Source organism: Paenibacillus sp. 1182, assembly GCF_017833915.1.
Lineage (GTDB): Bacteria > Bacillota > Bacilli > Paenibacillales > Paenibacillaceae > Paenibacillus > Paenibacillus polymyxa_D.
Genome location: NZ_JAFICR010000007.1, coordinates 56,887 through 114,557 on the forward strand (window position 1 = coordinate 56,887; position 57,671 = coordinate 114,557).

Sequence of the window (57,671 nt, forward strand, 5' to 3'; positions counted from 1 at the left end):
TTCGACACACGATGCTATCCAAACGACAACAAGTATGAGTACTATAGATGAAGCAGCTTGTGGGTCTATAACTGACAGACCGGCAAAACGTACCTCCTCACTTGACTGGAATAAACTTGTTAGTTGGGGATGGAATACGGATACTGCGATGGCTGCCGCAACAAATACATTGCTGCGCAGCCTTCTTGCCGCACTTGCCGCAACAAAAATAGGTAGAAAGTAATACATCCCATCGCTGATAGCCATTAAAATAGTATATACCTGCGGATCAGACAACAATAAACCGAAGGACATTAAAACTAATATAATTACCTTGATGATTCCTGCCCCAATCATTGCCGGCAAGATCGGAGTGAATACGCCTGATACATAATCTAATAGACGACTTATCGGATTTCCCCCTGTAGCAGCTCTGTTACTGCCGGAAGTCGGCTCTAGTTCATCTTCTCCTCTGACCTGCGAAATCATTTCTTTGGAAAGTAAATCCCCATTCATAACTACCTTTTCCCCTTTTATATGTATATTGAAGAACACTTTCGAACTTACCAAACCAAGCTTAGAAGAATATTGTCGTAAAAGCGGTATTCCTTATGCTACTTATATTACTTCTTTTTTACAATAGTTTTATAGAAGGAGTAATCTATTCGTTTTTATGCACCTGATAATTTACATCAAACTTACATCTAAACACCTAAGACCATAGTTATATATTTTTTGTTTGTTTTTGGGCAAATATGACTATTCAACCGCCTGTTAATTATGTAAAATAGGTCTAACCTACTTTTTAGTAAATCATGGATTACTTCCCTTTCACATTCTTGTTCCTTGAATACAGCTGAAATATACATAGAATCCGAACATTTTCAGTCTTTTCTTCAAGCAAGGAGAGGAAAACAAGTAGATCATGGCGTGTCTAGCATCTTATTGGACAAGCGGCCTACATCAAGCAGGGGAATTCGTCTGACTTTATTACCATCATGTGAGAGGAGAATTTTCATGAAGAGTTTTAATCGTTCCATTGGCGCGAAATTACGAATTATGTTTTTGCTGATTCAGCTCTTTGCATCCCTTTTGTTCAGCATCAGTTTCTATGCAATATCCATGAGTATCATTAATAACAGTGTCATGCCTCAGGTAGACCAATTGCTAGAAATTGGGGCTAAAAATGTATATCAGGATCTCAATATTTCCTTAGCTGTTCAGGCCGGGCAAGGAAGCGGTTCTGATTCCGGCTCCGCTATACAGATGGAATCCTATCTGCAGGACAAAGTCGATACCCTCAAATTAGAATCGGCATATATCGCGGTAGTGAAGGATGGTAAAGCCGAAGTCGTCGCACGGAATGTAAAATCAGTATACAAGGTCAAGGATGCACTCATTCCTGTAGAGGATGTAAAAAAAGCAAAACAAGGCGAGATGAATATCAGTGAAATTTATAGCGATTCGTACGGAGTACACAAAACCGCCTTCTTTGCTATATCGGGTAGTAATTTAGTTCTGGGCGTGAACGAAGATGTTGGATTCGTACAAGAAAAATCCCAACAAATTCTATGGATTTGCATAGGTATTACAGTGGCAACACTCCTGCTGGGCGGAATTATTTCTACCCTCGTGATACGTAAAGTTGTAAAACCCATTGCTGAATTGGTTCGTCATAGCGAAAAAATTGCTCAAGGTGATCTTTCACAAGAAGCGAAGGTTCATGGCGTCAATGAAATTGCGCAACTTGCCCGCAGCTTCCAATCGATGTCTCATAACTTAAAAGAAATGATCGGCCATATGCTTTCTACATCCGGTGCGGTTGTTGGAGGATCGGACGAGCTGCTTCGTCGGACTGAGGCTATGAGTGTAAAAGTCCAGGATTCTACAGTTGCCGCAGAGGAAATAGCAAAGGGCAGTACCAGCATAGCTACAGCTGCTGCTGAAAATGCGCAGGCTATGGAGGAAATCGCTCAAGGTGTTCAGCACATCGCCTCCTCTGCCAATGATGTATCCGATCAAATCAGTGAAGCGACAAAAGAAACGGTTAACGGTACTACGCTCGCTCAAAAAGCTGTAGCTCAAATGTCACAGGTAGGACATGCTGCCGATGAATCGCTTCGATACATCCATAGTATGAATGAGCGCTCAGAAGCCATTGGTAGTATCGTTTCGGCTATTTTCGATATCACGAAGCAAATTCAAATGTTGTCCCTGAATGCCTCCATTGAAGCTGCCCGTGCGGGCGAACATGGACGGGGCTTCGCCGTAGTAGCCGGAGAAGTGCGCAAGCTTGCGGAGCAATCTAAAGAAGCCACACAAGAAATTTCCGACTATTTGGTTACCATTCAAGAAGTATCGCAACAATCTGTGGACTCTGTGACCCAGGTGAGCCGTGAAATTCATTCGGGAACGGAAATGGTTCAACAAGCGAGCTCAGCCTTTAACCAGCTAAGTGAGCTTATGCAAAAGATCAATGCTACGATTCAAACGGTATCTGCAGCAACGGAACAAGTATCCGCCAGCTCGGAAGAAGTATCTGCTTCCGTGGAAGAGACAGCTCTCATCGCTGCCAATGCACAGCATATGATTCAGGAAATCGGTTTAAATGCCGATGAGCAACTGAATGAAATGGAAAGCCACAGCGAGGTTGTTCGCCAATTAAGCAAACAAGCAACCGAGCTGCAAAAGGCTGTCCAAAAATTTAAAATTACGTAAGCCGATACCATAGAGGATTTTGCAAAATCCTGAATAAAGAGAGGTATCTCTCAGTCATGAAAATGGCTGTAGAGATACCTCTTTATTTTTAAGAGCGATTTAAATAATCATTTTATGAAGTTTATGAATTCATTCCCATCATACGATAAATTTGCTCCATATCTAAATGAGCCCGAACCACCTCTGCGACACGGTCAAACTCTCGTTCCTTGGCTTCACGTACAGTAAAAGTGCTTTCTAAAGGTGCCAAGCCCTTGGCTTGTCGCAATCCATCCAGCCAGCATCGGCGAAAACGGTCATTATCAAACACACCGTGCAAATAGGTTCCCCATATTTTACCGTCTGTCGTACCCCAGCCTTCCTCAAAAACTGTTCCTTCGCCACGCCGGATATGGAATAACCTTTTCATTTCGCTTAGTTTTAAAGTTCCATCTGTAGGTGCGTATGGTTCCGTAACATACTCCGTAACGCCCATATGTATTTCATAACCTTCAATGCTTGGCTTAGAGGCATAACCCGAATCAGGCGTAGCGCTAAGCAAAAGCGGACAATGATTAGACAGGGTTCCTTGTACGCGTACGGTTTGCTTTTCCTTCAAAAAGGTCGTGGACAGAGCCAGCCAACCTAACCCCTCTGCCTGCTGCGGCAACCCAGATTCGACGGCTTCGGGATCAAATAGCGCTGTACCCAGCATCTGATAACCTCCACAAATGCCAACTAGCTGTGTGCAGCCGGTATTCATAGCCTGCCGAATGTCTTTCTCCAGACCTCTCTCACGCAATTCCAACAGGTCTCCAATGGTGTCTTTGGTCCCCGGTAAGATAATGGCGTCCGGTACGCCCAACTGTCCGGCTTCTGTGACATAACGAACACTCACATCCGGCTCTGCGGCCAGAGCATCCGTGTCCGTAAAATTGGAAATCCGCGGATATCGTATCACTGCAATATCCAGTTCTTTATCCTTTGCAGATAGCTTGGGCTTCTTATCCAGTACTACCGAATCCTCTGCTTCAATGCGAATGTCTGGTAGATAGGGCAATACACCGAGTACAGGAATGCCTGTCCGTTCCTCCAGCCAGTCTAATCCCGGCTGCAGCAGAGACAGATCGCCTCTGAATTTGTTAATGATAAATCCGCGGATACGCTGTACTTCATGGGGTTCCAGCAACTCGATGGTTCCTACGAGAGAGGCAAAAACACCGCCCCGGTCGATATCTGAAATAAGCAACACTGGAGCATCCGCCCAACCTGCCAGATTCATATTTACGATATCGCGGTCCTTCAAATTAATCTCTGCCGGGCTGCCTGCCCCTTCCATAAGGACAATATCATAGGTATCGCGCAACCGATTCAGAGCATCCATAACGGTCTGCTTGGCTTTTGGCAAAAAATCCCTCCGGTAATCGGAGGCGCTCATATAGGCATAAGGTACACCGTGTACAACAATTTGTGAGTGCATATCTTTGACCGGCTTAATCAGAATCGGATTCATGTCGGTCGTGGCCTCAATACCGCAGGCCTCAGCCTGCACCCCCTGAGCGCGTCCAATTTCCTTGCCGTCTTCGGTAACATAAGAGTTTAACGCCATATTTTGCGACTTAAACGGTGCTGGACGATATCCGTCCTGCGTAAAAATACGGCAAAGCGCAGTCGTCACCACGCTTTTGCCCACATCCGACGCTGTTCCTTGAAGCATCAATACGGCTGCCGGGCTCGTGCAGGACGGTTCGAAAGTTGACAATTGCCTCTTCCCCTTTAACGAATTCATTTCAAATCTGGTCACAACCCGTACAAAATGACAATAAACAACAATAAAACAGTCTCCAGCAATTCGTTTAAAGTTCCGTATATATCTCCCGTAAGTCCACCCAAGCGGCGGTTAATACGGTTTGCCGTGAAGGTTCCAACACCGTAAGCCAAGAGCGGAATCAACACAAAACCTATCGAGATTGGAAGGCTTTCAGAATATGAAGGCAAGGTTTGTAAGCATGATCCTGCCAACGACAGATTCCCAGTATCCCTTGTTGCTGTAGCCAAACCTGCCAGAAGATATTGTCCTACGGCAGCACTCAGGGTCACTAATACAGCCCAGAATACGGCCAACCCTACGCGGCCACCACTCATATCAGCAAAACGCGCAGCCAGTCCATCATCATTACGGGCTTTAGGCCAGCGCTTCATCGCATGTACCATAAACCAGCGGCTCCAAACCATCGGAAGCAGCAGCAAGCCAGACACATTCCGTTCAACCAGCACCGTATATAGCAAAGAAGCCTTGAGCATGAGCAGCAACACGCAAGCAATAACGCCCATTGCCCCTACACGGCTATCCTTCATAATCTCCAGCATCCGTTCACGGGATCGGTAGCTGAACAAGGCATCAGCTGCATCCATCCACCCGTCCAAATGCAATCCACCCGTCAACCAAACCCAGACAACAAGAGTAAGAATCGTACACGGCAACGGCGGCAGCACCATAGAAGCAAGCGCCGCAAAGCCCCAGACGATGATGCCAATGACCACTCCCACCAGCGGATAATAACTTGCACTGCGTTTAAGCAAATCCGGGGAAAAATCCAATTCCGCCTTCACCGGAAGACGCGTTAAAAATTGAAAAGCAGCAGCAACAGCCTGACGTTCGCGGCTCATAGCTTATATTCCAGCCGTTTGAGTTCTACGGGAATACCCGCCGTCACCAAAAATACTTCATCACAAAGACGGGCAATCCGCTGATTCATAACCCCACTCAAATCCCGATACAGCCGACCAAGCGGATATTCGGGCACAATGCCGTCACCAACCTCGTTGGTCACGATGACAAGCTGCCCCGGGTACTGCTCCACAGCTGCCGTCAGTTCATTAATGGCAACTTTGGACGCAGCTTCGCCGTCCTCGCCTGCGGCCAGCAGCACGTTCGACAGCCACAGGGTCAGGCAGTCGACTAACACCATAGGCGCGGGTGATGGCTGCGACGCTTGATCGCCGCCAAGCCGTCGCAGCAGCTCCGGCAGCGCCTGCGCTTCCTCCAGCGTCTGCCAGTCGTACCCGGCAGACTCGCGCTGGACCCGATGAAGGGCGATGCGCTCCTTCATCTCCATGTCGTAGGCCTGCGCCGTTGCAATGTAGCATGCGCCAGGCGCGCGCGACATGCATAATCGCTCGGCAAAGCCGCTTTTCCCGCTGCGTGCCCCGCCGGTCACGAGCGCTTTCATCGCTGCGCGGCTCCCTGACCGTCCGATACGCCTGCATCGGCAAAGGTCGCCATTTCGCGCATAATGCGGCACGCCGCATCAATCAGGTGCAAGCTAAGCGCACCACCTGTGCCCTCCCCGAGCCGCATGTCCAAATGAAGCATGGGCTCCAGCTTGAGCTCGCGGAGCACCGCCGCGTGCCCGCGCTCGTCCGAGGCGTGCGAAGCGAGCATGTACGCAGCGCTTGCAGGCGCAAGTGCACGCGCTGCGAGGGCAGCTGCGCCGGAAATAAAGCCGTCCAACACGACTGGACAGCGATGTGCGGCTGCGCCGAGGATAACTCCTGCCAAGGCGGCAATCTCCAGACCGCCGACCTTAGTGAGCACGTCGAGCGCATCATTTGCATCTGGCTGGTTCACGTCCAATGCGCGGCAGACAACCGCTATTTTGCGGGTAAGCCCAGCCATATTTACACCCGTTCCCCGGCCTACGATAACTTCCGGCTCTAGCCCGGTAAGAGCACATACGACCGCAGCGCTGGCTGTGGTATTCCCGATGCCCAGCTCTCCAGTAACGAATAGCCGTGTGCCACCTTTGACCGCTTCTATTACAGCTCCAGCTCCGGCCAAAATCGCCTGTTCCGCTTCCGTACGCAGCATCGCTGGCCCTTTAGCTATATTCGAAGTACCCATGCGTACCTTTCGGTCCACCAGATTCGCGTGAGCGACATCCGCATTCACGCCAACATCTACCACCTTGACATCTGCGCCCGCATGGCGTGCCAGCACATTAATTGCTGCGCCACCTGACAGCATGTTATACAGCATTTGCTGTGTAACCTCAGCCGGAAAGGCACTGACTCCCTCTTCACACACCCCGTGATCCGCAGCCATGACCATAACCGTTTTACGATCGAATTCAGGCTTATCCACTCCTGTAATTCCTGCTAGCTGAATGACCACACTTTCCAACTTTCCAAGACTTCCCGGTGGCTTTGTTAATTGGTCCAAATGGGCTGAAGCTGCCGAGGCCGCCACCCCATCCGGCTGGGCAATGCTATCGATCAGCTGACGCAGCTTGTCGTTCATACCTTCCACTCCCTGCTCTTTTTAAGTGTGTTTCATCGTTTATTTAATCTGCTGTATCCGAAGCGCTCCTGCGCAGCAAGAGCTGCGGCACACCGCTATCAGGATGCGGAAGCATCACAGGCTCAACACCGTATACTCGTCGAATCCGATCCTCAGTTAATAACTTCGATGAAGCTCCCAATCCTTCAACCATTCCATCCTTGAGTACAAGCAAATCTTCGCAAAATTGGGCTGTCAAGTTAAGATCATGCAAGACCGCAATGATCGTCACACCCGTTTCTTGGCGCCAATCTGCCAGCAGTTCCATAAATTCAAGCTGATAGCGCAAGTCCAGATAGGTCGTAGGCTCGTCCAGCAGCAATATTCGTGGCTCCTGCACCATTACTTTTGCCAAAGCTACACGCTGTCGCTGTCCCCCACTCAAACGGTCTAATGCTCTGTCCGCCAGCGTGGTAAGACCCAATCGCTCCAGCACGCGATCCGCGATCGCCTCCACATCAACACCCTTTTCCCTGCCTAGCCAGTCCTGATGGGGAAAACGTCCCATTTCTACGACTTCCCTGACGGTGTATCCCACGGGAGGAAGCCCTTCCTGTTGGAGTACGGCTATGAGTCGGGAAAGCTCTTTCCTGCTGTAGCTACCGACCTTTTTGCCATAGATATGAACGTTTCCCGAAGTTGGCTGATCTACACCGGAAAGCAAATGCAACAAGGTCGATTTTCCACTGCCGTTCGGACCAATAATCCCCCACCAAGTTCCTTCGTCGACGCTCCAGCTTATATTTTTTAAAGCATGGAACTCTCCATAGGCACGTGTCAGACCCACTACCTCTAATGCCCGATCACGCACCTTCTGTGATTCACTTTGTTCTGTCACAGCAGTCCCCCCCTGCGCAGCTTCTTGTTTCGGTACAGGAGATATGCGAAGAACGGTGCCCCAACAAAGGCCGTCATCACGCCCAGAGGAATTTCTGTGGGGGCTAACAATGTGCGAGCCGCCGTATCTGCCCAAGCCATAAAAACAGCTCCGCCGAGCGCAGATAATGGAACAATCATACGGTAATCAGGACCTGTCACCAGACGAATGATATGCGGTACAACGAGTCCAACAAAGCCAATCACGCCACACACCGAGACAGCGGCTGCTGTCAGCAGCGTGGAAATAATCAGAACAGATAGCTTCGTCGCATCTACATGAACTCCCATGTGCGCCGCCTGACGTTCACCCAAAGCCAAAATATTCAGCACACGTGCCCGGTTCCATAGAAATACCAGCCCTATGACCACATAAGGTAAAAGGATTCCTGTATATGACCAACCGCGCAGACTAAGACTTCCCATCGTCCAGTACAATATTTCATTGACCGTCTCCTTCGACATGGCTGTCAGAAAGGAAACAACCGCTCCCAGAAAGGATTGCATCACCACACCCGACAAAATGAGACTTTGTGTCGGAATTTTCCCACCTTCCCGTGCCAACGTCAGCACCATCCACAGCGTAAGCATTCCGGTCGTAAATGCCACTAGCGGCAGCGTCCATATGCCAACAAATGAAAATTGAAGGCCCCAATAAATCAGTACTGCCGCTCCTACCGAAGCCCCCGAGGATACCCCCAGTGTATACGGATCAGCCAAAGGATTACGCAGCACACCCTGAAATCCGGCTCCCGCCAGCGCCAGCGCTGCTCCTACCAACATTCCCAGTAACACTCGTGGCAATCTGACCTTCAAAATAATCTGCTCTGAGGATGTATTCCAATCCGGTGTAAACGTATCGCCTAACCACGGTAGGTGGTTAACCAGAATGCCCGTGATTTGGCTGACCGGAAGCTTGGCCGAGCCGATGCCAAGACAGAGCAGCAGCGTCAGCAACAGCAGGACAAGACCTGTCCCTCCAAAGCCGATCAGTTTACGGTTCATTTGAAAATTTCAGGATACACGCCCTTGGCCACTTCCTTGAGACCTTCCGTTACGCGTGGACCCGGACGACTGATCAAATTATCATCCACGGCAAACACCCGGTTGTGGCGAACAGCCGATATTTGATCCCATCCACTGCGAGCTTTAATGATATCACCGAGCGTCTGGCCCGTTTTGTCGTCCTTGACACTTTTGCTGTACAAAATCACGTCAGGGTTCGCAGCAATAATATTTTCCTCACTGATTTGGTACCACCCCTTCTGCGTGGCACCTACATTTTCGCCGCCCGCCAACGTAATCAGCTCGTCCATAAACTCGCCTTTACCCACTGTCCAGCCTGGTGAAAACTCGACGTATACCCGCAGCTTCTGCCCTTTACCGATATTTTTAATTCCTTCTTTTACTTCTGCTACATCTGCTCTCATCTTGTCAGTCACCGCTCTTGCTTCTCTCTGATGATCGGTGATTTTCCCATACAATTCGATGTTAGCCATGACATCTTCCACTGTCTTCGGTTCCGTTTTAAAAATCATAATTCCCATGTCGCGCAGCTTGGTCGTAGCCTGTTCACTAAGTGATATCCCTGCAAAAACGACTTCCGGGTTCGCAGCAATGATCGCCTCTTCGTTCGGTTTCATAATACCGCCCACTTTAGGCTTTTTCGTAGCTGCTTCCGGGTAATCAGAGTAGTCGGAGACGCCGACAATTTCCTTATCCAGCCCAATGGCGAACAACGCCTCGGTTTCTGCCGGGGAGACGGAAACGATTTTATCCGGCGCTTTTTTGAATGTAAATTCCTGTCCTGTTGCATCTTTAACTGTGAGCGGGTAAACCGTTTTGCCCGGAGGCTCTTGTGCGTTTACTGCCTGTCCCGGCTGCTGTGAAGAAGCCTGACCCTCTTTATTTTCTGCATTTTTTCCATTAGCGCCACATGCACTCAGCACAACTGCCAAAATCAGAGCCAATAGACCTGTTGTCCACACCTTTATTTTTTTTCCTGCCATGATTTGCACCCCTTCATAAATAAATCGTTAAGAGCGTTACTTGAACATCATCAGATATCTTCTAAATCTAGCCTTCTTTTCCTATCAAAAACCCCCGCATCCTCATATCAGGACACAGGGGTCACGTTAGCGCAGATCGTGCGCAGGCGGCAGCTTCTTTCCGCATGGACAGTCACTGCGAACACGTCATCCTTTCCTCGAAGGATTATGGTGACAGGCGGACGGGCAGGTATCCTGACTTATGGTAAAATACATGTCCTGAAATTCTTTCATATGCTTAGTAACATATAAAGAGGACTAACGGGCATGTTTCCATTTACAGTGGCGGGACCGCGCCGGATTCACACCGACTTCCCTTTTAACAGCGCAGGGAGGGAAACCATAGTTTCATCACGCTGCGCCGACCTCGTCTGCTGGATATTTGATGTAGTGGTAGTCAAGCCGTTCTTTTACTTGATGATTATAGGTTAAAATGAGGCGGCTTACAACCCAAACAGCCTCTTTATCCGCTGGTGTCTAACCTAATGAGGAAGCATTTCCGCTATGTAATTGTGCGGTCCTGCCAGCCTCAATTGAATCCTTAATGCTTCTCCCGGCTTCGGATTCAGACTCCAAAAATCATGGCCCGGTATCAGCATGCAAGCTAGCTGACGAATTACGCCACCATGCGTAACGACCAAAACAGAGGGCGACGTAGCAGTCAAATCCATGGGTTGAACTTCCATAGCAACACGCCATTCATACAGAGAGTCAAGAAATTTGCGCAGACGATTTACAAAATCTGTCCAAGACTCTCCACCAGGTGGGGTGATCCGTTGCGGCTCATCAATCCAAGCCCGATACAACGACACATCCTTGAGCATGTCATACGTTTTTCCATCCCACTCGCCAAAATGAAGCTCTCGCAGACATGGTTCCATCATAGGAGGCATAGTAGATAGGGAACGCCCAGACGTCAACTCTGATTCCGGCACAATGATCTGCAAGGTCTGGCGACATCGCATTAAGTCGCTGCAATAGATTCGAGCAAAGGACTGACCTTGCAATTTTTCCTGCAAAGGCTTTAATTCCTGCTCTGCCCCCGGTAGCAAACCTAAGTCGGAGTGTCCCAGATATCGACGTTCCTTGTTCCATAAGGTTGTGCCGTGACGAACTAACACGAGCTCCATATCCCAATGCAGATCTTCTTTAGCATCATACGGCACCTTATCCTCCTGTGAGTTCGGTCTTTGTGCGTATTCTACTGTCCTTTTTGCTGCTATATCTTGTTTCAAGAAATGTCACTTCCTGCTCGATCATTATTCAGTGTGTCACTCCTCACCCTCACCGCACCCATCCCAAGGCAAAACAACCTGCGGCTCCTAACAAACACAATCCTACAAACATACTGGACACGGCGAACATCAGCTGGATCGTATGCCGTATATCTTTCGACTCTAGCGGTCGTATCCAATCCCCCATGTATGCACGAAAGGAGCGCACGCCATGATACACATTATATCCTCCAAGACGAATCCCCAATGCACCAGCAACAGCCGATTCCGGGAAGCCACTGTTCGGACTTGGGTGCAGACGAGCGTCTCGCTTGACTGTGCGCCAGCTTCTTGCAGCATCTCGTTTGTACATCCACGCCGCTATCACAAGCATTGCCGCTGTCAGGCGTGCTGGAATGTAGTTAGCCACATCATCTAGACGTGCTGAAGCCCAGCCTAAATGCAGATACTTTTCATTTTTGTAGCCAACCATGGAATCGAGCGTATTCACAGCACGATAAGCCAGCGCCAAGGGTGCTCCCCCGATCAAGGCATAAAAAAGCGGGGAAATAATCGCGTCCACGATATTTTCAGCGACCGTTTCAACCGTACCGCGTACAATCTCAGGCTCATCAAGTTGCTGCGTATCCCGCCCGACTATCATGCCCAGCTCCCGCCGTGCCGCAGCCAGGTCATCCGCCTGCAACGCTCGGTAGACTGCCATTCCTGCATCCTTTAGTCCTTTGGAAGCAATCGTGGTCGCAATCAGCACTATTTCTGCGCCGACAGATAACCACGGATGAATCCAGGCAAGCAATTGCAACAGCGCCCAGGCGAGCGCAAAGGAGCCTCCCGCCACAATGAGTGGAAGCAGTATACCCGCACGTTTCAGCCCCCGGTCACTTCGGACCTGGCGGCGAATCAATTTTTCCAATGCCGAAATGGCATGTCCCATACCGATGACTGGATGCGGCAACCACCTCGGATCACCGATCATCCTGTCCAAAAGGTAGGCTGCCAGGATAATCAAGCTAACTGTCACGCCGCTGTTCCTCCTCCAGCACTTCACCCAATACAGATAGCAGCCTGTCGTTGGCTTCTGCATCCTTGACCGCAATCCGAAAATGGCTCGTCGTCAGTCCCGGATACATAGCACAGCTACGTATAAGAACTCCGCGTTGTCCAAGCGCCTGCTGAATAGCCGATGCACTCCACGTACCCGGCGCCCTTGCCAGCACGTAATTGGCTTCACCGGGAACGACACCGCAGCCCCATTCCGCCAAGGCGGTTAACAGACGGTTGCGCTCCGCAGCAATCAGCTCCTGTGTTTGGTGCTCATATGCTTGCCCACTTCTCAAACACGCCTCGCCAGCCAGCAACGCCAATCCATTCACACTCCAGGTCACCTGTTTGGCCGTCATTCGCCGGATATAGTCCGGATGAGCAATCGCATAACCCAATCGTAGGCCAGGAATGGCATAAAATTTGGTCATTGACCGGATCAAAATCACATGAGGATAGCGATCCAGCACAGGCAGCAGTGAGATTCGCCGTTCCAGCGGAATAAAATCAATGAATGCTTCATCCACCACCAGCACGGTCCCCGTTGTGCCAGCCGCCTCTGCCAGCTCGCACAGCTCTTGCTCACCATACTGCACACCGTTTGGATTATTCGGCTGCCCGAGGAACAAAACATCTACCTGCTCCATGAGCTGAAGGATGTCCTCCACGTCCGCCTTCCATTGAAGCGAGGCCTTCCCATACACCCGGTTGACCTCGGCTCCGAATTTGCCAGCCAGCTCGGCATATTCCGAAAAACACGGCTCCACTGTACCCACACGCTTAGGAGCTAGTCCCAATAACAAGAGCGCCATGCTCTCAGCCGCTCCGTTTCCGATACTTAACGACTCCGGTGGAACATGCAGTCGCCGTGCGAGCATATTTTTAAAATTCCGATGCCCAGGGTCTGGATAGCGAATCACAGTGTCAAATGAGTGTTGCAGCGCCTCAAGCACCTCAGGCGGTGGACCAAGCGGATTAATATTTGCACTAAAATCTACAAAATCAGCAGCAGTCCCGCCAAATGTCGCCGCAGCTGTTTCCCTGTCCCCGCCATGACCGTAAACCTCTATCATTGCCTCTCATCCTTTCCGCCCGTTTCCAATCATTTAGCTCCATTATGAGGCTGCTTTTTGCGTCCCGTCAATGCAAATGAGCTTTTGTACATGGCTCACTTGGGTTACAATAGAAGGAGGCACACATAAAATTACACAGTTTATATACGGAGGAATGGACATGCTGTTCATCGACAACCAGGGGATACACGATCCAGCCATTAATCTTGCTATTGAGGAATACGCGCTCAAGCATCTACCGCTGGACGACAGCTATTTGCTGTTTTACATTAATCAGCCTTCTATTATTATAGGCAAGCATCAAAATACCATTGAAGAAATCAACGCCGAGTTTGTCAGAGATAACAATATTCAAGTCGTTCGTCGCCTGTCCGGCGGCGGTGCTGTATATCATGACCTCGGTAATTTAAATTTCAGTTTTATTACCAAGGATAACGGGGAGTCCTTTCATAATTTCCTTAAATTTACGCAACCTGTGATTGATGCTCTGCGCCAAATGGGAGTAGAAGCTGAAATGACAGGCCGCAACGATCTGCAGGTCGGAGAACGTAAAATTTCAGGAAACGCCCAATTTGCCACACGCGGACGTATGTTCAGCCACGGTACATTGATGTTTAACCTGAATCTGGACAATGTGGCTGCATCACTGCATGCCAATCCCGAAAAATTCAAATCCAAAAGCACTAAATCTGTCCGCAGTCGCGTAGCTAACATCAGCGAACTGATGGACCGTGAGATGACCATAGAGCAATTTCGCGAGGAACTGTTGCGTTTCATATTCGAATCAGAATTGGATCAAGTACCTCAATATAAGCTCACCGATACCGATTGGGCCAAAATCCATGAAATATCCAAAGAACGCTACCAATCGTGGGATTGGAACTACGGTCTATCCCCCGAGAGCAATATCAAGCACACACGTAAATTTCCAGTCGGTATTATTGATATCCGCATGGATCTTAAGGAAGGCTACCTCCGTGATATTAAAATCTATGGGGATTTCTTCGGTGTGGGTGACGTTGCTGATATTGAAAACATCCTGCGCGGCAAGCGTTATGATGAAGGTGAGGTACGTCAAGCCTTATCCTCTCTCGATTTGAAGCACTATTTTGGTAATATTGAGTTGGACGATTTTGTTGGACTTGTATTTTTGGAAGACTAACCGTTACTTTTTCCCATCGTTTCAAACCAATACTTCAGTGGTTATAAGGGGACAGGCTCTTATAGGAGCCGTCCCCTTTTCCTTGCGATATTGTCATTTTGAATATTATAAGATACAATTTTAGCATTGCCCCATGATAGAGATAAAGGAGAGAATACCGATATGTATAAATTAATTGCCATTGATATTGATGATACACTCATTAACGACCAAAAAGAAGTTACACCAGCGACACAACAGGCATTAGAAGCTGCTGTAGCGAAAGGTGTGGTGGTTACCCTCGCTACTGGACGAGCTTATGCCTCTGCACACAAAATTGCTCGCCAGACTGGTTTGAACGTGCCGATCATTACGTATCAAGGAGCTTTGGTTAAAAACCTGCTGGACGAAAACGTGCTGTATGAGCGTTATGTTCCACTCGTGGCTGCACGTCGTCTGTATGAATTCTGCGTGGAACGCAATCTGCATCTACAAACGTATATTGATGACAAATTGTACACACGTGAAGATAATCAGAAAATCAAAGATTACACGGAGCTGAACAACACGGAATATTTTGTAGAGCCTGTATTCAGTAAAGTTATAGAGCAGCCGGCTCCTAAATTGCTGATTATCGACGAGCCGGAAGTGTTGGATGAATTAATTCCTGAACTTCGCGTACTGCTTGGCAATGAAGTTCACATTACAAAATCCAAGCCTCACTTTCTGGAAATTATGCACCATGAAGGCACCAAGGGTCACGCGCTTACCTTCCTTGCAAACCATTTTGGCTGTGAACTGTCGGAAACGATTGCCATCGGCGACTCTTGGAACGACCATGAAATGCTTGAATGCGCTGGTCTCGGCATAGCGATGGAGAATGCCATTCCTGATTTGAAGAAGCTGGCTGATTACATCACTCGCAGCAATAACGAAGATGGTGTTAAGCACGCCATCGACAAATTCGTACTCAATGTTGAATAAGCAAAAAGTGCCTGCTCCCATAATTCTTAAATAAAGTAATACAACAACAAAGCCTCCAAACTGTCGCATGATCAGTAACATACGACAGTTTGGAGGCCTTTTCTGTCAGATCATATAATAACCTGACCGCTATAAAATATCAGGCAGCAGAACGTAACTTACGCCTGTTCACCAAACGGATAATTCCATTGTTCATAAGGATTAGTCCGGTCACAATGAGCAGCACCCCAACCAGCATCCACCAGCTTACATGCTCTCCATACAACAACGCTCCCAAGCCCACCGCAATCGGCGGTGATATATACAGCCACGTCGTCGGAAACAGGGGATTTGTACGCTCCATGAGCCAGTAGAACAGTGTATGTGCAATCATCGAACCAAACAGGATCAGATAGAGTAAAGACCCCATGGCAGGAAGGTACTGCCACCCCTCAGAACTCCACGGTTCCGTGATCGCAGACAGTAACAGCAGCATCCATCCCCCATGGATCATTTGCGCCGCATTCAGGGCAATCGGGTTCGTTTCACGAAATACATCCATCACTCGCTTGGAATAAAGAGCTCCCCCTGAATAACACAGCTCCCCCAGCAAAATAACAAGGCATCCCGCCAGCCACAGACCACTGATCTGAACCGCCAATCCGGGCAGCACAACCAGCACCACACCAAGAAAGCTGATCATGCAGCCAACGACCGTAATCCGTGACGTTTTTTGCCGTAGCAGTACAGATTGCAAAATGACGATCATCATCGGCCCAGTAGCTGACAGAATAGCTCCGATCCCGGAGCTGACATATTGCTCTGCCCAATACAAGGCCGAAAAGGTACCGAAGGTCGTTCCTGCTCCAATCAGCAACATTTCCTTACGCCATAATAACGACCATTTCACCTTTCCGGTCAGCTTCATAGCAATAAATAATATCGCACCTGCGGCGAAAAAACGTACCCCTGCCGATAAAAACGGCGGAAGCCCGGCTTCCACTCCCACTTTTATGGCCAAAAACGTTGTGCCAAAAATAAGACACATTACTGTAAACGCGATCCCAATCATGATACGTCCCTCTCCCTTCAGTTGCTTTTAAGCATACAGGGAGACGAACAGAACAGTTGTATAACTACAGAACAGTTGTATACGTTTTTGAAGTGCTATATAGTACAATACACACAAAGGAGCGTGGATAGCATGGGTAAGAACAACAGCGAACTACTTTTTCCAGCCGATCATGCCTTAAAGCTGTATGAGCAGGTTATCCATTATGTAACTGTGCGGATCGATCGCGGGGATTGGCAAACAGACATGAAGCTGCCGTCCGTACGAAGCTTGGCTCAGGAGCTGGGTGTACATCGGCTAACTGTTTTCCGGGCATATCAGGAGTTGAAGCAACGAGGACTGGTCTATGTAAGGGACAAATCAGGATATTACGTTCATGCTTCCCAAGCGACTGGACATGCAAAATATGCTGGCTACTCGAGACATACGTCCATAGACCTCACGATTCACTCCAAATCTGCCCATGCGGCAGATGATCCGTCAGTTTCAGCCTGGAGAGGAATGGATGGACTTACCCGCGTTCAATCAGTGAATGCGAATTTCCAGTTTTCCAAAGCGCTGATTGACCCCTCTCTCCTGCCCAACCGATTTTGGGGAGAGCTGATGATGCAGGTTTTTGAAAAGCATCCGAAAGTAGCAGCCACCTATTCCGCTGTACAGGGTGATACCGAGCTTCGGGAGGCCATGGCGCAGCATTTTAGCGTGGATAAGCATTTTGCTTTATCACCGGATGAAGTGATGATTACCTCGGGAGCACAGCAAGCCATTGATTTAATTGCCCGATCTCTGCTCCATACAGGAGACCGTGTATTGATCGAACGCCCTGCTTATGGTCCTGCCATGGAAATATTCCGCAGACAAGGCGCACGTCTGACCATGACCGATATTCGACCAGAAGGATATGATATGGACCAGATTGAGTGGTGCATGAAAACGGAAAAACCACGTCTCTTTTATATGAATCCGACATTCCACAACCCGACGGGCTTTACGGTCCCCGATGAGCAACGCAAACGACTGCCTGAACTAGCCGAGCGCTACGGCTGCCTCATTGTTGAGGATGACAGCACCTATGACATCAGCTTTGGGCAAAAGCCTCCTTCTCCGATTTTCGCCTATGATGTTTCGGGAAGCGTCGTCTACATTCGAAGTTACAGTAAATATGTCGCACCCGGTCTACGAATCGCAGCCGTGACCTGCCGACCACAGCTCATGAACAGCCTGCTCAACGTCAAAGCGTTGGTGGACAATGGATCGCCACTGCTGAATCAAAAGCTATTTTTAGAATACTTTCAATCTCCACGTATGCAGCAGCATATTAAAAAACTATGTATCGCGCTCCAGATTCGTAAGGAAACGATGGAAGACAGTCTCCGCGATTCCGGTTGGACATGGACCAGCCCAGCGGGAGGACTCAACCTGTGGCTCCAGCTGCCTTCTACGTTGAAACCTAATGAATTACTTGCCAAAAGTGTACAAGAATCTGTATCCTTTGTCCCCGGCAATGTATTTGATCCCATCGGCGCAGAGGGTAAAACGCATGTACGACTGTCCTATTCATACGCCAACGAGCTACAAATCAAAGAAGGAATCTCCGCCCTTCTACGTATCAGTCGAACGATGTAAAGGTAAAATGCACCTTTATTCTAACGGCAAACTCATGCCGGTGTGTGCCAAACTAATCCCTTCCAGAAGCCCATAATTGCGTGTGACATCCACATCATGGGACATATGTGTAAACACTGTGCTTTGGGGCTTAAGCCTTCCTATAAGCTCCTGTGCCTCCAGCATGTCATATACAGAGCGGGTGGCATACTCGGCCTCCTCATGATAAAAACTCGTTCCCAGGACGAGCAAATTCAGATTGTGCAAAGGCAGAATTTCCGCCTCATTTAATCCAATCGAATCCGAACAGTAGGCCCACGAGAAGCCGTCCTTTTCCAGGCGATAAGCGTAGGCATATCCGTTCTTCCCGTGATTCACACGCCATCCCCGGATATTCCACCCGCCAAGTTGGGCTCCCTGATCTACTGGAATAAGATCCAAATTTCCAGAGAGCCAGGAAAATTGCCGCAAGATCGTGTCGATCACTTCCTGTGGCGCGTACAATCGACCTCTGTTCCCAGTCCAGCGACAGGCATCTGCCCATTCTGGTAATCCTCCAATATGGTCAAAATGTGCATGTGTCACAAGGATCGTAGGGATAAAACGCAGATCGCGTAATTCTAGCTGTCTGCGCCAGTCCGGGCCACAATCAATCATAAAGTCCTCCGTCTCGCTTTCGATCAGCACAGACGATCTCAATCTTATGTTCGCCCCTGTCGTGCGAGCTTCTGTGCATACGAGACAATCACAATATACACGCGGAACCCCCATTGCATCCCCCGTGCCAAGAAAAATAAGCCGATTCATGGTTTAACTCCTATCTATTTGGGTCTTTTTACTACTATTATAACGAACAGACCGATTCTACGTAAATCATCTGCGTAAATCCTTCCAGCGTCCAACGCCAAAAGGAGCATGCCCAAAGCCGTGAAATCAGGCTAGACATCCCCCCAAGCGTGATCATATATATTTGAGAATTTTGCAAAAGCCTGATTTTTAAATGATGATAGGCATGGGATCTTCCTTCAGGCGGTTTTCCACCATCCAGCTGGACTGGTCATTATATAGATAGGCTCGATGCACCAACACTCGCACCTGCTGACCAGGTTCCAGCGTAGACTTCTCCAGCGAACGGTACGTCATGAGACGATGGTCCCCAACTTGTACTTCAACCATCCACTCACTTCCACGAAAATGCAAATGCTTCACTACGCCTTCCTCGGTCGCCGACAGAAGCGTAAATTCCTCGCTTGGCCCGACATCAATATACTCCGGACGGATCAAGGCACGTGTTCCCACTCCAGCAGCTTCTTCGAAGCCTTTGAGACTGCCTGCCTGTTCAATCACCGTAGATTCCCCAATGAAGGAAGCCACGAACGGGGTACCCGGTTTTTTATAAATATCCCAAGGCGTTCCCTTCTGCTCCAGTCGTCCCTGATTAATCACCATAATTTCATCCGCTACTTCAATCGCCTCATCCTGATCATGGGTGACAAAAATTGAAGTAATGCCCACCCGCTCAATCAACTCTCGCAGCCAGGTGCGCAGCTCCTGACGAATCTTGGCATCAATAGCTGCAAAAGGCTCATCCAACAGCAGCAATTGAGGCTCTGGTGCCAAAGCACGCGCAAAAGCAACTCGCTGTCGCTGTCCACCTGACAACTGATGCGGATAACGATGCTCAAATCCTTTGAGCCCCGTTAGTTCGACCAACTCCGTGACCCGTTCCTTGATACGGGTTTTGGAGCTTTTTTTCACTTTCAGACCAAAGGCAATATTGTCGTAGACGCTCATGTGCTTGAACAAAGCATAGTTTTGAAATACAAATCCGATTCCACGTTCCTGCGGGGACAGCTCGTTTACCCTTTTTCCATGAAAATGAATTTCTCCCGCATCCGGTTGCTCCAGACCCGCCAAAATGCGAAGAATGGAGGTTTTCCCCCCACCACTTGGACCGAGTAAGCCAATAAGATGGCCCGCCTGAATATCAAAAGATACGTCCTTTACTGCATGAAAATTACCGAAATGCTTGTTTAATCCTCTTACTTCCACATGCATATCCGTACACTTCCTTTCCGCTTCTGGACCTGTTCAGGAACAGCAGCAGCCTTGCTTACCGCAAAGCACGTACCTCATTTAAAATCATTTAATTATTCCAATGCATATACTATGTTTTTTCTTATGTGATACTTTATCAAAGGAAAGTAATTTTCGTCAACTCTATATATTATATTAGGAATTAAAAGGGTAAAGTATTAGGAAGAAAGGAGATGGAGTTATTGTTGCATACTTTAGAATTATCCACTACACGGCGAGATGAAATTCGTGATATTACACGAGAGGTTGCTTCATTGATCGAAAAAAGCGGGGTGCAACAAGGAACCGCACTTGTTTATTGTCCACACACGACAGCCGGCATCGCCATTAATGAAAATGCAGACCCAGATGTCAAACATGATGTGATGTTAAGACTAGATGAAGTCTATCCGTGGGAGCATCCCCAATATCGCCATATGGAGGGAAATACAGCGTCCCACCTAAAATCCATCACGACAGGCCCCTCACAAACGATCATCATCCATGATGGAAAGCTGTTGCTCGGACGATGGCAGGGACTTTATTTTTGTGAATTCGACGGACCACGCAGACGTCAATACCATGTGAAAATCATGAAGGGCTGACGGAAACGGGTAAAAAAACAGACCATGATGTTTTCCTACTGGATGCATCATCGTCTGTTAAATTCTTAGTCGCTTTCGCAAAGTACCGTAATGATAAGTCACCGTCATGAAGTGCATACACCTAGAAAAGCGCCCTACATGTTCATGGGTGAAGCGTGTGAATGCAGGTACGCTCATAGGTGTCTGCACAGCAGCTTTACATGTGCTAAAGCAGCGGGCCTAATTTCTTCAAATGTTAAACCGTCCTGAATATAAAAGGATACAAAGCCATGCATGGATAAAAACAGGCTTTTCGGTACCCTTGAGCAATCTTCCTCCGAATGCCCCAGACCACTCAATTCTTGACGGATCATGGACGCAAATAGTTCCACACAACGGTTTTGCTCTGTGCGACAGTATGCAAATAGTTCTTCATCGTGCATCATAAACATAATTTCGTACTGATATGGATTTTCCAAACCAAAACGGATAAATTCCAGCATCAAGTACTCCAGCCTGCTCAAGCCATTATCAGGCGTACCTGTTGCTGCTTGCAGTAGAATCCCACGCAATGTATTAAAATCTTCAATCACAATAGCATAGAACAGTTCAGCCTTCTCTTTAAAATGATAATATAACGAACCATGACTGTACCCCAGATGCTGGCCAATGCTGCGCATTGAAATCGCACGGTAGCCCTTGGTAATAAACAAGTGCCTAGCCGCTTCCAGAATCCGCCCTCTTGACAACTCCTGTTCTACTGCTCTTCTAGCCATATTATTTATTCCCCTTCAATAAAGTAAAGCTGCTCTCCCTCCGACACAAGCGATTGCCCCTGCGTCAAGTCTGTTATCCAGTTGCTGAAGGATTCCGCATCACCAGCCAGCGGCAGACAGGTTAAGGTAACTTTATCCGTAAACATTGTTTCTCCAGTACGGATGCTGCGATTGCGTAATTCATTTTCCACTTTGCCCAACCAGGTATAATCCAATTCTACAAAAACTTCACGATGCAGCACACGTGTAATTGCATCCCCTGCCTCGATTGCTGCAACAGCACCATCTGAATACGCGCGAATCAGACCGCCTGCTCCCAACAAAATCCCACCAAAGTAACGGGTAACAACAATAGCGACATTTTTCAGCTTTTGGTTGCGGATCACCTCCAAAATAGGCTTTCCAGCCGTACCACTCGGTTCTCCGTCATCCGATTGCTTTTGGATTTCGTCTCTTTCCCCAATCATGTAAGCAGAACAATTATGGGTAGCGTTCCAATGCTCTTTTTTGATGCGCTCTATGAAAGCAACTGCTTCTTCCTCAGTTTGAACAGGCTGAATATGGCCGATAAAACGGGATTTTCGGATCACAATTTCCTTGTTGCCGGCACCGCGTACGGTTCGGTATTGTTCCAACATACACGTATAACCTTCCTTACTTCATTTTACAAGAAAGCAGTCCCCCGCTACTGGCAGCTGGTGAACTGCTTTCCTGTACTTTAATTGCTGCTATACACTATAACACTTCTGACCGAAATCCTGTTTCGCATCAGAGATTACAGCACTCTTATTCAGACAATCTCGCTTCAAGCTCAGCTTTTTCTTTTTCGAAGCCTGGTTTACCGAGCAGCGCAAACATGTTCTTCTTGTAAGCTTCTACGCCCGGTTGATCGAACGGATTTACACCCAACAGGTAGCCGCTGATGCCGCAAGCTTTTTCGAAGAAATAAGCAAGATAGCCGAAAGAGTAAGGGCTTAAGTCAGGAATATTTACAATCAAGTTCGGTACTTGTCCGTCTGTGTGAGCCAGCAATGTACCTTGGAATGCTTTTTTATTTACAAAATCCACAGTTTTGCCTGCCAGGAAATTCAGTCCGTCCAGATCATCCTCATCTGCTTCGATGGTGATGTGACTAGGTACATTTTCTACTTGGATTACCGTTTCGAAAATATTGCGGCTGCCTTCCTGAATGAATTGTCCCATGGAGTGCAGGTCTGTCGAGAAATCAACAGAAGCAGGATAAATGCCTTTGTAATCCTTGCCTTCGCTTTCTCCGTACAACTGTTTCCACCACTCGGATACAAAATGAAGAGACGGCTCATAGTTTACGAGAATTTCAATTGCTTTACCTTTGCGGTACAAAGCGTTACGAACGGCTGCATATTGATAAGCCTCGTTCTCAGCTACATTCGGGTTGCTGTATTCTTTGGAAGCGTCTGCCGCCCCCTGCATCATTTCTTCGATGTTAATGCCTGCAGTAGCAATCGGCAACAAGCCTACTGCTGTCAGCACAGAGTAACGACCACCCACATCATCAGGAATAATGAAAGATTCGTAGCCTTCTTCGTTAGCCAGTTTTTTCAAAGCGCCACGTTCTTTATCGGTCGTTGCATAAATACGTTTGCGCGCTTCTTCTTTACCGTATTTTTTCTCCAGAGCTGCACGGAATACGCGGAATGCGATAGCTGGCTCTGTTGTCGTACCTGATTTGGAAATGACGTTCACAGAGAAGTCTTTACCTTCAATCAGTTCCAACAGATGATTCACATATGTAGAGCTGATGTTGTTGCCTGCAAAATAGATAGCTGGGCCCTTGCGTTGATCTTTAGGCAGTGCATTGTAGAAAGAATGCGACAGCATTTCGATCGCAGCACGTGCTCCAAGGTAAGAACCGCCGATACCGATTACGATCAGTACTTCGGAATCGCTTTGAATTTTAGCAGCAGCCTTTTGGATGCGCGCAAACTCTTCTTTATCATAATTGGTAGGCAGGTCGATCCAACCTAAGAAATCGGAACCTACACCGGTTTGGTTGTGCAGTTGCTCATGAGCCAGCTTGATAGGCTCTGCAAAATAATCAATTTCGTGCTGACCTACAAAGGAGAGAGCTTTAGTGTAATCAAAAATAACTTTTTTAGACATGTTTGGAACCTCCTGTTTGGTATTACTAAGACCATGAATACGAACATAAGGACTTAGGAATAGGATACTTTAATTTGCTGGGCCTGACAAGCTTGCGTTACCTATGTATCCTGTGCTTGACAGCCCCTCCTGTAGATAGGGTAGCATGCCCATGCTACAATTAACTGAGATCAACCTGTTTCAATATTCAATTCAGGGCCGACTCGCATCTGCATCGGACGGCAACTTCCAACAAGAAAGGTGATTAGCAATGAAAAACATCGGATTTATCGGACTGGGCACCATGGGCGCCCCGATGGCATCCAATCTGCTAAAGCAGGGATTCGGAGTCACAGTTTATAATCGCACCGCTTCGCGCTGCGAGCCACTGGAAGAGCAAGGCGCACGTACAGCTTCAACCCCTCGTGAAGCAGCTGAAGGTCAGCACTTGGTCATTACCATGGTCAGTGATGATCATTCCATTCGTGACATCTATTACGGCGAAGACGGTGTGTTTGCCGGCCTTACGGCTGGCATGACCGTGATGGACAACAGCACGATTTCACCTGAGCTGGTCAAACAACTAGCCGCCGAAGCGGACAAGCTGGGCTGTTCCTTCATTGATGCTCCCGTAACAGGCAGTAAGCCTGCCGCTGTAGACGGCACACTCGTGTTCATGGTTGGTGGTAATGCAGAAGCCATTGCGGCACAATCAGATGTTTTTGATACCCTGGGCAAAAAGGTACTTCATATGGGACCTAATGGAAGCGGGGCCGTAGCCAAGCTCGCTCATAATACGATGGTCGGTATTCATAACCTCGCTCTGGCTGAAGGCTTTGCTATCGCGGCTAAATCCGGCATCCCGGCAGACAGCTTCCTTGAATTGGTACAACTCGGATCGGCAGGCAGCAAGGCCGCTGACCTGAAAGGGCGCAAAATCATTGAGCATGATTTTAGCAACCAGTTCTCACTTGCCTTGATGCTTAAGGACTTGAAGCTTGCTTCCTCACTAACAGACAGCCTGTCCATCCCCGCACCTATGTTATCCATTGCCAAAAGCCTATTTCAAGCCGGGCAAACGCAAGGCTACGGCGACGAGGACCTATCCGCTGTCGTGAAGACATACGAAGCATGGATTGGCCGCACCATTGGTGGTCAACCTCTCGAATAAGCTGTACCTTTCTGTGTAACTATACTGCTGTGCTTGTGTACATATGGCATAGCTTTAGGGTAAGCACACTTAGCTTGAAGGCTGAGTGTGCTTACCCGTTTTAGCTTACTATTCGGGATAAGAACAGCAATAATCAGTTACACTTCGTACTTCCAGCTTGAAGGAAGACTTTGCAGGTACGTGAAAGGTTGCTGTCCCTTGTATTTCCAGCCATTCCTCAGTACCTGGAAGTAACACTCTCAGATCCCCTGCCAAAATCTCCATAATCTCACGGGAATCCGTGCCGAACTCGTACGTTCCTGGCAGCATAATCCCCAGTGTAACCTTACTACCGTCACCCAGGATGACTGTACGGCTTGTAACCTGACCATCGTAATAAACGTTTGCTTTTTTAACTACGCTTACTCCATCAAACTGTGTCATTCGTTATCCCCTCATCTGCTCTCAATGGTTGAATGAATATTGGTGCATCATAACATAGATTTGATTCCAGCTTCAGTATGAAAATACACACTGTATCACGTATACAATACACTGGAATTCCAAAGTGATCTTTTCGCAAAACATCAACTGTATGAAACAAACAGCCGTAAGCCTTACTCAGGTTACGACTGTCTGTTTTAGATGCTCCAATGTTTTATTTCAACAAAGCTTTCACACGGCTAACAACATTCTCTACTGTAAAGCCGTATTCCTTAATCACGCGATCGCCAGGTGCGGATGCGCCGAATGTACTGATACCGAGAATGTCGCCTTGGTCGCCAACATATTTTTCCCAGCCCAGTGGATATGCCATTTCTACAGCCAAACGAGCTTTCACTTCTGGCAGCAGAACGGAATCTTTGTATGCTTTGTCTTGTTTTTCGAACAGATCCCAGCTTGGGAAGCTGATAACACGTACTTGAATACCTTGTTCTGCCAGTGCTTCCTGAGCTTTAACAGCCAATTGCACTTCGGAGCCTGTAGCTAGAATTTGAGCAACTGGTTTGCCATCTGTTGCATCTGCAACCACATAAGCACCGCGTTTGATACCTTCGCGTGCATGCTCAGCACTAGCAGCCAGGATTGGCAGGTTTTGACGAGTTAATACCAGAGCAACCGGGTTTTTCTTGTTTTCCAGCGTGTAAGCCCAAGCAGCAGAAGTTTCATTACCGTCCGCTGGACGAATTACTGTCAAGTTCGGGATAATACGCAGGGAAGCCAATTGCTCGATCGGCTCATGAGTCGGACCATCTTCACCTACAGCAATACTGTCGTGAGTCAGAACGTAGGTTACAGGCAATCCCATCAGAGCTGCCAGACGAACAGCTGGACGCAGATAGTCTGTAAATACGAAGAATGTACCGCCGAATACTTTTACACCTTGGTGCAACGCCATACCGTTCATCGCAGCAGCCATACCAAATTCGCGGATACCGAAATAGATGTTACGACCGGCGTAGTCTTCTGGCGTAAAGTTCGTCAGGTTGTTCAAATGTGTCATCGTGGAGCTCTCCAGATCGGCAGATCCGCCTGTTAGGAAAGGTACGTTTGGAGCTAATCCATTCAGAGCATTACCAGAAGCTACACGAGTCGAAACGGCTTTGTCTTCAGTCGTGTACTTCGGAAGGTCACGATCCCATCCTTCTGGGAGATCGCCGTTTACAGCTGTTTCGAACTGAGCTGCCAAATCAGGGTGAGCTGCTTTGTATTTGGCGAACTGTTCATCCCATGCTTTGTTCGCTGCGATACCGCGCTCTTTTACTTTAGCAAAATGCTCGCGAACCTCTTGTGGTACGTGGAAGTCCTCTTCGTATACCCATTTGTAGAATTCTTTAGTCAGCTTGGCTTCTTCTGATCCCAGCGGGGAACCATGAGTACCGCCGTGTCCGCCTTTACCTTGTTTGTTCGGGCTTCCGTAGCCGATGACAGTTTTCACTTCAATCAGCGTAGGACGTGTCGAGTCGCCTTGCGCTTCTTCAATGGCTTTTTGGATGGCTGGAAGGTCGTTACCATCTTCTACGCGCAGTACTTGCCAGTTGTAAGCTTCAAAGCGTTTGGCAACACTCTCGGAAGAGGACAGATTAAGCTTGCCGTCCAGTGTAATATCATTGGAATCAAACAATACAATCAGCTTGCCCAGTTGTAAGCGACCAGCCAGCGAGGCAGCCTCGTGGGAAATACCCTCCATCAGATCGCCATCGCCGCAGATTGCATACGTGAAGTGATCTACAACTTTAAATTCGTCCTTATTATATGTTGCGCCCAGTTGAGCTTCAGCCATTGCCATACCTACGGACATTGCGAGACCTTGTCCCAGAGGACCGGTTGTAGCATCTACACCAGCAGTGTGGCCAAACTCAGGGTGGCCCGGTGTAAGGCTACCCCATTGACGGAATTGTTTCAGTTCTTCCATAGGAAGATCATAGCCGCTCAGGTGCAGAAGGCTGTATAGCAACATGGAACCGTGTCCTGCAGACAATACAAAACGGTCACGGTTAACCCATGTAGGTTGATCGGGATTATGATTCATCGTTTTAGCAAAAAGTTGGTATCCCATTGGCGCGGAGCCCATCGGCATACCAGGATGTCCCGAGTTTGCTTTCTCGATGGCGTCAATTGCCAACGTACGAATAGTTGTGATGGACAAATTGTCGATCGTGGAGTTTTCATCCTTTTGAATCGCTTGGTTCTGGTCAGTCATGGTTAGCCTCCTCATATTGTAAAAAGTATGTCAATTGCATTCGGTCATACTCCCCAACATCACCGCCTGATACAAAAACGATATCTGTTGAAGTGAGTGAATCTGCTTGAATGTTTCAATATGACTTATACATTCTTAAGTATTGTACCATTTGCCGTGAAAGTTTGCCAGATCGTTTATAAAGATGATTGTGGGAAATGTAGTACCGTGTCCTCATATAAATATACCCGTAATGTATTAACCTCATTTAAAAAAATATAAAATCACAAAAATATTATGTACTGACCGGCTATAAGGCTAATAATTCACATGAGGATTTTGCAAAATCCTTATATAAAAAAACAAAGCCCGTTATGCGATGGGCTTTGTTTAACAAAAAATATAGATTCACAAATTTTTCCTAAAATTTTAAGATTAGTTAAAAACGACTGTTTTGTTCTCATGAACCAGAATACGATCCTCTGCATGCCACTTCACGGCTCTTGCCAAAACGACCCGCTCTATGGTGCGACCGATCCGTTTTAGCTCATTTACATCATCTCCGTGGCTTACACGCTGCACGTCCTGCTCAATGATCGGGCCGCCGTCCAATTCTTCAGTTACATAATGCGCAGTAGCACCAATAATTTTCACACCGCGATTATAGGCTTGGGCATATGGCTTCCCACCCACGAATGCAGGCAGAAAGGAATGATGGATATTGATAATTCGGTTGCGATAATGCTCAATAAACTTGGGAGATATAATCTGCATGTAACGGGCCAAAATGATAACGTCAATGTCTTCGCCAATAACCTCTAGTTGGCGACGCTCCGCCTCCGGCTTGGTATCGGCGGTTACCGGAATATGGTGATATGGGATACCAAACGATTCCACATACTCCTTCATATCCGGATGATTACTAACCACCAATGAAATATCCGCGTCCAGATCTCCTGCCTGCCATTGCCACAGCAGTTCTACCAAACAGTGATCTTCTTTGGAAACGAAAATAGCCAGTTTTTTCTTGCGGCTAACCGCAGAAATCGTCCACTCCATACGGAATTGCTCAGCAACAGCGGCAAAATCCTGCTCCAACTGTGGCTGGGTTGCACTCAAATTCGGCAGATCAAATTCAATCCGCATAAAAAACATACCGCCCGACGGGTCCATTGTATATTGGTCAGATTGAACGATATTGGCCCCATGCTCGTACAAAAAACGGGACACGGCCGCTACAATACCTGGTCCATCTGGACAAGATACAAGCATACGCGCGCGGTTTTCATGGGCTGATAGAGTGCTATTTGGCTGATGTTTTACGTGAATTTCCATGTGGCTATTAATCCCCCTTAGCTTATACCGTCACTGGCAAATGACTGCCGGCAAACCAGGCAATCAACCGTTGATTAATGTGTTCTTCGCTCAAATCTGGAAATAGTGCTGCTTCCGTTATCATGTCATACAGACGTTCCAACGGCTCACGTGGATCGGCTTTTCTTGCTTTGGCATCATTTTTCAGCAGAGCCCAGGTGTCCAGAACAAATTTGCGGACATCCACATCCTGTTTTTTGAAAAACGAATGCAATTGCTCTACCTGACCCAAAAACTCATCCCCAAAGCGCTCCTTTACATTTCCGCGAAGCAGGGCAATTTCAACCTCATACATCGGACGCTGAGTTTTGGCTTCCTTCCCAATCCATGGCGTCTCCAAAATAAACGGACGTCCTTGAAGTGCTTCATGATGCACCACATTATGAATAGTCTGATAGCCAATCCAGCCTGATCCGATCGGAGTATGGCGGTCTTTATGAGCGCCAACTGGATTTTTACTGTCATTAATGTGAACAACTGCAATGCGATTCAAGCCGACAATACGGTCGAACTGCTCCAATACACCGTCCAGATCATTTACGATATCATAACCCGCATCGTGAATGTGACAGGTGTCCATACAAACCGTAAGACGCTCGTTACGCTCTACTTTATCTATAATGGAGGCAATCTCCTCAAAGCTACGCCCCATTTCCGTTCCTTTGCCTGCCATCGTTTCAAGCGCGATGTTAACATCTGTCTCCTTCACGCCGTTCAGTACCTCGTTCAAACCATCGGCAATACGCCCGATTCCATATTCCGCATCCTTATCGGTAAAAGCGCCCGGATGCAGCACAATATTTTTCACACCTATCGCGTGTGTGCGCCGAATTTCCTCCTGAAGAAAGCTGACCGCAAGCTCATAGGTATTTTCTTTGTAAGAGCCAAGGTTGATGATATACGGGGCATGCACCACGATATCTTCCATTCCCTTCTCAGCCATTAACTGCTTGCCTTCCTCCAAATACATGGACTCCATCGGCTTACGACGCGTGTTTTGCGGTGCTCCCGTGTATATCATAAAGGAGCTGGACCCGTAAGTAGACGCTTCTTTTGTAGCGCTGAGCAGACCCTTGTCCGAGAAGGACACATGAGAACCAATTTTCAGCATGACCCTGATTCATCCCCTTATCCTGTTATGCTTGTCTTATTTTAATTTAATCATTTTAACGTGATTATTGAAATCAAACAACATAGCTTTTATGGCAACTTTCTTAAATCAGGATTTTGCAAAATTCGATTCCAGTCGCTCCAAAGTGCAATATACAGACGAACCAGACCATTTCGATCAATATATTCTTCATTGAAAGTCGCTTATTGGGCTTTTGCAAAATCCTCAAATAACTCTATTAAGGGAATACGTAGATAAAGTACACATCAGAATATATGTTAGTCAAACAGGGGTAAATAAAATCATGGATTGACACTTAACCGTATAAAGGACATTCATATGAAGTTTTTTTCTCTCGAAAAGGGTTATATTCTATAACGGATGTATTTTTTGTGAATTGGAAGGAGAGCTGGCTCCATGAACATCATCGTATGTGGAGGAACTGGATTGGTGGGGAGTGCACTGGTCAAAAGCCTGCTAGACGACGGATACACCGTGAAAGTCGTTACCCGCAAGCCACTGGTAGGACACGAAGCGAGCCCCCGCTTGCAATATATGAGCTGGAACGAATTAAAACAAAAGCCTGAAGTACTGGAAGGCACAGATGCGGTCGTTAATTTAGCAGGCGAAACGCTGAATCAGCGCTGGACGGATAAGTCCAAACAAAGAATTCTTCAATCTCGACTGCTATCTGTTGCCCGGTTGGCTCAAGCATTGAATGCTCTACAAAAAAAACCGAAAGTAATCATTCAGGCTTCTGCTGTTGCCGCCTATGGTACATCCCTGACCGAAACATTCGATGAAACGAGCCCGCGCTGTTCGGGAGATTTTCTGTCTCAGGTAGTTGAGCAATGGGAAGAAGCAGCCAATGCCTACCCTTCTGAAGCCCGTTTAATTAAGTTACGCATTAGCCTTGTGCTGGACAGAAAAAAAGGGGCATTCCCACTCATGAAGATGCCTTATAGCTTCGGATTCGGCGGCAAAATAGGTAGCGGCCATCAATGGATGAGCTGGATTCATATTGAAGATATCGTTCGTCTGATCACGTACTGCATCCATACGACGGAAATCGTCGGAGCAGTGAATGCTTCATCACCACAACCCTTGACGAACGACCAGTTTGGGAGGACAGTAGCTACGGTATATCACCGTCCGCACTGGTTTCCCGTCCCCAGCATTCTCGTTTCAAAGCTAGTTGGTGAGATGAGCACGCTAGTATTGGATGGTCAGAAGGTAATACCGCGCAAAGCGCTGGAGCACGGATTTAAGTTTCACTATCCTTCACTTAAGGACGCTCTTAAAGAACTCCATTCTTCCCAAAAACAGCATTGAATTGAAAAAGAGGAACTCTTGGCTGGTAGGTAGTGTCACTACCAGCTTAGGGTTCCTCTTTTTAGTCAGATACAATCTCTCAAGCAGACTACAAGTTATTAAGATGCCCCATTTTATTCCCATGAATAGTCCACTATTCATAAAGAAAGAAGCTCTGAATATAACAGGCCTCTTCTTGACATATATCCATATAACCTTCATTTATGATGCATTGGAGGATTTAAAAGAGTCCAACCGGTAAGTATAAGAAACTCCAGCGATTTTAAAAGTATCTCCATCCTTCATTGTGTACTCCTTATAAGGCACCATAGGCTCTCCATTCAGAACAGTTCCATTCGTCGAGGATAAATCCTTAACAATGTGGCTATGTTCTCCTGTAACTATGCAAAGCTCAATATGAGAACGGGAAGCTCCATCCGTATGCTCTACAAACTGAACCAGTTGCGGATCTCTCCCGATGATAAAACTGCCTGCAACGAATTGGTCTGGCTGCAACCGGATGCGCTCTGTCCCTCCACTACCTGGTGGCTTGCGATCCAGGCAAGCCATCGGTGATTGCTGCACTGGTGAAATCTGCATCTCTTGATCTGCACGAAGCAGCATCGTTTCCTGCTTAGATGCAGCATTTAGAAGCTCCGTTACCCCGGAGAGAGACTTATAATAAGCCTCGCTGGTATCACTGGCTTCCAATTCATTTCCCCGTTCCGCACCTTTCCACGATGGCTCGTGTAAGTCACAATTTGCTGAAGTTTTCTTACTATTTTCCGTAACTCGATTTCCCACGCTCTTAGATTCTGAGTTTGGAAAAGTCCATCTCCAGTTCTCCGGCCCTTGATCACTCGAATCGGAAGATTGCTTGTCTTGATGATGACGTCCCGCTACAAATCCGGTCAGCTTATCTACCTGATAACGATCATTTTTGCGCTGTGCTGGGGAAGAAGTAGTTCCTAACCATTCCGAATCCAATACAGGTACTGAATCGCTGTACATATGAGATGAAGTTCGATTGCGCTCCCATTTCCCCGTCCAGCTTATATAAGCAACAGCGGCAAGTACCAAGGTCAGCACCATGGAAATAATCAACGGTACCGTCTCTGGATGGTCCAGATAAATATAACGCCACACGATGGCCGAAGCGAGCAGACATCCGAGAGCAATGTAGGTTTTATATTTTTGCAATCCAGGCTCCACATCTTCTACTTCGTTTTCTGTTACATGCTCGGAATTCTCCTCTGGTTTCACGGACGGTTTGAGCCGATTGATCCGTTTAAGCTCCTGAATCTCCTGTAGAGTTTCCCGATGCTCTCGCGCGTATGTTCCGCCACGATCCGTATAGTTCCCCTGTGAGGTATGAGCAGATAGGATAGGATCGGCTGATGAAAAGGCTCGCTCTTCCATACTTTCTGCCTGCACGCTAGCACTCTCTGTACCAGCCTTCATTCCTTGCAACAGCAGTTCCTTTAGCAAACCCAATTCAAATTCATTTCTATCACACAGATCGAGTATGCGTTGTATATTTTCTCCCTGAAAGTGGGCCACACGAGTCATTAAACGAATAACCATCTGCTTAAATTGACTGCCTGTTTGCCCTGCATACTGTACACTGCGTAAAGGAACATAGGTTAAACTGGCGGTTTCCCTTGTACCTGAACCACTTAGAAAAATATAATCCTCGTGCAAAATAAACTGGCGAATATCTAACATATATTGCGGGCTGCGATGGAGGGCATCTGCCACTTCAAAAAGAATCCGGTAGAAATCAGAAGTCGACACGCCCCCACCTTTCCATAATTGGGAAAGCATGCGTTGCCCCGAAATGTCGTAATGTAACTCAATCTGAAAATCGACTTCCTTTATTCTAAGTTCCAGTAGACCGGGAATCCGATTACCAGTCATCATTCCAGTTTGTACGGAATTTAAATCATCGGTTTTGAGCCCGTCTTCCTTGTTTAGAATCATAAATGTCCCGCCGTTCCGGGCAAAATCCCTGCTTAAACCAAACAATTCATGACCTCCTTAACAATTTCCTATCTCCGTGAGGTAGCATGATCTCCCCCAGCGGACATGTCATGGCAAGAAGTAAAGATAAGCACTGATCGCCCCCGGAATGACTGCCGTCATAAAAGGAAACCTGAGGTGTGCTTCATTTCCACTGGTCAGTGCTTTTCCGCTGCGAAATAGAAAAAATCCTCCTAAATTAAAAGCTACGCGCTGCAGTCTCATGATGGTTTCCCTCTTCCATAGCAAAATCCCTATGCCAATAATACCTGCAAAAAAAATCGAATATAAAGCTGACTGCCATGCAAAAGCGGCACCTGTCCATGCTCCAATCAAGCCGAACAGCTTCACATCTCCTGCACCAACAGCTCCCATCCAGTACAAAATCAGCATGAACCCAAATCCGGTACCCAGTCCAGCAACAGCAAATAAAAAACCGTGCCACCCCCCAAATAGAGTATTGAATACCAAGCCTACCACTATGCCGGGTAATGTAAGCTTATTAGGGATTTTCATGCTACGTAAATCCGTAACTAACGCAATCGCGAGCAGAACTCCGCATACAATATACATCCACGTCAATGCGATCTTCCCCCTTTATAAAAATAGAACTAGCAGACTGCCAAATCATTTTCCATCGTAGCTATCCCTACAAGTCTATATCCATCCTATCCATCAGCTGGCTTTTCCACGGTAAACGGAACTTCTATACGTTGACCAACCTCTGTTTCAATTACAAAGCTCCATTGACCAGGTGTTGTGTTCGTTCCCACAAACCAGTTCCATTCTATAATCCCGTCCGCGTTGGCAGAGGTCCAGCCCAAGTGCTGAGCTGTGCTTTCACCCGACTTATAAAGCACAGAAAGGTTAGCAGTCGTCCCAGGCTCAACCTTGGCCTTGATTAAATTGTACACACCCTTCACAGCAGGTTCAGGCTTAACGAGCAACTGTATGGAATGCTCCGCATCCTTGTCCCCCGTCGCATTTCCTGTACCTGCCCCTTCCCCTGTGTCGCCAATCCAAAGACGTTCCTCAGCTGCCGCCTGAAGCACAATGCTGCGATACAGAAAAGGAACCTTCATCGGCAGTTCATACGACAGTTCTACTCTAAAATAAGGGTCCTTAGTTCCTGTAAGAGCAGGTACATGTACGCTCGTTATATGAATACGGTCATATTCCAGAATGCTTTCCTCCATAAAAGGCTTTAGCATCGGCTTCAAAACAGGATCGAGTGCAGCTTCCGTAAATCGCCCCCGCAGTTCCTCCATCGGCTTTTGACCGCCCTGAACAGCGCTTTCTACCCAATCACCAATTGGAGGTGGCAACTGGGCAGCGAATTGGCTTGCATATTCACTCACAGATAACTTGGGCAGTTCATCCAGCGGTTCACGCACTGCATCTATTTTTGCGGACGCCGCCTCCACGGCTAGAGAAACTGGGTAGATTTTAGCCGAAACCTGTTTAACCGCTTCTGAAGCGGTGGTCTGCAACGCTGTAGATACCAGTGTCATCTGAACCATATAAATGAGAAAAATAATAAAAAACAGAAACATTGGCAACACCAATGACGCTTCTAAAACAATACTTCCTTGTTCACATTGCTTTTGCCCACAAACTTTCCGTAAACACCGATTAATAGGAAAAATGCGCTGTTTTCGTGACATAGTACACACTTCCCTTAATACTCTCGCCTTCTTTTGAGGCGGTCCCGAGCATCTTCATTACCCCAGGTAGAAACCACAGCCTCATCCCATTCTTGACCTCACCCGTTGCATACGTTTGCCGCTCAGCAGGATTGACATCTGTATTCAGACGGATCAGAGCCAGCATACGGGACATTTTTCGTTCATTATTGCTATGGAGCATCAGGAACAATCGCAGATGATCCTTGTATGTCATTCGAAATTTCAGAAAATCAGACAATGGCACGTCCCCCTTTTGTGCCAGCATAATCATGTCTTCTATCGCTTTTTCTACTCCATATAACAAAGCTGCCGCCAAAACGACCAGCGGATTACCTTTTGAGCTGTTCTTAACCAATCCCTCCATTGTTCGAATGGCAAGTCTCATAGCAAAAATTTCTCCATAGGCGGATGCCAGATTACCCGTCGGATTATGGAACCCATACAAGATGTACTCAACTTCCTGATTATTCACCTCCAGCTGATCTCCCAAAATCTGTGCAGCATTTCCCACATTTCCACCCGATCCGGCCAAACTGCCAAAACGACTAAAATCCACATGATGGAAGTAAGAAAGCGCGTATTCATTCTGGTAAAACTCGTCTCCCAGTTGAGTCAGTAAATTGGATGCCGCACCGTATAGACCATCCATACTATCCATGGAAGATCCTGCTGCATCATAGGTGTCATAGGACAAATCAGCGGATACAGATGGACTGGATGTAGACTGGTTAAACGAAATACTTTCATTGTAATACTGCTCCAGATTTTGGAATTGTTCTGCACTTTGTTTACCCTTGGATAGAACCTCAATAATCCGATAGGCTTGTTTGAGTTTGTTTTTCGCCTCTTTTTCCATTTTCTTGCGTTCTTTGTCCGGGCCGCGTCGCGTATCCATCGTCCTGGCTTCACCGTCGAGCACATTGGCGGGTCCCGCCCAAGCATACGCATTTAAGTATTTATCTATCTCCTTAAGCGTAGAAGCGACTTCTTGCTTGAGCATGTCTGCATTCAAAAACGGATCTGTATAAAAGGATAACGTACGCATCATACTCGTTATTCTATTGTTAGCAGTATTTATAGAAGTCCGTTGCTTTTCAATTTCTGCTTCCCATTGCTCAAATTCCTTGTCTGGAATCAACAAATCCTCTGCTTTTTGCCGTGCGCTTCCTACCGAAGGATCTGCGTTGGAGCCTGTCCCGCTTGGAGTAGGGGCTGCTGAAACCTCATCGTAGCCTGCATTGGCCGCCCTCTGCTTATATTGGGCAATGACTTTGCGCATCTCTTCATTAATCTGTTGGGCCTCATTTAACGGTTCCTTGGCTTCCAGAAGCAACTTATCATGTTCTTCCCCAGCCTGAACCATGATCTGACGCAGGCGATCAAGCGCTGCCCTCGCTCTACGTGCATACTTTTCCATCTGCATGATTTTAACGTCGTCCACACTCTTCTTATTGTCTTCATATACATGTACGTAATGCTTATATTGAGCGGCAATATCGGCTACAACCTCAAGCGGGTCCCATATATACTGATTGGGCATATAGGTGCCCCTCTGTTTAATAATCCGCTTGCGAACCTCTTCCATATAAGCTCCTGCTTTACGCTGCTTCTCCAGCATGTCATCAAGTTTGGCCTCTCGTCTGTCGTATAGCTTTTGCAGCCGTTTCAGCAAATCTACCGTATGAGAAGCCTCTTTCATATTTTGAGAGAGCGGCTTCAGCTTTTCGAGCACTTCAAACGTAAAATCGACAGGTGCTTTATACTTCATCTCTTCACGGATCTGCTCGTTAAATACGGCATATTTACCAAGCTCCCTTTCCATTTGCAGGGAACTAGAATCCAGCTTCATATTCATAAGCGGTAGCGTTTCTGCGCGTGCCGTACGCCGCGCGCTATCATTCAGCACTTTGACCATAATTTGTTCTCCGCCGCCTTCGCCATAAGCAAACAAACCGTACTCCTGTTGTAATGTCGGATCATAAGCAGACATCACTGAACGAACCGCCGCATGGGTCAGCCGTTCGGTCTGCACATGCAGTGCAGCAATTCTCGCGTAATCAATAAATACAGCAATAAAACCGAACATGACCGCCAAAATCAGAATTAAAAAGACCGTGACAGCACCTGATTCCCCGTCCTTTGTATTGTGACCCTTACCAAACACCCGCTTCCTCCTTCCCAGTTACATTCCTATTCCTTACTTCTCACTGACCATTTTGACCATATTGCATCAATACTTTGCCTACAACTGCCGAATCTACCTTTTCACCTGATCCTCTGCCCATAAACTTCGCACCATAATAACGGACCAACTCCACCGTACGAATCCATTCCACAGGTTCGACCACGCCAGAGCTCATTTTCCCTTGCAAATCTGTCTGATCTAAAAACTGATTCAGCAAAGGTACCTTCACGATCTTATTTAACTTTGTGGTCACCTTACGGTGAATCATACTGTTCTCATATGTCATCTGCCCCTGCATGCCCGCAGGCATTTTATTTTCTGCATTGGACAGCTTTTGAGCAGGTAACGAGCCTCCCCCATTGCCGCCCGGCACCTGTACATTTTCCTGATTGTTGGCTCCGGTCCAGCCAAACAGGGCTCCCAGCATAACATCATCCTTCAAGCGCCAATAGAGAGAATCCCGTTGCCCTTGCGCAAATGCTCCTGTACGTGGGTCCTTGAAGCTGTTATCCCAGCTGTAAGCGGCTCTTTCTGAAGCAGTAGAAGCGACTTGCACCAATATAGATTTTTGATATATATATAGGCAAAAAAATAACATCACAAAAATGACCAGCAGTAGAATGGGAAAGACGAGGGAAGCTTCCAAGGAGAAGCTCCCGTCCTCTTTTTGTGCCAATTTGCACAGCATTATGAATCCATAAAATCGTTACTTTTTTTATCCGCCTTTTTCAAAAGCCCTTCTACAATTTTCTTGATCTGATCCTTGAAAATAATTGCCACCGCAATCAGAATGGCAATGATCAGGATCATTTCTAACGTACCCAGACCATCCTCATCCTTGTACAATTTACGAATACTGCCCGTTACTAATGTCATCATCGTTGTATTCCTCCTACATATTCATCATCATTAAAGCCGGAGCGCCCACCAGCACAATTACCGTTAGCAAAATCAGCGCCATCGGGAATACCAGCTTAGATGAAGCCTGCTCCCCTCTTGTGCGGCTAATTGAAGTCCGCTTGCCCCATAACGTCTGGGACAACTCACGTAAAGCCATCACGAAATCGCTCCCGCCGCGCCTCAAATTCAACAAAACTGTCGTCGTAAATACTGTCATTTCCTGAATACCACAACGTTTGCTCAGGTGCTCAAATGCCTGTTGAAAGGAAAAGCCGCTTTCCCATTCTGCCACCGTCTGCCTCAGTTCTCGATACAACGGATGTTCCGTATCCGCCCCTTTACGTTCCACGCAATGTAGCAATGCCCGTTGTACCGTCTCACCTGCACCTACTAAAAGCATCATTTTACTCAACAGTTCAGGCAGTTCCATTAAAATTTGCTGATCCCGCTTCTGTACTTTCCCGTGCAAATCCTTGATCAGCGCGATGGGTACCAGAAGACCAAGTCCCAATCCGAGCACCAGCCCGGTCGCATCCCCACCCAGCAAAAGCGATATTATAGCTCCACCAGCAGCCATCATATATCCGTAACCCAACATTTCTGCCAGAAAAAGCATCGTTTTTTCTCCGCTGTTACGCATACCATACAGCTTTTGCACCGAACGCTGGAGCTTGAACATTAGCAAAGGCAGTCTATGAGTAGCACGTGAAGCATGAATCATGTGTACAAATGGGACTGAAAGTCTTTGCAGCCGCAGTCCCTCCAACTTCATATGGCGAAAATGCGCATACTTAGCACCGTGCATCTGGTTCAGCACCACCCAACCTCCCACTTGCAGAACCAGCATGACCAGACAAATCAACATCACCACACCCATCTCTCCTTACACTTCAATCTTCATAATGTGGTTGATCCACACGAGACACCCACCAAGCACCAATAAACAAAAGGTTGATAAAATCATACCTGTACCGCTGTATAAGGGCATCATGTAATCACCCGCTGTCATGGTCATAAACAATACAAACAAAAAAGGCGCCGCAAACATAACCCTCGATTCAAAACGTTTCTGCGCAATCATTACACCGATCTCCTGCTGAATTTCCAGCTTCTCACCAATGACACTTGAAGCTCGTCTTACGACTTCCACCAGATCACCTCCGGTTCGTTTGCAAGCCGCAAATACGTCCGCAAAATTCGTAATATCTTCCATCTGCGCCCGACGGGCCAAATCCTGCAAAGCGGTTTCTACAGGCTGTCCGATTTCGAGACAGGCGGTAATAATGTTAAATTCAAAAATCAGGTCGTGATCTCCATCTGGACTAAGCAATCTCAAATCCTCTATTGCCTCACGAAAACCATTCTCCACCGACCTTCCCGCTGAAAGAGAAGACGAGAGCGAATATAAAGCCTGTTTGAATTGGATGCTTAGGGCAGACCTGCGTCTTTGCAGCAAAAATTGCCTAAAATAACGAGGCATCACCCCAGCCCCGGCAGCGCACAGCAACGATAATATCCATTGGTGATAAAATAGATAACCGATCATCGCGAACAACACGCCACTAAAGAATATGCACAGACTTTTTTGTACTGTCGATAATGTATACACCGTATAATCTGGCAGAGAAGGGGCCTCACGTGATACTTGCTTGGCCGCCGTTTTTCCTGACTTCACACTGATACGCCTCCCCTGTGCCAGTTTTCCGGATTGATCCCGGCCATTTGCAGCTTCAAAGTATGTTGCAGACCCTCGCCACAACGTTCCAGACCTCCTACGATTCGCCCCTTGCTTTCTCCTCGCTCCTGAAACCGATAAAGGGGGTTAAGCGTCACCTCACCCTTTTCAAAACCAATCACTTCGCTAATTTCCAGCACTCGTCTGGATTTGTCGCGCATCCGTGACAGATGAACAAATATATCAATAGCCGAGCTGATCTGCTGTCGTACTACTCCAAGCGGAAGCTCTGCCCCTCCCAGCACCATCGTTTCCAGCCGGCTGACCATATCGCGGATATTATTCGCATGCCCAGTTGACAAGCTCCCATCATGGCCAGTATTCATCGCTTGCAGCATATCCAATGCCTCACTTCCCCGGACCTCACCCACCACAATGCGGTTGGGCCGCATACGCAGGGAGGAACGAATCAGATCACGAATTGTGATTTCTCCCTTCCCCTCGGTGTTCGCGTTCCGTGTTTCCATGGAGACCAGATTAGGGACCGTCACAATTTGCAGCTCTGCTGAATCTTCAATGGTAATAATCCGTTCAGATGGCGGGATAAATTGGGATAATGCATTCAGAAAAGTTGTTTTACCAGAACCCGTTCCTCCGCTTATAAAAATGTTGTACTTGCTACGTACCAAGTCCTTGAGCATAGCAGCGGCTTCTGCATCCAGCGCACCCATTCGTATCAAGTCATCCATCGTCATAGGACGCTCGGGAAACTTCCGTATGGTCATCGTCGGACCCTTGAGAGCAACCGGAGGTAGCACAATATTTACGCGTGATCCATCCTTTAATCGGGCATCCACAATGGGGGAAGCCTCATTCACAATTCGATTCACCCCGGCTACAATCGTCTGGATTAAATCCTCCAGTCGCTCGCGGGATTCAAATTGATCGGGTATCTGCATCACCTCACCAGCCCGCTCCACAAAGATTTCCCGGTGACTGTTGATCATAATTTCCGTAACGGTCGGGTCGTCAATCAATGGCTGGAGTACGTCCAGCCCACGGAAAGAGTTAAAAATCTTGCGGACAAGTGCGTGCTTCTCACGGGAAGTTAAGCCCACCAGCTCTACATCGTGTAAAATTCGATTTTCAATATGCCGTACCAGATCTGCATCCTTTACCGAAGACGTTACGTCCAGCCCGTTTCGGATATCTGCTCGCAATGCCTTAAATCGTCCCTCATTCATGTTCATCAGCCCCTTTTAAGACCAAACGGTGGCCGGATGTGTTACACCGTCCACATTCAGCAGCTCGCGGCATAGATGACGAATTTCCCGCTGATAAATCGGTGAACTTAGCAACAGCTCACGGTGCTGCATCTGTTTCCATGAAGGTATATAGGGTAAGGCTCCGTTTAGCTCCATGAAGTCACGAGGTAACGAGTTGATCATAGTTCCCATATAGCGGTTCACCACAAAGCTGGTTTTGCATATCATGTCTTCAAGCCCTTCAGGCCGCGTGGTTTCTAAAACATCCAGCCATAATCCGCACTTGTGCATGCTCATTAAATCGTCTGCCAGCAGCCAAATCAGCTTATGACTAGCTTCAAGCACGGCTTGAGCCCGATCACCTTTTTCAGAATCGCCATCTACGATCACTACATCATACTGTCCACTTTCGGCAACTGTTCGAATCAGCTCTTTCGCTTCATCACAAGTCATGTCCGTCAGCTCCTTGCGATTATAGACAGGCTGAAAAGTATCCGCCTGAATTTCAGGGCGACGAACACAATAGGAAGCCATGGATAACGGAGTCTCCTCACTCCCTTCTGCCTTGAGATCATAGAGCAGCCTGGACAGCCCTTCTCCTTCTGCTCCGCTAGCACTGCCTGAACCAGTGAATAATGAGCTTGAATCCACCGTCTCCAGATTCAGATAGAATACCGAATATCCCTCATTCCCCAGCTGTTTGGACATATTGAGTGCGGCCGTTGTCTTGCCCAGTCCTCCGGAAGCTGCTACCATGCCGATAATCATCCCACCTTCCCGGCTGTTTACACTTTTCCGACCATTTGACTTCTGTCTCGCCGTTTCCAAAATAAAACCGACCAGTTCAGATAAAGGCTGATATTTTAATAAAGGCTGTCCATATTCCCTCACTTGTTCTCCCTCATGCAATACCAAACAAGGAATATCAGCAGCTTCCCTGTCTGTCCATAGATTCAAAAAGGCAGTTTCACCAACCACCACATCCGGTCTTTTCATTCCGCTGGTTTCCATCATGTATTGATGAAATGCCTCCGGTTGCGAAAAAGCCGTTATTCTCAGCCTTCTAGCATACTCGCTTCCGTGAACATAATTCAGCAGCGGCTCAATATAATCCCGACCTTCTACGGCTAATACCACTTTCACTGGAATCATAATGCTCATCCCTTCCCTAACACAACAACGCAAAAAAGCACCGTTCATCCATCCGTAAGTACATACGGTTGGTGAACGGTGCTTCCGTCACGTGCAATCTATTACTGGTAGAATAGCATAGCGCTTATATTAGAGCAAGTATTTTTTGTGCAAGTATCTTCCAAAATCCTCGTACTAAGAGAAGGCGGGCAGTCTAGCCCCGCCTCCTACCATCTTCATCTTAGTAGAATTTGTGGTGACGACGATGACAGTCATGATGGCGATGATGGCGATGATGACGTTTCCGGCAATGACATTTCATATCAAAATCTTCATGTTTCCGATGATCACGTTCAAATTTAGGTTTAAACTTAATGACAGTCACCTTAATGATCTTCTTAAAGACACGTTTTTTTGGCTTTGGAAAATGACAATGATGCTTACGATGTTTAAACATTTAAATTCGCCTCCATTTCTTTGAGATAGAATATACTATGGAAGCAGCGAACCATCGGTAACCAGCATATGACTATTTATGAATTTACTGGGCGAATTAATGATCTACCTCCAGCTTAATATCCGGATCATAATCCGCCACAATTAGAACATCCATATGACGTGCTTGACGAAGAATCCTCGGCACAACCGCAGACTTCCCCCAACAGCTACTTCGGGAAGACTGCCCCACGATGAGCTGCGTACCTGAATATCCTTCCACCGGAGCAATCAAAATGTCGGCAATCTCGCGTCGGCTGGAAACAAGCCGCATCTCAAAGGTTCCCCCCAGTCGGTGGGTCAACAACTTTAGTTGTTCCAGACGAGGGTTCAGTCTCTCGGGTATACACTCACCGACATGAACATACGTCACAATCCACACAGCCTTTAGCCGAAAGGCGATACGAAAACCACGGCGGATCAACCTTTCAGCATTTTCGCTTAGCGTCACGCCTACGAAGATCACTTCCTCCCTGCGCCACGGTCCCCGAAGTGATTCGTGTCGATCCCAGGATTCTAGCCGCTCATCTACGTCATCTGCCAATTCCCGCAAAGCAAGTTCACGCAACGCAATCAGATTGCCCAGTTTAAAAAAGTGGCTAAGTGCCTGTTCCACCTTCGCAGGATCGTATATTTTGCCCTCACGCATACGCTGCTGCAACGATTTGGGAGCCACATCAACAAGCTGCACTTCATCGGCCAGACGCATCATATGGTCGGGAACAGTCTCTCTCACTCGTATGCCAGTAATCTGTTCTACCGCATCATTTAAGCTCTCCAGATGCTGTACATTCATTGTGGATATCACAGAGATCCCTTGTTCCAAAATGGCGAGCACATCCTCATAGCGCTTGGATCTCAGACTTCCTGGGACGTTGGTATGAGCCAGCTCATCAATTAGCACCACCTCGGGATTGCGCCTGAGAATAGCTTCGGTGTCCATTTCTTCCAAGTGTGCGCCATGACGCTCAATGGACTGACGAGGGATCATCTCCAGAGAGCCTACCTGGGCCAATGTTTCTGCTCTTCCGTGCGTTTCCAGCAATCCGATAACCACATCAATCCCGCTCTCCAGCAGATCGTTTCCCTCTCTCAGCATCGTGTATGTTTTGCCGACCCCCGGAGCAGCGCCAATGTATACCTTGAGCTTGCCTCGCAGGATTTTGGCTGCCTCAGCCTGTGCTTCCTCAACGCTCAAACGATGATACGGGTCATTCTCTTCTACCTCCTGTCTCATCGTTGGTAAAATTCGCTCACCCTCCTGCTCGGCTCGGTCCGCAATCAGCAGTAGATCCATATTTTTCATTCGTTTTAAAATCCCGTTCACCAGCGATCCTTTCATCAGCTCCTGCCACGGAGTCTGCCGAGAATGTCCCATAACAATACGGGTAACATTGTGCGTCACCGCATAATGAATCAGTTGGCGAGGCAACCTTCTGCGGGAAAAAAGCGGGATTTCTTCAAATGTTGATCCTATCTTGTCGGCCAATTGCTCAATTGAGCGCTTAAAGGCTGCTGATTCCTTGGACAGCTTGCGCTTCGAGCTGACAAAGGAGACTACTAGCATATCTCCACCCAACCGCTTGGCGACCTGTTCCCCCCTGCGTACATAAATGGACCCATTCCAATGATATTGGACAGGTACTAAAATACGCTCTGCGGCTCCTGACGCCCCGTGCAAGCCCAACTCCTCCCGGTGCCGTTCCAGCGAATCATTCACATCCTCTGCTACCAATCGCAAGGCAAGCTCACGCAATTTACCCAGATTTCCCCGGTGAAACATCTCAGGATTGGGCGTATGCATGTAGCCTTTCGCCAGCCGTTCCAAAATCATCTCCGGGGTGGCATCAATCAGACGAATTTCATCCGCCAGCTCCAGTGTATCAACCGGAACCGTATATTCCGCTTCAAAGCCTGTCAACTGATATACCCACTCCGTAATTCCTTCGAGTTCATAAACATTGACCGTCGTAATGACGCTAATCCCCTGCTCCAGCAAATACCGAATATCCTCCAGCCGTGTTGGAAATGGGGCGTCTTTCCGGTTATGATGTGCCAAATGATCCACCAGTACCACCTCAGGATTTCGTGCCACCAAAGCTTCCACATCCAGATCCTTTTGCTCCTCACCATCTTTTATCCAATGAATACTAGGCACTCGCTCCAACGTGCCGACCTGTTCCACGGTCTCAGGCCGCTGCATGGTCGATACCGCACAAATCACAACATCGATACCTTCATGCTGCAGCGACCGTCCCTCATGCAGCATGTGATACGTTTTACCCGAGCCACTGACCGCACCCATGTATATTTTGAGTCTGCCTCGATGCAATTTGTTAATCGAATCCAGTATTTCCTCTGGTGATTTACGTTTGAAGCTCTCCACTTTCGTTCCTCCCCACAGCGTAGCCGCTCGTTCCGTCCATCTTATATGGTTGTAATGAATGTACTCCCGTGTCCCAATCAATTCAAGATGATCAATCAAGCTTGCCCCAAAAAAAGCCGCACAGGGTAGCATAAGCGCAAAAAAACGTGCATTCAGGTCTCCTATGCCTGAATGCACGCTATTTTGGGTAACTCATATGGGATCACTTCCTACAATCACTTGCTATCTTCGCCAACGATCCCCCGTTGTTGAATTAACTTTTGCCATACCACACCATGAGACGGGGAAAAGAGAAAAGCCAAAAGCAGCAACACACCCGATACACACAGCATACATGCCGCAATAGAAGCATCCAATACACTTGCTGTGTAAAAGCCTGCGACCGAGCTGATGGCTCCAAGTCCGACACTGTATACAATCATACGGGACAACTTCTCCGTCAGCAAATAAGCGGTAAGAGGCGGTACAACGAGCATGCCAACCACCAGAATTGCGCCCACGCTCTCAAATGACGCCACCGTCGTTAATGAGACGAGACTCATCAGCAGATAATGAAAAAAAACAACTGGAATGCCTAATGAAGCTGCCAAAGCGGGATCGAAGGAAGTAATTTTAAATTGCTTGAAAAAGCCCCCTATCACGAGCAAATTGATCAAAAACATCGCACCCGTAATCCACACAGCCCTCGGACCGACATCAAAGCCAGCTATCTCTAACGTATTCCACGGCACATAAGCAATTTCCCCATATAAAACGTGATCCATATCCAGATGGGCATTGGAAGCAAACACGCTGATCAGCAAAACACCGATAGCAAACAATGTCGTAAACACCACGCCAATGGCAGCATCACTTTGCAGACCGCTTTGTTGGAACAGCTGAATCAGGTACACCGTTAGAAGACCCAGCACTGCCGCACCAAACATCATCCACACCGAATCTCTCGATCCGCTGATGAGAAAGGCAATGACAATCCCCGGCAGTACCGCATGACTGATTGCATCACCGATCATAGCCATTTTTCGGAGCACAAGAAAGCACCCAACGATACTACATCCCCCTGCCACTAACATTCCCGTCAAAATTACATAAAATGAACTCATAGGGCACGCTCCTCCCTTGGCTGTGTTCCGACTGTCAGCTCCAGATTTTTCCTGGCGTTCAACCGAACGATAGCCTTGGAGATCATCCCGCGCTGCGGCGCAAAAATCAAGCTCATTCCAAACACCACAGTCGCACACAACACACATAACGGTCCTGTAGGCAGATTTTGCCCCAGAGAGCTAATGAGCGTCCCACCAAGCCCCGCTATAGCACCAAACAAGCCTGATAAACACACCATGACACCCAGCTTCTCTGTCCAGTATCTTGCCGACACTGCCGGGGTAATCAGCAAGGCAGCCATCATTATGACTCCCACGGCCTGAATGCCAGCAACCACCGCAATGACAATCAATAGCATCAACAACTTATCCAGCCAACCTGCCGGAAAACCAAGTCCGCGCGCAAAGCCAGGGTCAAAGCTGAGCAGCTTAAATTCCTTGAAAAATAATATACATATTCCGATGAGTACCACTGAAATTACCGCCATCGTATAGACATCAGACAATACCATTGCCGCAGCTTGACCAAATAGAAATTTGTCCAATCCACTTTGGTTTCCTGCGCCACTATGCTGAATTTCGGTCAACAACATAATGCCAAAGCCAAAAAATACCGACAGCACCGCTGCAATCGCCGAATCGCTTTTAATTCGCGAATACCGGGTTAACGCACTGATGGCAAAGGTCGCAACAATCCCTGCAATGGCGGCCCCAATCATAAATCCAAACACAGATTTTGTACCTATGATCATAAAAGCCACACATACCCCCGGCAAAGCCGCATGTGCCAAAGCATCTCCCATGAGCGACTGCTTGCGCAAATACATAAAACTGCCAATCACCCCGCTGCTTAAACCGAGCAAAATGCAGCCCAGCAAAATCCACTGCATGTTTGGATCGGTCAAAAGCGCTGCCAAGCTTGTCATACTGCTCACCTCACTCCAAGTATCGTGCCGGAATCCGGGCCTGTTTTGAGTATACTCAGACGCCCGCCATACGTACGCTGCAGATTTTCCTCGGTAAAAATATCTGTCGTCTCTCCAAACGCCATAAGATGCCCGTTCAACAGCATAACCTGATCAAAATAATCCGTGACTGTAGATAAATCATGATGAACGACAAGCACGGTTTTACCCTGCTGTTTCAAATCGTTGAGCAATGAAATAATGGCTTTTTCCGTTGCAGCGTCCACACCGACGAACGGTTCATCCATAAAATAAAGCTGAGCGTCCTGCGCGAGTGCTCTGGCTAAAAAAACACGTTGTTGCTGGCCGCCAGACAATTGACTAATCTGTCTGTCTGCACATTGGCTCATTCCAACTTTGTCCAAACTCTCCATTGCAGCCTGACGATCTGCTGCTCCCGGACGCTTAAACCAGCCCAATCTGCCATACCGTCCCATCAAAACCACATCCAATGCGTTCGTCGGAAAATCCCAATCCACCGACTCCCGCTGTGGTACATAGCCAACCTTAAGCAGCTGTTGCTTATAGGGCTTGCCGTAAACTAGCACCTCGCCCCTAAGCTTTGGAATCAATCCAAGCGTTGCCTTGATCAGTGTAGATTTCCCAGCCCCGTTCGGGCCGATAATACCAATCAGCTTGCCTTCCGGCACCTCAAAGGAAACATCGAACAAAACGGGCTTTTTTTGATAAGCTACCGATAAATCACGAACGACAAGTGGTGAATGCCCCATGTATCTCTGCCTCCTTATTTAAGAGCTTTAACAATCGTATTGACGTTATGCTTGACCATTCCGATATATGTTCCATTTTCTGTGCCCTCTTCACCCATGGCATCCGAATACAGCTCGCCACCAACCTCAATTGTATGACCTTGCTGAGCGGCCCCCTGAATAACCGCATCTATGGCCTTTCTCGGAACACTAGATTCTACGAATATGGCCTTGATTTTATGCTCCACCAAATAATCTCGCAGCTTGGTCACATCTTGAGAACCCGCTTCTGATTCTGTGCTCATACCTTGAAGTCCTCTCACTTGAATGTGGTAGGCATCTCCGAAATAGCCGAAAGCATCATGTGCCGTGACAAGCACGCGCTGGGCTTCCGGTATACTGGCAATCTGCTCTCTCGTGTAATCATCCAGCTCTCGCAGCTCAGTAAGATAGGCTTCTGCGTTGGCCTTATATTCCTCCGCATGAACAGCGTCTAGCGCCGACAATTCATCTCTGACGGTTTCTACTGCAGACATCCAATTCTGTACGTTAAACCAGATATGTGGATCATGCTCAGATCCCATTTCCGGGCTACCTGCACGCAACTGATCCTGTGCGATGTTTTTGGACACGGGTATGACGGGTTTTTGCTTGCTGATTTTCTCCAGAATGTCCTGCATTTTTCCTTCCAGATGCAATCCGTTATAAAAAATAACGTCGGCCTGATCCAGCTTGCGCATATCTCCCTGTGAAGCCTTGTACAAATGCGGGTCAACGCCTGACTTCATAATTCCCGTGACCTCCACATAATTACCGCCGACCTTGCCGACAATGTCAGAGATCATACCGATGGTAGCCGTAGCCTTTATTTTTTGTCCCGTCTCTCTCGCACTTCCCTGCTCCTTCTTCTTAGCATCGGTACATGCAGTCGCTAGAACCAGAGCTAGAGACAATACTCCAACTGTCGTTACCCAGCGCGGCAAAGCCTTCTTAAACTGCTTTTTCATGTTTTAAAATCCTCCTTTGAATTTCGTTTTGGGACAAACTATTTCCTTGATTCAATTATTTTTTATCAATACTATATTTTAGAGTATACACTAAAGTTTTTACCTAGGGAAACATTTTGTGAAATATAATTCTTCTTATGTATTTCGTTATACCGTTCGATTTTCGTTCTCCCAATGTGTAATATATAGAAGATATCCAATCGTTAAACCAAAGAATACATATAAAGAGGTGTAGGTCATGAAGCCAATAGGGTACAGCCCATATCGGAACAAACGTCGGCAAGTTCGGATACGAAAAATACTGCTCATTTTTATGCTGGTATGCTGTCTGCTTGCCCTAACTTCCTGTGCTCGAGGTGACATCCATGTAGATGTTCATCTCGATCAAAGTGTAGATATGGATGCGACGTTCAGCGTAAACAACCAGACACTGATGATGTTGGACAATCCCGGGGTGCTAGATCAATTAGTCAAGCGTATTCAAAGCAACAATGTAGATGTACAGCCGCTAGCTGAACAGGGAAGAAAGGGATATCAAATCAAGGGGCATTATCAAGGAGATTGGAGCACAAACAAAAAAAATCCCAGTCAGGGATTACATCTACCTGAGGGATTAGAAATAAAGCGCGCTGTGAGCCAACATTTTTTCACAACGAATATTGATCTTACCATGAAGCTCGATCTACCACGGATGCTTCCTGAAGAAGCTCAAGGACTGAGTGACAAATTTAAGCAAATGAATGTGTTTGCGCGCAAATTACTGGAGCGGCAGCTGGATCTTAACTTCAGCCTATCCTTACCCATCCAACCTGCTACCCATAATGCGGACCGTGTGTCGGAAGACGGAAAAACACTGTACTGGAACATTGCTCCATTGGAATCTAACGAGCTAAAATTGTCTGTTAACGTGCCCAATGTACGACATATCATGTATGTAGCTGTTACGAGCCTGATATTGATCGTGATCGCTGTGATCTTACTAATTCGTAGACATCGCTCCAAAAAAGAAACTTAAAAAAGAAACTAAAAAAATCGTTGTCTAATTTCTGGTGGGGGGATCAGACATTGATCCTCTTCATCCTTGCCAAACCAACGATATCGGTTACGCGCCACCCAGTTATAGACTGCGTTGCGCACAAAGCGGGGTACCAGGATGAAACCATAGGCCAGCGGGTATGGAAAACGAAGACGTTTGGCAATTCGCAAAGCCGCGGTGGACCTTGTATAATACGTACCGTCTTCAATCAGCACGAACGTATCCAGCTGATCCGCAGATAGTCCTCCTGCACGTAATAGTTCTTGTCCTGCCTCGGATTGCAGGGAACCAAAATGAAATTTCCCTTTAGGGTCACGCTTGATAATAAAGCGGACTGCTCCCTGACAAAAGTGGCATACCCCATCCACCAACACAATGGAGTAATCTGAATGAGCATGATCAGACTGGTTCATATAGCATTTCACCTCCAGGAAATCAACGGCATGAATACAATCAACGCAACCATATGAATATAAACAAAAAAACGCCGAAATTATCCGACGCTTGTTTAGAAATGTATAGTCTTTACCTGTTCGAAAAACTAGCTCAATGCTTTCTCAAACAGCTGTTTCGTATTAATTTGCTCTAAAAACTCCTCATGGAACTTATCCATACACTTGCAGATAAAATCCTTATGGCATACCGGGCAAGGCGTCGTTAGCAGTCGACTAATATTCGTCAAGGTCCACTCCGGATGACGTTGAGAAAAAACGCGGCACTCCGTTCCATCGGCCAAACTCATTTTAAACTCATAAAGCCCTTCTTTTTCGTTGCTGCCAGCCAGCGTGAAATTAACAATATTCGGTCTGTAAGACATCATATCACCCGTATTTTTCAAATTTGTTTCGTACCTGATGACCAGAATCACCTAAGCCATCTTAATGAATTTTGGCGATGATGTCAAATGGTCGTGAATCTCAGCGAATCAAGATCTATGTGCAAAAGCCCCCGATAAATCGGCGGCCAGAGTGTAGAAGTTATAGAAATGCAGTCAAATGACATTAAGCTCGACATCAATGTTACCGCGTGTTGCTTTGGAGTACGGACAAAAATCATGCGCTTGGCGTGCCAAATCTTCGGCCTGGGCGCGTTCAATACCGGGTATTTTCACATCCAGACGTACCGCCAGCTGGAAGCCGCCATCGCTTGGATCCTTGCCGATAGATACGTGGCTAGTGACCTCAACATTGTCCACCTTCACCTTAGCCTTCCGGGCCACATTAGCCAATGCGCTCTCATAGCAGGCACCATAGCCTGCCGCAAACAATTGCTCTGGATTCGTAGCTTCTCCACCTGCGCCACCCAGTTCCTTCGGCGTGCTGAGCTTATGCTTCAAAACTCCATCGGATGAAGCGACTGAACCGTCTCTTCCACCATGTACCGTTGCTGATGCTGTGTATAATGCTTCCATGTTTTCATCTCTCCTTCACTATATCTTTTGCATTCCGCAGGAACCTATCGTCATGTTAATACATGATTTCCTTCTCGTATGTACTTTAAACGAACTACATAAAATGAATCATTTGAAATATGGATGTAAACTAGTACATTTACCGTTTAGTTCCACCCCACCATGTTTACACTATATGTTATAGGCTCCTACTTGGGCCGTCTACATTGAACAACCATCTCCACCAGTCGTTTAATTTTCGGGGACAGAATAAGGTAAGACCATTTCATAATCCTACCCATTCGATGGGGTAACCCTGTCGCACGCGAGAAAAAAATTAATAAAATATGGAACGGGCGTTCACCCGGAAGATGGACAACAATTTAAAAAATCCAAAACGACCAAGCCGCTCCCCTCAGAGCGATATAGCTTGGTTTTTCTATGGTTCAGCTTATACGATGGCCATATTGCTTCAAAAATACGATTAACTTGCTTGACCACACAAAAGTTGTACTAGACAAAAACTATTGGGAGTGTACAATAGGGATAACACAATCGTTATGTCACTAATAATATATTTTAACATCCATAAAGAAGGTGAAGCGTATGAAAAATATAAAGGGCAACTTCGCGGAAATCGCTTCACTGTCGGAAGTGAATCGTTCCTTGAGCATCCCAAAAGACGGGACCTGGTTTCGGAAGTTTCTTGCCTTTGCTGGACCCGGCTATATGGTCGCAGTCGGCTATATGGACCCCGGCAACTGGGCCACAGACATCGCTGGCGGATCAAAATTCGGCTACACGTTGCTTAGTGTCATTCTAATCTCCAACCTGATGGCCATCCTGCTGCAAGCCTTATCTGGCAAGCTTGGCATTGCCACAGGTAAAGATTTGGCTCAAATGTGCCGTGATGCCTACAGTCGTCCTGTCGCGATCGGCTTATGGCTCTTGTGCGAAATTGCCATAGCAGCCATGGATTTAGCCGAGGTCATCGGTTCAGCCATTGCGCTGAAGTTGCTGTTTGGTCTACCGTTACTATACGGAGTTATCATTACCGCATTTGATGTTATGCTCATTTTACTGCTGCAAAACAAAGGCTTTCGGGCATTGGAAACCCTCGTCATTGTACTGATGGCGACGATTGCCGGCTGTTTTGGCATTAATCTCATTTTGGCACAACCGGAATGGGGCGGCGTATTGGGTGGCTTTGTACCAGACTCGCAAATTTTGACGAATCCAAGCATGCTGTATATTGCTATCGGTATTATGGGTGCTACCGTAATGCCGCATAACCTGTATCTGCATTCTTCTATTGTACAAACTCGCAAATTTGAGCAGACTTCAGCAGGTAAACGGGAAGCTATTACATTTGCAACTTGGGATTCCAGTATAGCGCTGATGTTCGCATTATTTATTAATGCCGCCATCTTGATCGTGGCAGCTGCTGTATTCCATACGGCAGGAAGAACAGATGTAGCCGAAATTAGCGATGCCTACTATCTGCTTTCGCCCCTACTGGGAACCACACTGGCGAGCATACTATTTGGGGTAGCGTTACTCGCCTCAGGGCAAAATTCAACCGTAACAGGCACTTTAGCCGGGCAAATCGTGATGGAGGGCTTTTTGAATCTTCGTCTTTCACCTTGGTTGCGTCGTCTGGTGACCCGCCTCATCGCGATCATTCCAGCGGTCATCGTCACTGCCATCGCAGGTGAAAAAGGTGCGGAGGAACTGCTTGTGCTGAGCCAGGTCATCCTGTCCATCCAGCTTCCCTTTGCCATCATTCCATTACTGCTCTTTACCAGCGACAAAAAGATTATGGGCGAATTCGCAAATAAAATGTGGCAAAAAGTACTAACCTGGCTCGTGACCGCAGTCATTATCATCTTGAATGTAGTACTCATCATCCAAACGATTTCAGGTTGAACAATAATGCTTACAGACGCCTAGCTACACCCAAAACAGGAGATATCCAAAACGCCATAAAAGGCGTAGTGATATCTCTTTTCTTTATGCTTAGCTCCGCATTCTTTTCCACAAATCTAACATCAAGCATGCTCTCATGATCTCCTTACCCGACACGGATCGAATATTCCCGAGTTGTAGAGCGCTCCCCTTACTTACGAACCCTGTTCGTATTGCTTTTCAAAAGCTCTTTTTAACTTCAAAAGTCATATTACCAATTTTCAATTGTATGTCTATTCATTTAAGTAAAATTCTTTACTTCCTTAGTTTGTAATGCTACAGTAAAATCACAATACTAAATGTTTAGTATTAAAAGTTTATTATTAAACTATATGGAGGAGATATTATCTTGAGTACAACACGTGTGATGGTTCTTGGGCTCTTGCTGCAATATGGAGCAATGTCAGGATACGAAATACAACAGAAAATGCAATCAGCACAAACGGATAAATGGGCTTATGTGCAACCAGCTTCCATATATCATGCCTTAAAAAAAATGGATTCAGAAGGAATTGTACAGCTAGAAACGTTAGAACAGACAGGGAACCGGTCCAAAGCTATATATGCTATCACGGAGGCTGGAAAAAGTGAGTTTAGTCGGCTTTTAATCGAATCATTTAAGGAATCTTCTGTTGTATTTCCAACAGCACTGTACACAGCTTTAACTTTTATGAATGAGGCTGGGCTCCATGAAATTGAGGAAGCTTTAAGTTTCCAGCAGCAAGCCATCGAAAAAATCTATAAAGAAATGAAACTAGGGCAAGAACAAAAAGCTGAACTTATGGATATCCCTGTAAACGTTATGTTAATTTTCAGAAATATTTATGATCAATGTGAGCTTCAATTAAAATTTGTCAAACAAATTAAAGAGGAAATCAGAAGAAATTTATGAGGAGGATGTAATAATGAAACTGAGTAAAGGAGCACAAAATAAGCAAAAAGCTGCACTAATGGTTGTCGGATTAGCTGTATTCATTGATATGTTAATCTATGGATTAGTCGTTCCCATTTTGCCAAGGTATGCAGATTCTTTGGGCGCAACTCAAACTGAAATCGGATTTTTATTCAGCAGTTATGCAATCGCATTATTTATAGCTACACCTGTTTTTGGCCTATTAACGGATCGGATTGGGAGAAAGACACCTCTATTATGGGGGTTAATTGGACTCATAGCCTCCACTTTAATGTTTGCCATAGCCCACACTTTCTGGCTACTTGTAGTGGCACGCGCTCTTCAGGGAATAGCAGCCGCAATGACCTGGACAGCAGGACTCGCTCTCTTGGCTGATCTATACCCTTCTGAAGAACGTGGTAAAGCTATGGGCTTGGCATTATCCGGTCAAGCCGCCGGAACCCTTCTCGGACCGACAATTGGCGGTTGGTTGTATCAATGGGGAAGTTACCAGCTTCCTTTTTACTTTGCCATCTCCTTGGCCGTCATCGATGCTGTACTTCGACTAATTCTCCTGCATGATATTCCGGAAGCGAAAAATGAAAAGTATATTTCCCCTTTCTCGTTCATGAAAAATAAAGATTTGCTTTTGGTTATTGGAGTGGTGATTATCGGCGCATCCATCCCAAGCGTACTTGAGCCAACATTACCGTTACACCTACAGCACAAATTTAGCGCTAACCCAGGAATTATTGGATTATTATTTGCTATTCCCACGCTTGCTTATGGCCTGGCAACACCTTTTATAGGACAGTTTTCTAGTAAAATCGGCTATAAAAACGGAATTCTCCTCGGTCTACTTATGGTATCCATCGCACTTCCTCTAACTGCACTTCCAGCAATATTATCGCTTCAAGCTGTTATTTTAGCTATTTTAGGGGTTAGCATGGGTATGGTCCTTGCTCCCTGCTTACCTCAACTTGCTGATATCTCTCAACGAAGTGGAATTCATTCTTATGGAATTACTTTTGCACTCTATAACACGGCATACTCGATTGGCCTAATGATCGGCCCTATTTTGAGCAGTACTCTCACGGATCTAATGAATATTAAGTTCTCTTATTTAATCATAGGCATTATTGTATTTATATACATGTTCGTACTCGCTTCAACCTTAAGGAAAGCCAAAAATTCATATCCCCATAAGAAATAAAACATTTTATTACATATTTTTACACCACAGAGCATTCCAGTCCCTGAAAAAAAGGTATCCCTCAAGCTTATCGCTCAGGAATACCTTTTTTTGATCCATCTATGGCTTGACATGCTCTACTTTCATTTGCGCCTCAAGCGCGAGATTCAGCTTGAGCACGTTGACACGCGGCTCGCCGAACACGCCGGCGCTGCGGCCTTCTGTCTGCTCCTGCACCAGTGCTCTCAGTTGATCCTGCGGGATACCCGTCAAGCCGCTAATGCGCGGAATTTGCACCCATGCAGCCTGTGGCGAGATGTGTGGGTCCAGACCGGAGCCGGAGTTCGTAATCAGGTCCACCGGAACCTGACTAACAGGCACATCCGGGTTATGCTTCTGCCAATCCGCAATAGAGTCCTTGACTCGCTGTATCAAGGCCGGATTCGACGGTGCGTAGTTACTAGAGCCTGAACCAACCCCATTATAATCAACGCTCGATACCCGACCTTGAAAAAACGCCGAATCAGTGAAAGACTGCCCAATCAGTTCGGAGCCGACCACCCGCTCCTCCGCGTCACGAAGCATACTGCCGTTTGCTTGCTGCGGAAACAGAACCTGCGCTATTCCTGTACTGGCTAGCGGATATGCCAAACCGCACAAGAGAATCATCAGCACCGAAGTTCGCAAAGCCACTCCAATAACTGTACTTCCTCGCATCTCTTGTCTCTCCGGTTTTCCTTCCGACACAGTCCCGGTCCCTGTATGTTTGTTATGACCTTGTCCGCCAGATTCAGCTTTTTCGTGTGCAGCAAATCTGCGTCCAGACATCATCCGATAAAAACCACTCATGTCGTTCACCCTTTCTGCGCTAAATCCACAAATGCACCAGCAAATCAATGGCCTTTATACCGACAAACGGTACGACCATACCGCCCAGACCGTAAATCAGCAAATTCCGTCCCAGCAGGCGATCCGAGCTCATCGGCTTATACTTCACGCCCTTCATGGCCAGCGGAATCAAAAGCGGAATAATAACCGCGTTAAAGATCAACGCCGACAAAATAGCGGACAGCGGGGAGCCAAGCCCCATGACGTTCAAAGCGCCCATTTGTGGAATGGCTAGCATGAACATCGCCGGGATGATGGCAAAATATTTGGCAACATCGTTCGCAATGCTGAACGTTGTCAATGCTCCGCGCGTCATAAGCAGCTGCTTGCCGATCGCGACCACCTCAATAATTTTGGACGGATCGGAATCCAAGTCCACCATATTAGCCGCTTCTTTGGCCGCGACTGTGCCGCTATTCATGGCAAGACCTACATCGGCTTGCGCCAACGCAGGTGCATCATTGGTGCCGTCTCCAGTCATGGCAACCAGCTTACCCTGTTCCTGCTCACGTCGGATAACCGCGATTTTGTCCTCCGGCTTGCTCTCAGCTACAAAGTCGTCCACACCCGCTTCTCGAGCAATTGTAGCTGCTGTCAGCGGATTATCTCCGGTACACATGATCGTACGGATACCCATTTCCCGGAGCTGATCAAACCGTTCCTTCATGCCTGGCTTCACTGTATCCTTTAAATAAATAATACCGTATATCTGATCATCTAGCGCGACTGCCAACGGTGTACCTCCTTCAGAGGCTACCTGATTCGCTTTTTCCTCCAGATCGGCTGGAACACTGCCATTTTGCGATACGATCCATTGCCGAACGGAATCCACTGCGCCCTTGCGTACCTTTCGTCCATCGGCCAGATCCAGACCACTCATCCGGGTCTCCGCCTTGAATTCGATAAAGGTTCCACCTGCCGCCAAGGATTCATCCAACGTATGCTCCTGTTTGCGCATCAACTCGAGAACCGAGCGACCCTCTGGCGTCTCATCCTTCATAGAGCTAGTCGCTGCCCACTTCACTAGCTCTGCCTTCTCCACGCCCTCTACAGGCACGAATTCACTCGCCATCCGGTTCCCGAAGGTGATTGTACCTGTTTTATCCAGAATCATCGTGTTGATATCCCCAGAAGCTTCTACCGCCTTGCCTGACATGGCTAGCACATTAAACTGGGTGACCCGGTCCATACCGGCAATCCCGATGGCTGACAACAGTCCTCCAATCGTGGTTGGAATCAGACAGACTAGCAACGAAATCAGCACAGGAACAGGCAAATCAATGTTAAAATGACGGGCAATCGGCGCTAGCGTAACCACCACAATTAGAAAAATAATCGTCAAGCTAATCAGCAAAGTGTTCAGCGCAATCTCATTCGGCGTTTTTTGCCGCTGAGCGCCTTCCACGAGCGAAATCATTTTATCAATAAATGTCTCGCCCGGCTCTGTCGTAATCCGCACCTTAATCCGGTCACTAACCACTCGCGTTCCGCCGGTTACCGAGCAAAAATCACCACCCGATTCCTTGA

At 47.2% G+C, this 57,671-nt stretch carries 52 protein-coding genes and 1 riboswitch (2 of these 53 only partly in view); of the genes, 11 read left to right on the forward strand and 41 right to left on the reverse strand.

The genetic code is table 11. The features are described 5' to 3' along the window. Positions 1-495 carry the beginning of a PTS transporter subunit EIIC gene (locus JOD82_RS15320; RefSeq protein WP_069012551.1) on the reverse strand. It extends 741 nt beyond the left edge of the window, so only the first 495 of its 1,236 coding nucleotides appear in the window; the start codon lies at positions 493-495; the stop codon falls past the left edge of the window. A gap of 501 nt (positions 496-996) precedes the next feature. Between JOD82_RS15320 and JOD82_RS15325 the strand changes: the two genes are divergently transcribed. After that, on the forward strand, positions 997-2,697 hold the full coding sequence (locus tag JOD82_RS15325) for a methyl-accepting chemotaxis protein (protein WP_069012550.1): 1,701 nt from the start codon (positions 997-999) through the stop codon (positions 2,695-2,697). Between the two features lie 121 nt (positions 2,698-2,818). Here JOD82_RS15325 and JOD82_RS15330 read toward each other — a convergent pair whose 3' ends face one another. The 10 genes from JOD82_RS15330 to cobD form a co-directional block, all read right to left on the reverse strand. Further along, positions 2,819-4,438, reverse strand: coding sequence for a cobyric acid synthase (locus JOD82_RS15330; protein ID WP_069012674.1), 1,620 nt, complete (start codon positions 4,436-4,438; stop codon positions 2,819-2,821). A 38-nt stretch (positions 4,439-4,476) separates the two neighbouring features. Further along, on the reverse strand, positions 4,477-5,346 hold the full coding sequence (cobS, locus tag JOD82_RS15335) for an adenosylcobinamide-GDP ribazoletransferase (protein ID WP_069012673.1): 870 nt from the start codon (positions 5,344-5,346) through the stop codon (positions 4,477-4,479). After that, positions 5,343-5,909: a bifunctional adenosylcobinamide kinase/adenosylcobinamide-phosphate guanylyltransferase gene (gene cobU, locus JOD82_RS15340; protein WP_069012672.1), complete on the reverse strand. Its 567-nt coding sequence runs from the start codon at positions 5,907-5,909 to the stop codon at positions 5,343-5,345. The genes cobS and cobU overlap by 4 nt, the downstream gene beginning before the upstream one ends. Beyond that, on the reverse strand, positions 5,906-6,976 hold the full coding sequence (cobT, locus tag JOD82_RS15345) for a nicotinate-nucleotide--dimethylbenzimidazole phosphoribosyltransferase (protein ID WP_029516392.1): 1,071 nt from the start codon (positions 6,974-6,976) through the stop codon (positions 5,906-5,908). The genes cobU and cobT overlap by 4 nt, the downstream gene beginning before the upstream one ends. Positions 6,977-7,019: 43 nt before the next feature. Next, positions 7,020-7,853 (reverse strand): ABC transporter ATP-binding protein, encoded by an 834-nt coding sequence (locus JOD82_RS15350; protein WP_029516391.1) that lies wholly within the window; start codon positions 7,851-7,853, stop codon positions 7,020-7,022. Next, positions 7,850-8,896, reverse strand: a complete 1,047-nt coding sequence (locus tag JOD82_RS15355) for a FecCD family ABC transporter permease (RefSeq protein WP_029516390.1) — start codon at positions 8,894-8,896, stop codon at positions 7,850-7,852. The genes JOD82_RS15350 and JOD82_RS15355 overlap by 4 nt, the downstream gene beginning before the upstream one ends. After that, on the reverse strand, positions 8,893-9,900 hold the full coding sequence (locus tag JOD82_RS15360; RefSeq protein WP_029516389.1) for an ABC transporter substrate-binding protein: 1,008 nt from the start codon (positions 9,898-9,900) through the stop codon (positions 8,893-8,895). The genes JOD82_RS15355 and JOD82_RS15360 overlap by 4 nt, the downstream gene beginning before the upstream one ends. Positions 9,901-10,107: 207 nt before the next feature. Beyond that, a riboswitch (cobalamin riboswitch) is annotated at positions 10,108-10,299 on the reverse strand. Between the two features lie 122 nt (positions 10,300-10,421). Next, complete coding sequence (locus JOD82_RS15365; RefSeq protein ID WP_029516388.1) at positions 10,422-11,174, reverse strand: histidine phosphatase family protein; 753 nt, start codon at positions 11,172-11,174, stop codon at positions 10,422-10,424. 49 nt (positions 11,175-11,223) lie between these two features. Next, on the reverse strand, positions 11,224-12,195 hold the full coding sequence (gene cbiB, locus JOD82_RS15370) for an adenosylcobinamide-phosphate synthase CbiB (RefSeq protein WP_069012422.1): 972 nt from the start codon (positions 12,193-12,195) through the stop codon (positions 11,224-11,226). After that, positions 12,185-13,288, reverse strand: coding sequence for a threonine-phosphate decarboxylase CobD (gene cobD, locus JOD82_RS15375; RefSeq protein ID WP_069012423.1), 1,104 nt, complete (start codon positions 13,286-13,288; stop codon positions 12,185-12,187). Before cobD ends, cbiB begins: the two co-directional genes overlap by 11 nt. 160 nt (positions 13,289-13,448) lie before the next feature. Between cobD and lplA the strand changes: the two genes are divergently transcribed. Together lplA and JOD82_RS15385 are read left to right on the forward strand one after the other, a co-directional pair. Continuing rightward, entirely contained in the window at positions 13,449-14,450 is a 1,002-nt protein-coding gene (gene lplA / locus JOD82_RS15380) for a lipoate--protein ligase (RefSeq protein ID WP_069012426.1), read from the forward strand. 162 nt (positions 14,451-14,612) lie between these two features. Beyond that, positions 14,613-15,413, forward strand: a complete 801-nt coding sequence (locus JOD82_RS15385) for a Cof-type HAD-IIB family hydrolase (RefSeq protein ID WP_029516384.1) — start codon at positions 14,613-14,615, stop codon at positions 15,411-15,413. A gap of 139 nt (positions 15,414-15,552) precedes the next feature. Here JOD82_RS15385 and JOD82_RS15390 read toward each other — a convergent pair whose 3' ends face one another. Beyond that, a complete protein-coding gene (locus tag JOD82_RS15390) occupies positions 15,553-16,464 on the reverse strand; it encodes a DMT family transporter (protein ID WP_029516383.1) in 912 nt (303 codons plus the stop codon). A gap of 132 nt (positions 16,465-16,596) precedes the next feature. Between JOD82_RS15390 and JOD82_RS15395 the strand changes: the two genes are divergently transcribed. Then, the gene (locus JOD82_RS15395) at positions 16,597-18,090 is read left to right on the forward strand and encodes an aminotransferase-like domain-containing protein (RefSeq protein ID WP_069012424.1); all 1,494 of its coding nucleotides are present in this window, start codon (positions 16,597-16,599) and stop codon (positions 18,088-18,090) included. A gap of 15 nt (positions 18,091-18,105) precedes the next feature. On the opposite strand, the gene JOD82_RS15400 is transcribed toward JOD82_RS15395, so the two are convergent. Both JOD82_RS15400 and JOD82_RS15405 read right to left on the reverse strand, forming a co-directional pair. Next, positions 18,106-18,876: an MBL fold metallo-hydrolase gene (locus tag JOD82_RS15400; protein WP_029516381.1), complete on the reverse strand. Its 771-nt coding sequence runs from the start codon at positions 18,874-18,876 to the stop codon at positions 18,106-18,108. Positions 18,877-19,065: 189 nt separating this feature from the next. Beyond that, positions 19,066-20,127: a sulfate/molybdate ABC transporter ATP-binding protein gene (locus tag JOD82_RS15405; protein WP_029516380.1), complete on the reverse strand. Its 1,062-nt coding sequence runs from the start codon at positions 20,125-20,127 to the stop codon at positions 19,066-19,068. A 221-nt stretch (positions 20,128-20,348) separates the two neighbouring features. On the opposite strand from JOD82_RS15405, the gene JOD82_RS15410 reads away from it, so the two are divergent. Then, entirely contained in the window at positions 20,349-20,750 is a 402-nt protein-coding gene (locus JOD82_RS15410) for a secondary thiamine-phosphate synthase enzyme YjbQ (protein WP_029516379.1), read from the forward strand. 173 nt (positions 20,751-20,923) lie between these two features. On the opposite strand, the gene JOD82_RS15415 is transcribed toward JOD82_RS15410, so the two are convergent. From JOD82_RS15415 to JOD82_RS15425, 3 genes are all read right to left on the reverse strand, one after another. After that, entirely contained in the window at positions 20,924-21,505 is a 582-nt protein-coding gene (locus JOD82_RS15415; RefSeq protein ID WP_069012425.1) for a TetR/AcrR family transcriptional regulator, read from the reverse strand. 5 nt (positions 21,506-21,510) lie between these two features. After that, positions 21,511-22,143, reverse strand: a complete 633-nt coding sequence (locus JOD82_RS15420) for a YigZ family protein (protein WP_029516377.1) — start codon at positions 22,141-22,143, stop codon at positions 21,511-21,513. A gap of 148 nt (positions 22,144-22,291) precedes the next feature. Further along, complete coding sequence (locus tag JOD82_RS15425) at positions 22,292-23,647, reverse strand: glucose-6-phosphate isomerase (protein WP_013369975.1); 1,356 nt, start codon at positions 23,645-23,647, stop codon at positions 22,292-22,294. A 250-nt stretch (positions 23,648-23,897) separates the two neighbouring features. Between JOD82_RS15425 and JOD82_RS15430 the strand changes: the two genes are divergently transcribed. Then, complete coding sequence (locus tag JOD82_RS15430; protein WP_029516376.1) at positions 23,898-24,797, forward strand: NAD(P)-dependent oxidoreductase; 900 nt, start codon at positions 23,898-23,900, stop codon at positions 24,795-24,797. 108 nt (positions 24,798-24,905) lie between these two features. Here JOD82_RS15430 and ppnP read toward each other — a convergent pair whose 3' ends face one another. The 4 genes from ppnP to JOD82_RS15450 form a co-directional block, all read right to left on the reverse strand. Further along, positions 24,906-25,220: a pyrimidine/purine nucleoside phosphorylase gene (gene ppnP / locus JOD82_RS15435; RefSeq protein WP_013309288.1), complete on the reverse strand. Its 315-nt coding sequence runs from the start codon at positions 25,218-25,220 to the stop codon at positions 24,906-24,908. Between the two features lie 214 nt (positions 25,221-25,434). Then, entirely contained in the window at positions 25,435-27,480 is a 2,046-nt protein-coding gene (gene tkt / locus JOD82_RS15440) for a transketolase (protein WP_029516375.1), read from the reverse strand. A 414-nt stretch (positions 27,481-27,894) separates the two neighbouring features. Further along, the gene (purU, locus tag JOD82_RS15445; protein WP_023987631.1) at positions 27,895-28,794 is read right to left on the reverse strand and encodes a formyltetrahydrofolate deformylase; all 900 of its coding nucleotides are present in this window, start codon (positions 28,792-28,794) and stop codon (positions 27,895-27,897) included. Between the two features lie 22 nt (positions 28,795-28,816). After that, positions 28,817-29,944, reverse strand: a complete 1,128-nt coding sequence (locus JOD82_RS15450; RefSeq protein WP_029516373.1) for a deoxyribonuclease IV — start codon at positions 29,942-29,944, stop codon at positions 28,817-28,819. 417 nt (positions 29,945-30,361) lie between these two features. Between JOD82_RS15450 and JOD82_RS15455 the strand changes: the two genes are divergently transcribed. Further along, positions 30,362-31,276 (forward strand): TIGR01777 family oxidoreductase, encoded by a 915-nt coding sequence (locus JOD82_RS15455; protein WP_069012189.1) that lies wholly within the window; start codon positions 30,362-30,364, stop codon positions 31,274-31,276. A 201-nt stretch (positions 31,277-31,477) separates the two neighbouring features. On the opposite strand, the gene JOD82_RS15460 is transcribed toward JOD82_RS15455, so the two are convergent. The 15 genes from JOD82_RS15460 to JOD82_RS15530 all read right to left on the reverse strand — a co-directional run bounded on the left by JOD82_RS15460 (position 31,478) and on the right by JOD82_RS15530 (position 48,781). Further along, the gene (locus JOD82_RS15460; RefSeq protein ID WP_069012190.1) at positions 31,478-33,280 is read right to left on the reverse strand and encodes a DUF6382 domain-containing protein; all 1,803 of its coding nucleotides are present in this window, start codon (positions 33,278-33,280) and stop codon (positions 31,478-31,480) included. A gap of 63 nt (positions 33,281-33,343) precedes the next feature. Next, entirely contained in the window at positions 33,344-33,856 is a 513-nt protein-coding gene (locus JOD82_RS15465; protein WP_029516370.1) for an A24 family peptidase, read from the reverse strand. 86 nt (positions 33,857-33,942) lie between these two features. Then, complete coding sequence (locus JOD82_RS15470; RefSeq protein WP_029516369.1) at positions 33,943-34,938, reverse strand: TadE/TadG family type IV pilus assembly protein; 996 nt, start codon at positions 34,936-34,938, stop codon at positions 33,943-33,945. Then, complete coding sequence (locus JOD82_RS15475; RefSeq protein WP_069012191.1) at positions 34,907-37,123, reverse strand: DUF5702 domain-containing protein; 2,217 nt, start codon at positions 37,121-37,123, stop codon at positions 34,907-34,909. Before JOD82_RS15475 ends, JOD82_RS15470 begins: the two co-directional genes overlap by 32 nt. Positions 37,124-37,163: 40 nt before the next feature. Continuing rightward, a complete protein-coding gene (locus JOD82_RS15480) occupies positions 37,164-37,832 on the reverse strand; it encodes a TadE family protein (RefSeq protein WP_069012192.1) in 669 nt (222 codons plus the stop codon). Continuing rightward, positions 37,832-38,023: a Flp1 family type IVb pilin gene (locus JOD82_RS15485; protein ID WP_013309278.1), complete on the reverse strand. Its 192-nt coding sequence runs from the start codon at positions 38,021-38,023 to the stop codon at positions 37,832-37,834. The genes JOD82_RS15480 and JOD82_RS15485 overlap by 1 nt, the downstream gene beginning before the upstream one ends. Before the next feature lie 13 nt (positions 38,024-38,036). Continuing rightward, positions 38,037-38,921: a type II secretion system F family protein gene (locus JOD82_RS15490; RefSeq protein ID WP_081317600.1), complete on the reverse strand. Its 885-nt coding sequence runs from the start codon at positions 38,919-38,921 to the stop codon at positions 38,037-38,039. A gap of 6 nt (positions 38,922-38,927) precedes the next feature. Beyond that, positions 38,928-39,719, reverse strand: coding sequence for a type II secretion system F family protein (locus JOD82_RS15495; RefSeq protein ID WP_069012193.1), 792 nt, complete (start codon positions 39,717-39,719; stop codon positions 38,928-38,930). Next, positions 39,716-40,963 carry a TadA family conjugal transfer-associated ATPase gene (locus tag JOD82_RS15500; protein WP_069012194.1) on the reverse strand — a complete coding sequence of 416 codons (1,248 nt, stop codon included), beginning with the start codon at positions 40,961-40,963 and terminating at the stop codon, positions 39,716-39,718. Before JOD82_RS15500 ends, JOD82_RS15495 begins: the two co-directional genes overlap by 4 nt. Positions 40,964-40,978: 15 nt before the next feature. Beyond that, the gene (locus tag JOD82_RS15505; protein ID WP_069012195.1) at positions 40,979-42,136 is read right to left on the reverse strand and encodes a P-loop NTPase family protein; all 1,158 of its coding nucleotides are present in this window, start codon (positions 42,134-42,136) and stop codon (positions 40,979-40,981) included. A 532-nt stretch (positions 42,137-42,668) separates the two neighbouring features. After that, positions 42,669-44,996 (reverse strand): histidine kinase, encoded by a 2,328-nt coding sequence (locus JOD82_RS15510; protein WP_069012209.1) that lies wholly within the window; start codon positions 44,994-44,996, stop codon positions 42,669-42,671. Positions 44,997-45,211: 215 nt separating this feature from the next. Continuing rightward, positions 45,212-46,099 (reverse strand): metal ABC transporter permease, encoded by an 888-nt coding sequence (locus JOD82_RS15515; protein ID WP_069012197.1) that lies wholly within the window; start codon positions 46,097-46,099, stop codon positions 45,212-45,214. After that, the gene (locus tag JOD82_RS15520; protein ID WP_069012198.1) at positions 46,096-47,025 is read right to left on the reverse strand and encodes a metal ABC transporter permease; all 930 of its coding nucleotides are present in this window, start codon (positions 47,023-47,025) and stop codon (positions 46,096-46,098) included. The genes JOD82_RS15515 and JOD82_RS15520 overlap by 4 nt, the downstream gene beginning before the upstream one ends. 5 nt (positions 47,026-47,030) lie before the next feature. After that, positions 47,031-47,795 carry a metal ABC transporter ATP-binding protein gene (locus tag JOD82_RS15525; RefSeq protein ID WP_069012199.1) on the reverse strand — a complete coding sequence of 255 codons (765 nt, stop codon included), beginning with the start codon at positions 47,793-47,795 and terminating at the stop codon, positions 47,031-47,033. Between the two features lie 14 nt (positions 47,796-47,809). After that, entirely contained in the window at positions 47,810-48,781 is a 972-nt protein-coding gene (locus JOD82_RS15530) for a metal ABC transporter solute-binding protein, Zn/Mn family (RefSeq protein ID WP_069012200.1), read from the reverse strand. A 238-nt stretch (positions 48,782-49,019) separates the two neighbouring features. Between JOD82_RS15530 and JOD82_RS15535 the strand changes: the two genes are divergently transcribed. Continuing rightward, the gene (locus JOD82_RS15535) at positions 49,020-49,796 is read left to right on the forward strand and encodes a DUF3153 domain-containing protein (RefSeq protein WP_049816931.1); all 777 of its coding nucleotides are present in this window, start codon (positions 49,020-49,022) and stop codon (positions 49,794-49,796) included. Between the two features lie 8 nt (positions 49,797-49,804). Here the strand turns inward: JOD82_RS15535 and JOD82_RS15540 are convergent, their stop codons facing one another. From JOD82_RS15540 to JOD82_RS15550, 3 genes are all read right to left on the reverse strand, one after another. Continuing rightward, positions 49,805-50,230 (reverse strand): thiol-disulfide oxidoreductase DCC family protein, encoded by a 426-nt coding sequence (locus JOD82_RS15540; protein ID WP_069012201.1) that lies wholly within the window; start codon positions 50,228-50,230, stop codon positions 49,805-49,807. Positions 50,231-50,358: 128 nt separating this feature from the next. After that, positions 50,359-50,685, reverse strand: a complete 327-nt coding sequence (locus JOD82_RS15545) for a hypothetical protein (RefSeq protein WP_013309265.1) — start codon at positions 50,683-50,685, stop codon at positions 50,359-50,361. A 123-nt stretch (positions 50,686-50,808) separates the two neighbouring features. Next, positions 50,809-51,228, reverse strand: a complete 420-nt coding sequence (locus JOD82_RS15550; protein ID WP_013309264.1) for an organic hydroperoxide resistance protein — start codon at positions 51,226-51,228, stop codon at positions 50,809-50,811. 585 nt (positions 51,229-51,813) lie between these two features. Here JOD82_RS15550 and JOD82_RS15555 point away from each other — a divergent pair. The 3 genes from JOD82_RS15555 (at position 51,814) to JOD82_RS15565 (ending at position 55,277) form a co-directional block, all read left to right on the forward strand. Further along, positions 51,814-53,133 (forward strand): Nramp family divalent metal transporter, encoded by a 1,320-nt coding sequence (locus JOD82_RS15555; RefSeq protein ID WP_069012202.1) that lies wholly within the window; start codon positions 51,814-51,816, stop codon positions 53,131-53,133. 388 nt (positions 53,134-53,521) lie between these two features. Continuing rightward, entirely contained in the window at positions 53,522-54,064 is a 543-nt protein-coding gene (locus JOD82_RS15560) for a PadR family transcriptional regulator (protein ID WP_069012203.1), read from the forward strand. A gap of 13 nt (positions 54,065-54,077) precedes the next feature. Continuing rightward, positions 54,078-55,277 carry an MFS transporter gene (locus tag JOD82_RS15565; RefSeq protein WP_069012204.1) on the forward strand — a complete coding sequence of 400 codons (1,200 nt, stop codon included), beginning with the start codon at positions 54,078-54,080 and terminating at the stop codon, positions 55,275-55,277. Between the two features lie 99 nt (positions 55,278-55,376). Here JOD82_RS15565 and kdpC read toward each other — a convergent pair whose 3' ends face one another. Both kdpC and kdpB read right to left on the reverse strand, forming a co-directional pair. Beyond that, the gene (gene kdpC / locus JOD82_RS15570; RefSeq protein WP_069012205.1) at positions 55,377-56,105 is read right to left on the reverse strand and encodes a potassium-transporting ATPase subunit KdpC; all 729 of its coding nucleotides are present in this window, start codon (positions 56,103-56,105) and stop codon (positions 55,377-55,379) included. A 19-nt stretch (positions 56,106-56,124) separates the two neighbouring features. Beyond that, positions 56,125-57,671, reverse strand: the 3' portion of a protein-coding gene (kdpB, locus tag JOD82_RS15575) for a potassium-transporting ATPase subunit KdpB (RefSeq protein ID WP_029516352.1). It continues 484 nt past the right edge of the window; only the last 1,547 of its 2,031 coding nucleotides appear in the window; its start codon lies off the right edge, out of view; its stop codon occupies positions 56,125-56,127.

Bases quoted from the DNA above. Each gene is read 5' to 3' on its own strand.
- cobS (WP_069012673.1), bottom strand. From the start codon at position 5,346: ATGAGCCGCGAACGTCAGGCTGTTGCTGCTGCTTTTCAATTTTTAACG.
- JOD82_RS15540 (WP_069012201.1), bottom strand. From the start codon at position 50,230: ATGAACCAGTCTGATCATGCTCATTCAGATTACTCCATTGTGTTGGTG.
- JOD82_RS15500 (WP_069012194.1), bottom strand. From the start codon at position 40,963: ATGAATGAGGGACGATTTAAGGCATTGCGAGCAGATATCCGAAACGGG.
- tkt (WP_029516375.1), bottom strand. From the start codon at position 27,480: ATGACTGACCAGAACCAAGCGATTCAAAAGGATGAAAACTCCACGATC.
- kdpC (WP_069012205.1), bottom strand. From the start codon at position 56,105: ATGAGTGGTTTTTATCGGATGATGTCTGGACGCAGATTTGCTGCACAC.
- JOD82_RS15425 (WP_013369975.1), bottom strand. From the start codon at position 23,647: ATGTCTAAAAAAGTTATTTTTGATTACACTAAAGCTCTCTCCTTTGTA.
- JOD82_RS15550 (WP_013309264.1), bottom strand. From the start codon at position 51,228: ATGGAAGCATTATACACAGCATCAGCAACGGTACATGGTGGAAGAGAC.
- JOD82_RS15405 (WP_029516380.1), bottom strand. From the start codon at position 20,127: ATGCATGTGGAAGTAAGAGGATTAAACAAGCATTTCGGTAATTTTCAT.
- JOD82_RS15450 (WP_029516373.1), bottom strand. From the start codon at position 29,944: ATGCTGAAAATTGGTTCTCATGTGTCCTTCTCGGACAAGGGTCTGCTC.
- JOD82_RS15325 (WP_069012550.1), top strand. From the start codon at position 997: ATGAAGAGTTTTAATCGTTCCATTGGCGCGAAATTACGAATTATGTTT.
- JOD82_RS15480 (WP_069012192.1), bottom strand. From the start codon at position 37,832: ATGCTGTGCAAATTGGCACAAAAAGAGGACGGGAGCTTCTCCTTGGAA.
- JOD82_RS15390 (WP_029516383.1), bottom strand. From the start codon at position 16,464: ATGATTGGGATCGCGTTTACAGTAATGTGTCTTATTTTTGGCACAACG.
- ppnP (WP_013309288.1), bottom strand. From the start codon at position 25,220: ATGACACAGTTTGATGGAGTAAGCGTAGTTAAAAAAGCAAACGTTTAT.
- JOD82_RS15430 (WP_029516376.1), top strand. From the start codon at position 23,898: ATGAAAAACATCGGATTTATCGGACTGGGCACCATGGGCGCCCCGATG.
- JOD82_RS15355 (WP_029516390.1), bottom strand. From the start codon at position 8,896: ATGAACCGTAAACTGATCGGCTTTGGAGGGACAGGTCTTGTCCTGCTG.
- JOD82_RS15565 (WP_069012204.1), top strand. From the start codon at position 54,078: ATGAAACTGAGTAAAGGAGCACAAAATAAGCAAAAAGCTGCACTAATG.
- JOD82_RS15490 (WP_081317600.1), bottom strand. From the start codon at position 38,921: ATGGGTGTGGTGATGTTGATTTGTCTGGTCATGCTGGTTCTGCAAGTG.
- lplA (WP_069012426.1), top strand. From the start codon at position 13,449: ATGCTGTTCATCGACAACCAGGGGATACACGATCCAGCCATTAATCTT.
- JOD82_RS15525 (WP_069012199.1), bottom strand. From the start codon at position 47,795: ATGGGGCATTCACCACTTGTCGTTCGTGATTTATCGGTAGCTTATCAA.
- JOD82_RS15360 (WP_029516389.1), bottom strand. From the start codon at position 9,900: ATGGCAGGAAAAAAAATAAAGGTGTGGACAACAGGTCTATTGGCTCTG.
- JOD82_RS15470 (WP_029516369.1), bottom strand. From the start codon at position 34,938: ATGTCACGAAAACAGCGCATTTTTCCTATTAATCGGTGTTTACGGAAA.
- JOD82_RS15530 (WP_069012200.1), bottom strand. From the start codon at position 48,781: ATGAAAAAGCAGTTTAAGAAGGCTTTGCCGCGCTGGGTAACGACAGTT.
- JOD82_RS15415 (WP_069012425.1), bottom strand. From the start codon at position 21,505: ATGGCTAGAAGAGCAGTAGAACAGGAGTTGTCAAGAGGGCGGATTCTG.
- JOD82_RS15385 (WP_029516384.1), top strand. From the start codon at position 14,613: ATGTATAAATTAATTGCCATTGATATTGATGATACACTCATTAACGAC.
- purU (WP_023987631.1), bottom strand. From the start codon at position 28,794: ATGGAAATTCACGTAAAACATCAGCCAAATAGCACTCTATCAGCCCAT.
- JOD82_RS15485 (WP_013309278.1), bottom strand. From the start codon at position 38,023: ATGATGACATTAGTAACGGGCAGTATTCGTAAATTGTACAAGGATGAG.
- JOD82_RS15520 (WP_069012198.1), bottom strand. From the start codon at position 47,025: ATGACAAGCTTGGCAGCGCTTTTGACCGATCCAAACATGCAGTGGATT.
- cobT (WP_029516392.1), bottom strand. From the start codon at position 6,976: ATGAACGACAAGCTGCGTCAGCTGATCGATAGCATTGCCCAGCCGGAT.
- JOD82_RS15400 (WP_029516381.1), bottom strand. From the start codon at position 18,876: ATGAATCGGCTTATTTTTCTTGGCACGGGGGATGCAATGGGGGTTCCG.
- JOD82_RS15535 (WP_049816931.1), top strand. From the start codon at position 49,020: ATGAAGCCAATAGGGTACAGCCCATATCGGAACAAACGTCGGCAAGTT.
- cobD (WP_069012423.1), bottom strand. From the start codon at position 13,288: ATGATAGAGGTTTACGGTCATGGCGGGGACAGGGAAACAGCTGCGGCG.
- JOD82_RS15420 (WP_029516377.1), bottom strand. From the start codon at position 22,143: ATGTTGGAACAATACCGAACCGTACGCGGTGCCGGCAACAAGGAAATT.
- JOD82_RS15555 (WP_069012202.1), top strand. From the start codon at position 51,814: ATGAAAAATATAAAGGGCAACTTCGCGGAAATCGCTTCACTGTCGGAA.
- JOD82_RS15455 (WP_069012189.1), top strand. From the start codon at position 30,362: ATGAACATCATCGTATGTGGAGGAACTGGATTGGTGGGGAGTGCACTG.
- JOD82_RS15395 (WP_069012424.1), top strand. From the start codon at position 16,597: ATGGGTAAGAACAACAGCGAACTACTTTTTCCAGCCGATCATGCCTTA.
- JOD82_RS15515 (WP_069012197.1), bottom strand. From the start codon at position 46,099: ATGAGTTCATTTTATGTAATTTTGACGGGAATGTTAGTGGCAGGGGGA.
- cobU (WP_069012672.1), bottom strand. From the start codon at position 5,909: ATGAAAGCGCTCGTGACCGGCGGGGCACGCAGCGGGAAAAGCGGCTTT.
- JOD82_RS15505 (WP_069012195.1), bottom strand. From the start codon at position 42,136: ATGATTCCAGTGAAAGTGGTATTAGCCGTAGAAGGTCGGGATTATATT.